This window comes from Mesorhizobium sp. M0618, from assembly GCF_040320765.1.
GTDB lineage: Bacteria > Pseudomonadota > Alphaproteobacteria > Rhizobiales > Rhizobiaceae > Mesorhizobium.
Genome location: NZ_JAMYQH010000004.1, coordinates 1 through 57280, shown reverse-complemented (window position 1 = coordinate 57280; position 57280 = coordinate 1). Strand labels below are relative to the sequence as shown.

Annotated in this window: 51 protein-coding genes and 1 pseudogene (1 of these 52 cut by a window edge); 13 read left to right on the top strand and 39 right to left on the bottom strand. The window is 63.7% G+C overall.

The features are described from left to right. The 3 genes from NKJ04_RS06080 to NKJ04_RS06070 form a co-directional block, all read right to left on the bottom strand. Positions 1–817: the 5' portion of a sugar ABC transporter ATP-binding protein gene (locus NKJ04_RS06080; protein ID WP_352673932.1), read on the bottom strand. It extends 674 nt beyond the left edge of the window; only the first 817 of its 1491 coding nucleotides appear in the window; the start codon lies at positions 815–817; the stop codon falls past the left edge of the window. Between the two features lie 13 nt (positions 818–830). Next, positions 831–1907: an ABC transporter substrate-binding protein gene (locus NKJ04_RS06075; RefSeq protein ID WP_352673931.1), complete on the bottom strand. Its 1077-nt coding sequence runs from the start codon at positions 1905–1907 to the stop codon at positions 831–833. Between the two features lie 62 nt (positions 1908–1969). Then, the gene (locus NKJ04_RS06070) at positions 1970–3217 is read right to left on the bottom strand and encodes an enolase C-terminal domain-like protein (RefSeq protein WP_127296518.1); all 1248 of its coding nucleotides are present in this window, start codon (positions 3215–3217) and stop codon (positions 1970–1972) included. A gap of 148 nt (positions 3218–3365) precedes the next feature. On the opposite strand from NKJ04_RS06070, the gene NKJ04_RS06065 reads away from it, so the two are divergent. Further along, positions 3366–4127: a GntR family transcriptional regulator gene (locus NKJ04_RS06065; RefSeq protein ID WP_128302340.1), complete on the top strand. Its 762-nt coding sequence runs from the start codon at positions 3366–3368 to the stop codon at positions 4125–4127. A gap of 75 nt (positions 4128–4202) precedes the next feature. On the opposite strand, the gene NKJ04_RS06060 is transcribed toward NKJ04_RS06065, so the two are convergent. From NKJ04_RS06060 to NKJ04_RS06030, 7 genes are all read right to left on the bottom strand, one after another. Next, positions 4203–5081: an SMP-30/gluconolactonase/LRE family protein gene (locus NKJ04_RS06060; protein WP_352673930.1), complete on the bottom strand. Its 879-nt coding sequence runs from the start codon at positions 5079–5081 to the stop codon at positions 4203–4205. A gap of 47 nt (positions 5082–5128) precedes the next feature. After that, positions 5129–6091, bottom strand: a complete 963-nt coding sequence (kce, locus tag NKJ04_RS06055) for a 3,5-dioxohexanoate:acetyl-CoA acetone transferase (RefSeq protein ID WP_127296521.1) — start codon at positions 6089–6091, stop codon at positions 5129–5131. Next, a complete protein-coding gene (locus tag NKJ04_RS06050; RefSeq protein ID WP_128302338.1) occupies positions 6088–7035 on the bottom strand; it encodes a 3-hydroxyacyl-CoA dehydrogenase in 948 nt (315 codons plus the stop codon). The genes kce and NKJ04_RS06050 overlap by 4 nt, the downstream gene beginning before the upstream one ends. A gap of 11 nt (positions 7036–7046) precedes the next feature. Then, on the bottom strand, positions 7047–7853 hold the full coding sequence (locus NKJ04_RS06045; RefSeq protein ID WP_023808888.1) for an SDR family oxidoreductase: 807 nt from the start codon (positions 7851–7853) through the stop codon (positions 7047–7049). A gap of 13 nt (positions 7854–7866) precedes the next feature. Continuing rightward, a complete protein-coding gene (locus NKJ04_RS06040; protein WP_352673928.1) occupies positions 7867–9951 on the bottom strand; it encodes an ABC transporter permease subunit in 2085 nt (694 codons plus the stop codon). After that, positions 9948–11480: a sugar ABC transporter ATP-binding protein gene (locus NKJ04_RS06035; protein ID WP_352673927.1), complete on the bottom strand. Its 1533-nt coding sequence runs from the start codon at positions 11478–11480 to the stop codon at positions 9948–9950. Before NKJ04_RS06035 ends, NKJ04_RS06040 begins: the two co-directional genes overlap by 4 nt. 83 nt (positions 11481–11563) lie before the next feature. Further along, positions 11564–12691: a sugar ABC transporter substrate-binding protein gene (locus tag NKJ04_RS06030; protein WP_352673926.1), complete on the bottom strand. Its 1128-nt coding sequence runs from the start codon at positions 12689–12691 to the stop codon at positions 11564–11566. A 217-nt stretch (positions 12692–12908) separates the two neighbouring features. Between NKJ04_RS06030 and NKJ04_RS06025 the strand changes: the two genes are divergently transcribed. The 8 genes from NKJ04_RS06025 to apnL all read left to right on the top strand — a co-directional run bounded on the left by NKJ04_RS06025 (position 12909) and on the right by apnL (position 22242). After that, positions 12909–13589: a GntR family transcriptional regulator gene (locus NKJ04_RS06025; protein WP_352673924.1), complete on the top strand. Its 681-nt coding sequence runs from the start codon at positions 12909–12911 to the stop codon at positions 13587–13589. Positions 13590–13920: 331 nt separating this feature from the next. Next, the gene (locus NKJ04_RS06020) at positions 13921–14748 is read left to right on the top strand and encodes a phosphogluconate dehydrogenase C-terminal domain-containing protein (RefSeq protein WP_128302332.1); all 828 of its coding nucleotides are present in this window, start codon (positions 13921–13923) and stop codon (positions 14746–14748) included. A gap of 330 nt (positions 14749–15078) precedes the next feature. Beyond that, positions 15079–16020 carry a D-ribose ABC transporter substrate-binding protein gene (locus tag NKJ04_RS06015; protein ID WP_023808893.1) on the top strand — a complete coding sequence of 314 codons (942 nt, stop codon included), beginning with the start codon at positions 15079–15081 and terminating at the stop codon, positions 16018–16020. 95 nt (positions 16021–16115) lie between these two features. Further along, the gene (locus NKJ04_RS06010) at positions 16116–16760 is read left to right on the top strand and encodes a DUF2291 family protein (RefSeq protein ID WP_352673921.1); all 645 of its coding nucleotides are present in this window, start codon (positions 16116–16118) and stop codon (positions 16758–16760) included. Continuing rightward, positions 16757–18313 (top strand): sugar ABC transporter ATP-binding protein, encoded by a 1557-nt coding sequence (locus tag NKJ04_RS06005; RefSeq protein ID WP_023808895.1) that lies wholly within the window; start codon positions 16757–16759, stop codon positions 18311–18313. The genes NKJ04_RS06010 and NKJ04_RS06005 overlap by 4 nt, the downstream gene beginning before the upstream one ends. After that, complete coding sequence (locus NKJ04_RS06000; protein ID WP_023808896.1) at positions 18306–19370, top strand: ABC transporter permease; 1065 nt, start codon at positions 18306–18308, stop codon at positions 19368–19370. The genes NKJ04_RS06005 and NKJ04_RS06000 overlap by 8 nt, the downstream gene beginning before the upstream one ends. 2 nt (positions 19371–19372) lie before the next feature. Beyond that, entirely contained in the window at positions 19373–20407 is a 1035-nt protein-coding gene (locus tag NKJ04_RS05995; RefSeq protein ID WP_352609306.1) for a Gfo/Idh/MocA family protein, read from the top strand. Further along, positions 20404–22242: a D-apionate lactonase gene (gene apnL / locus NKJ04_RS05990; RefSeq protein ID WP_352673920.1), complete on the top strand. Its 1839-nt coding sequence runs from the start codon at positions 20404–20406 to the stop codon at positions 22240–22242. Before NKJ04_RS05995 ends, apnL begins: the two co-directional genes overlap by 4 nt. 2 nt (positions 22243–22244) lie before the next feature. Here apnL and NKJ04_RS05985 read toward each other — a convergent pair whose 3' ends face one another. Beyond that, entirely contained in the window at positions 22245–22958 is a 714-nt protein-coding gene (locus NKJ04_RS05985; protein WP_352673918.1) for a transcriptional regulator NanR, read from the bottom strand. Between the two features lie 184 nt (positions 22959–23142). Here NKJ04_RS05985 and oiaX point away from each other — a divergent pair, with 184 nt between their 5' ends. From oiaX to dhaL, 4 genes are all read left to right on the top strand, one after another. Beyond that, positions 23143–24393, top strand: a complete 1251-nt coding sequence (gene oiaX / locus NKJ04_RS05980) for a 3-oxo-isoapionate-4-phosphate decarboxylase OiaX (RefSeq protein ID WP_352673916.1) — start codon at positions 23143–23145, stop codon at positions 24391–24393. A 4-nt stretch (positions 24394–24397) separates the two neighbouring features. After that, positions 24398–25732: a four-carbon acid sugar kinase family protein gene (locus NKJ04_RS05975; RefSeq protein ID WP_023808901.1), complete on the top strand. Its 1335-nt coding sequence runs from the start codon at positions 24398–24400 to the stop codon at positions 25730–25732. A gap of 131 nt (positions 25733–25863) precedes the next feature. Next, the gene (locus NKJ04_RS05970; RefSeq protein WP_023808902.1) at positions 25864–26871 is read left to right on the top strand and encodes a dihydroxyacetone kinase subunit DhaK; all 1008 of its coding nucleotides are present in this window, start codon (positions 25864–25866) and stop codon (positions 26869–26871) included. 27 nt (positions 26872–26898) lie between these two features. Beyond that, the gene (dhaL, locus tag NKJ04_RS05965; RefSeq protein WP_352673915.1) at positions 26899–27540 is read left to right on the top strand and encodes a dihydroxyacetone kinase subunit DhaL; all 642 of its coding nucleotides are present in this window, start codon (positions 26899–26901) and stop codon (positions 27538–27540) included. A gap of 22 nt (positions 27541–27562) precedes the next feature. Here dhaL and derI read toward each other — a convergent pair whose 3' ends face one another. From derI to NKJ04_RS05825, 28 genes and pseudogenes are all read right to left on the bottom strand, one after another. Continuing rightward, a complete protein-coding gene (gene derI, locus NKJ04_RS05960) occupies positions 27563–28000 on the bottom strand; it encodes a D-erythrulose-4-phosphate isomerase (protein ID WP_013533067.1) in 438 nt (145 codons plus the stop codon). A gap of 33 nt (positions 28001–28033) precedes the next feature. Next, a complete protein-coding gene (locus NKJ04_RS05955; protein ID WP_352673914.1) occupies positions 28034–28801 on the bottom strand; it encodes a triose-phosphate isomerase in 768 nt (255 codons plus the stop codon). A 63-nt stretch (positions 28802–28864) separates the two neighbouring features. After that, positions 28865–29803 carry a sugar phosphate isomerase/epimerase family protein gene (locus tag NKJ04_RS05950; protein WP_352673913.1) on the bottom strand — a complete coding sequence of 313 codons (939 nt, stop codon included), beginning with the start codon at positions 29801–29803 and terminating at the stop codon, positions 28865–28867. Continuing rightward, positions 29803–31320 (bottom strand): glycerol-3-phosphate dehydrogenase, encoded by a 1518-nt coding sequence (locus tag NKJ04_RS05945; RefSeq protein ID WP_352673912.1) that lies wholly within the window; start codon positions 31318–31320, stop codon positions 29803–29805. Before NKJ04_RS05945 ends, NKJ04_RS05950 begins: the two co-directional genes overlap by 1 nt. Next, positions 31317–32876 carry an FGGY-family carbohydrate kinase gene (locus NKJ04_RS05940; RefSeq protein ID WP_352673910.1) on the bottom strand — a complete coding sequence of 520 codons (1560 nt, stop codon included), beginning with the start codon at positions 32874–32876 and terminating at the stop codon, positions 31317–31319. The genes NKJ04_RS05945 and NKJ04_RS05940 overlap by 4 nt, the downstream gene beginning before the upstream one ends. 96 nt (positions 32877–32972) lie before the next feature. Next, positions 32973–33914, bottom strand: coding sequence for a D-ribose ABC transporter substrate-binding protein (locus NKJ04_RS05935; RefSeq protein WP_502897888.1), 942 nt, complete (start codon positions 33912–33914; stop codon positions 32973–32975). A gap of 38 nt (positions 33915–33952) precedes the next feature. Beyond that, complete coding sequence (locus NKJ04_RS05930; protein ID WP_352673907.1) at positions 33953–35086, bottom strand: ABC transporter permease; 1134 nt, start codon at positions 35084–35086, stop codon at positions 33953–33955. 26 nt (positions 35087–35112) lie between these two features. After that, on the bottom strand, positions 35113–36654 hold the full coding sequence (locus NKJ04_RS05925) for a sugar ABC transporter ATP-binding protein (protein ID WP_352673905.1): 1542 nt from the start codon (positions 36652–36654) through the stop codon (positions 35113–35115). Then, positions 36651–37307, bottom strand: coding sequence for a DUF2291 family protein (locus NKJ04_RS05920; RefSeq protein ID WP_352673904.1), 657 nt, complete (start codon positions 37305–37307; stop codon positions 36651–36653). The genes NKJ04_RS05925 and NKJ04_RS05920 overlap by 4 nt, the downstream gene beginning before the upstream one ends. A gap of 33 nt (positions 37308–37340) precedes the next feature. Beyond that, a complete protein-coding gene (locus NKJ04_RS05915) occupies positions 37341–38351 on the bottom strand; it encodes a sugar-binding transcriptional regulator (protein ID WP_023808912.1) in 1011 nt (336 codons plus the stop codon). A 423-nt stretch (positions 38352–38774) separates the two neighbouring features. Further along, positions 38775–40487, bottom strand: coding sequence for a glycerol-3-phosphate dehydrogenase/oxidase (locus tag NKJ04_RS05910; protein WP_502897887.1), 1713 nt, complete (start codon positions 40485–40487; stop codon positions 38775–38777). After that, positions 40484–41260: a DeoR/GlpR family DNA-binding transcription regulator gene (locus NKJ04_RS05905; RefSeq protein WP_352673903.1), complete on the bottom strand. Its 777-nt coding sequence runs from the start codon at positions 41258–41260 to the stop codon at positions 40484–40486. The genes NKJ04_RS05910 and NKJ04_RS05905 overlap by 4 nt, the downstream gene beginning before the upstream one ends. Continuing rightward, positions 41257–42792: an FGGY-family carbohydrate kinase gene (locus tag NKJ04_RS05900; protein ID WP_352673902.1), complete on the bottom strand. Its 1536-nt coding sequence runs from the start codon at positions 42790–42792 to the stop codon at positions 41257–41259. Before NKJ04_RS05900 ends, NKJ04_RS05905 begins: the two co-directional genes overlap by 4 nt. Positions 42793–43183: 391 nt before the next feature. Then, positions 43184–43732, bottom strand: a complete 549-nt coding sequence (locus tag NKJ04_RS05895) for a flavin reductase family protein (protein WP_127255083.1) — start codon at positions 43730–43732, stop codon at positions 43184–43186. A 63-nt stretch (positions 43733–43795) separates the two neighbouring features. Next, positions 43796–45016 (bottom strand): acyl-CoA dehydrogenase family protein, encoded by a 1221-nt coding sequence (locus NKJ04_RS05890; protein WP_023808917.1) that lies wholly within the window; start codon positions 45014–45016, stop codon positions 43796–43798. A 26-nt stretch (positions 45017–45042) separates the two neighbouring features. Beyond that, entirely contained in the window at positions 45043–45831 is a 789-nt protein-coding gene (locus NKJ04_RS05885) for an alpha/beta fold hydrolase (RefSeq protein WP_023808918.1), read from the bottom strand. An 11-nt stretch (positions 45832–45842) separates the two neighbouring features. After that, positions 45843–46859: a zinc-dependent alcohol dehydrogenase gene (locus tag NKJ04_RS05880; protein ID WP_128302313.1), complete on the bottom strand. Its 1017-nt coding sequence runs from the start codon at positions 46857–46859 to the stop codon at positions 45843–45845. A gap of 14 nt (positions 46860–46873) precedes the next feature. After that, positions 46874–47899: a branched-chain amino acid ABC transporter permease gene (locus tag NKJ04_RS05875; protein WP_352440104.1), complete on the bottom strand. Its 1026-nt coding sequence runs from the start codon at positions 47897–47899 to the stop codon at positions 46874–46876. Continuing rightward, on the bottom strand, positions 47896–48759 hold the full coding sequence (locus tag NKJ04_RS05870; RefSeq protein ID WP_352440105.1) for a branched-chain amino acid ABC transporter permease: 864 nt from the start codon (positions 48757–48759) through the stop codon (positions 47896–47898). Before NKJ04_RS05870 ends, NKJ04_RS05875 begins: the two co-directional genes overlap by 4 nt. Then, on the bottom strand, positions 48746–49474 hold the full coding sequence (locus NKJ04_RS05865) for an ABC transporter ATP-binding protein (protein WP_352673900.1): 729 nt from the start codon (positions 49472–49474) through the stop codon (positions 48746–48748). The genes NKJ04_RS05870 and NKJ04_RS05865 overlap by 14 nt, the downstream gene beginning before the upstream one ends. Then, positions 49471–50199: an ABC transporter ATP-binding protein gene (locus NKJ04_RS05860; protein ID WP_352673898.1), complete on the bottom strand. Its 729-nt coding sequence runs from the start codon at positions 50197–50199 to the stop codon at positions 49471–49473. The genes NKJ04_RS05865 and NKJ04_RS05860 overlap by 4 nt, the downstream gene beginning before the upstream one ends. A gap of 25 nt (positions 50200–50224) precedes the next feature. Beyond that, on the bottom strand, positions 50225–51532 hold the full coding sequence (locus NKJ04_RS05855) for an ABC transporter substrate-binding protein (protein WP_352673897.1): 1308 nt from the start codon (positions 51530–51532) through the stop codon (positions 50225–50227). 63 nt (positions 51533–51595) lie between these two features. Further along, positions 51596–52414 (bottom strand): SDR family NAD(P)-dependent oxidoreductase, encoded by an 819-nt coding sequence (locus NKJ04_RS05850; RefSeq protein WP_352673895.1) that lies wholly within the window; start codon positions 52412–52414, stop codon positions 51596–51598. Further along, the gene (locus NKJ04_RS05845) at positions 52414–53304 is read right to left on the bottom strand and encodes an intradiol ring-cleavage dioxygenase (protein WP_352673893.1); all 891 of its coding nucleotides are present in this window, start codon (positions 53302–53304) and stop codon (positions 52414–52416) included. The genes NKJ04_RS05850 and NKJ04_RS05845 overlap by 1 nt, the downstream gene beginning before the upstream one ends. A 10-nt stretch (positions 53305–53314) precedes the next feature. Then, a complete protein-coding gene (locus NKJ04_RS05840) occupies positions 53315–55069 on the bottom strand; it encodes an FAD-dependent oxidoreductase (protein WP_352673891.1) in 1755 nt (584 codons plus the stop codon). Beyond that, the gene (locus tag NKJ04_RS05835) at positions 55069–56118 is read right to left on the bottom strand and encodes a branched-chain amino acid ABC transporter permease (RefSeq protein ID WP_352673889.1); all 1050 of its coding nucleotides are present in this window, start codon (positions 56116–56118) and stop codon (positions 55069–55071) included. The genes NKJ04_RS05840 and NKJ04_RS05835 overlap by 1 nt, the downstream gene beginning before the upstream one ends. Before the next feature lie 7 nt (positions 56119–56125). Beyond that, the gene (locus NKJ04_RS05830) at positions 56126–56989 is read right to left on the bottom strand and encodes a branched-chain amino acid ABC transporter permease (RefSeq protein ID WP_128302304.1); all 864 of its coding nucleotides are present in this window, start codon (positions 56987–56989) and stop codon (positions 56126–56128) included. Positions 56990–57056: 67 nt separating this feature from the next. Then, positions 57057–57280, bottom strand: a pseudogene (locus NKJ04_RS05825) (ABC transporter ATP-binding protein); the annotation flags it as partial.

Genomic DNA, 57280 nt, shown 5'->3' with positions numbered 1-57280 from the left:
CCACCTTGCCGGCCGTGCGCTCACGCGGCCGTTCGATGCTTCCCATCAACTCGACCAGCGCGGCGCGTGACAGGCCGGCGGTGGGCCGCTCGGCGACGACCTTGCCGTCGACCATGACGACGGTGCGGTCGCAGACGGCGAGGATCTCGTTGAGGCGATGGGTGATCAGGATGCAGGCGATGCCACGCCCTGCGGCACGACGAATGTGGGCGAGCAGTTGTTCCGTCGCCTCATGGCCGAGCGCCGAGGTCGGCTCATCGAGAATGACGGCGCGCAATTTGATGCTGGTCTGCGTGAAGGCGCGGGCGATCTCGACCATCTGTCGCTCGCCGATCGGCAGGTCGGCGACCTTCCTGTCGAGATCGATGCCGTGGCCAGGGAATATCTCGTCCAGCACCGGACCGATCACCTGGCGCGCGCGCCGCCGCCAGCCCAACCCACGCAAGGACCTGTGCACGATGCGGGTGTTTTCCGCCGACGTCAAATTGGCGCAGAGCGACAGTTCCTGGAAGACACAGCGCAGACCGGCCTGCTGGGCGCTGGCCGCGCTCCAGGCACCGATCTCACGCTCGCCGAGGCGAAAGCTGCCACTGCTGCGCTCGACCGTGCCGGCAAGCACGTTCATCAGCGTCGACTTGCCGGCGCCATTGTGACCGACGAGGCCGACGACCTCGCCGGGTTTGAGATGAAAATCCACGCCGCCCAGGGCATGCACGGCATCATAGTGCTTGCGGACATCGCGCACCTCGATGAGGAGGCCGTCGGCATTGACCGTCTCTGCTGCGTCCCTTTTGGGCGACGTGGGATCGTTCATCATTCGGCCATGCTGCTCATTTCGGCGCGGGAACGCCCGGCAGAGGCTCCTTCTTTACGTTGGCGTCGATGATCTTGGCCACCAGCTCCTGCGGATATTCGGCATTGACCACGCCGCCTGCGGGAACCGTCTTCAGCCAGGCGTCAAGATCAGGCTGATTGATCTGCAAGAGCGGCACCTCGACGAATTTCGGCACCTGCTTGCCGGCCAGGATCTGCTGCGCGACCCAGAACGCGACCTGCGAGACGCTGGGCGTGGCACCCAGCGAGAAGGTTTCGTAGCCGCTGGCGTCATGCTCCTGCTTCCACAGCGCCAATTCGTCCTGGCGGTTGCCCATGATGATGATCGGCAGCGGCCGGCTGGCGGCCTTGAATGCCTGCGCCGCGCCATAGCCGTCGCCGCCCTGCGTCAGCACCGCATCGACCTGAGGCAGCGACGGCAGGATGCCCGACACTTCCTTTTGTGCCACGGTCGCCGTCCACTGGCCATAGACCTCGCCGACGGCCTTGTAGCTGGCGTGCGCCTTCATCGCTTTCTCGACGCCCTCATGCAGGCGCTTGTCGAAACCGTCGCCGGCCATACCGCGGATCTCGAGGATGTTGGCCGGCTTGTCGCCGAGCTTGCTGGAGATGAAATCCAGTTCTGCCTTGGCATAGGAATCAAGGTTGTAGTCGACGACATAGGCGCAAGGCTCGGTGACGCCGCTGGCGAAGGCAACGACCGTGATACCGGCATTGCAAGCATCCTTGATGGCGCCGTTGAGTGCGGTGTCGGAGCCGGCAAGGACGATGATCGCATCGTAGCCCTGCAGGATCAGGTTCTCGATCTGGCTCGCCTGTTCGGTCACCGAATTGTTCGAGCTGACGACGGCTGTTGCGGCGATCTGCTTGTCGGCCACGGCCTTGGCGCCCATTTCCTCGAAGCTCTTGATCATCACCTGGCGGAAGGAATTGCCGGCGTAGGAATTGCTGAAGGCGATCTTCTTGGCCGAAGTGTCGCCCTTGGCGAGGCCTTCATCGGCGCGCGCGTCCAGCGCTGCAAAGCTGGTGCAGCCGAGCATGGCTGCAATGAATAAGGCTGTGGTCCTGCTCATTGTTGTTCTCCTCCGGTTGAAAGTCATAGCGTCCTCCCGACGATCCTTTCGAACGAAAAATGTCAACCCAGCCCGAGATCAGGCACGGCATCGTTCAAATGGTCGGCGAAATTTGTATTGGGCAGCAACGGATACCAGCCCGGACGGCCGGGATCGCGGTCGTAGGCATAGCCGCCCAGCGAGCGGTAGAGTTCGGCATAGGTGGCGAGTTTGTCACGATCGAGCTCGACGCCGAGGCCCGGTGCCTCCGGCACCGCGATCGCACCATTCTCGTAGCGCATCTTGCCGCCCACGATGATGTCGTCGGCAAGGTGGTGATAATGCGCGTCGGCGGTGAAGACGAGGTTGGGCAGCACAGCGCCAAGATGCAGCATGGTGGCCAGCTGGATACCGAGTTCGCCAGAGGAATGCACCGCAATACCGAGACCGAACGTGTCGCAGATCTGCGCCGCGCGCACGCAGGCGCGGATGCCGCCCCAGAAGGTGGTGTCGAGCAGGATCACGTCAACCGCAGGGTCGCGCACATTGGTGGCGAGCTGTTCGAAATCGATGACGATGGTGTTGGTGGCCAGCGGGATGGAGAGCTTCTCGCGCAAGCGGCGCATGCCGGCTAGGCCCCAGGTCGGGTCCTCGAAATAGTCGTTCCTGAGATCGGAGATGGCTTGGCCGAAACGCAGCGCCTCTTCGACCGACAGGGCTGCGTTCGGATCGTAGCGCAGCGTATCGGCAGGAAATTCGGCGGCGAGCGCCCTGAAACATTCCAACTCATAGTCGGGGTGAAACACGCCGGCCTTGAGCTTGTGGGCGTGAAAACCATGTTCGTCCTTGAGCGCGCGGGCATGCTCGAGCAATTGATCGATGGTGCGGACTTCGCCCTTGCCGCTGCGGCGGTCGGCATAACGGAAGAACAGATAGGAGGCGAAGCCGATCCGGTCACGCACGCGCCCGCCAAGCAATTGGTAGACCGGCACGCCGAGCTTCTTGCCGATGATGTCGAGACAGGCGAATTCCAGCGCTGCGTGGAGTTGCGTGCGGTTGTTGTAGAGCGACGCCGTCGGATTGCAGATGGCGTAGCGCATGCGGTTGAGGTCGAAAGGGTCATGGCCGACCAGGTAGGATTTCAGGCCGGCGAAGGCGAGTTCCGCTCCGGCACCACCGCCGCCCATCTCGCCGAGCCCAACAATGCCCTCGTCGGTCTCGACCTCGACCACGGTGCGGACAAAGCGTCCCCAATGCGTACCGTTGCTGTGCCGCAATGCTGCTTCCAGCGGAACGGTGATGGTGGTCGCCTTGATGTCCGTGATCTTCATGCCGGCTCCTCTCCCCTAGCCGCTGGCGTCATACACACTACCATGGTAGTATGTCAATACAGCTTCAATCCTGCTTGGCGCTTGAGTTGCAGCCTGCGCAGTGTCATGACCGGAGCAGTGCAGTGCCATTCACAGCAACGGATTCGTCATGGGGACCAAGCTTTCGGGGGCGACCAGATTTTCAGGCAGTGCTGCCAGGCTGAAAACCGCCGGTCAGCGCGAACCCTCGCGGGTGCTGGAGCCGGTCAACAATCGCATGCCGATCTCACCGCAGATCTACGAGCGCCTGCGCCGCGCCATCACGACGCTGGCGATGTTGCCGTCGGAAGCGCTCAGCGAACAGGACCTAGCCCAGCAGCTCGGTGTCAGCCGGACACCCGTGCGCGAGGCGCTGATCCGGCTTGCCGATGAAGGGCTGATCGACATCCTGCCGCAACGCGGCAGCTTCGTCGCGCCGATCCGGCTAAGTGACGTCGAGGAAGCGCAGTTCATTCGCGAGGCACTCGAGGTCTCCGTCGTGCAGAAGCTGGCCGGACACGGTTCGAGCGCCTTCATCGCGGCAGGCAGGGTGAACCTTGCCCAACAGGCCAAGGCAGTGGCCGAGGGTGACCGCGAGCTGTTTCTTGAGCTTGACGAGGGCTTCCATCGCAGCCTTTGCGAAGAGGCCGGCCTGCCCAAGAGCTGGCGGGTGATCCAAGTGGTCAAGCTGCAGATGGACCGTGTGCGCTATCTGAGCCTGCCCGAACCCGGCCACCTTGAAACGCTGCTCGCTCAGCATGTGGCGATCTTTGAGGCTGTGGAGACCGGCGAGGCAAAGCAGGCAGGCGCGCGTATGGCGGCGCATTTGCGCGAAGTGCTCCGCACGGTTCAACGGCTCAACGTGGCCCGCCCGGACCTCTTTGGCCAATGATCCGTTGACCGCTCATTGGGATGCCTGCGCGAAGGCCTGATCCGCGTATGCTACGGGCGCTTCGCTTGTCTGGCGTCAGCTGCCGAAGCGGGGCTCCGCAACGCCTTTGACGCCAAGGCCCGTGATGGCGAACAGGCTGCCGCGCAAAACGCCGTCGCCGGGAAAACGCGGCAGCGGCGGCTTGGCCATCGAGGTGACGTAGAGGGTGTCGAGCTTCGGTCCGCCGAACATGACGCTGGTGATCTTCTTGACCGGCATGTCGATGACGCGGTCGATGCTGCCATCGGGTGCATAGCGCACCAGTCTTCCGTCATAGACCAGCGCATTCCACAGATAGCCCTCGGCATCCACGGTCGAGCCGTCCGCCGCACCGCCCCGGCTGGTGTCGACGCGCACGAAAGTACGCCTGTTGGTGGCGGCACCGGTGGCGATGTCGTAGTCGTAGGCCCATATCTCGCCGGTCCAGGTGTCGGCGAAATAGAAGGTGCGGTCGTCGGGGCTCCAGCATGGACCGTTGGAACAGATGATGCCGGAATCGATCCGGGCGACGGAGAAGTCCGGATCGAGCCTGTAGAGCCCGCCGGACGGCCCCTCTTCCATCGTATCCATGGAGCCGGCGAAGAAGCGGCCGTACCGGTCGACCTTGCCGTCGTTGAGCCGATTCATCGGCTTGTCCGGCTCGGGATCGTGGATCAGCGTCACATCGCCGGAGGTGAAATCGAGCAGATGGAAACCGCGCTGCAGCGACACCACGGCGCCGCTGCCATCCTTACGCAGCGCCATCGAGCCGATCTTCATCGGCACGTCCCATGACCGGATCTCGCGTCCGTCGGCGGTCGCCCGAAACACGCGCCCGTCGAAGCTGTCGATCCAGTAGAGTCGTTCCTGTTCGACGTCCCACAGCGGCCCCTCGCCCAGTGTGGTCTTCACGTCCACCACGACTTCGACCTTCATGCCGTCCTCCTCCGTTTTTGCGTCTCGCGGCGATTGCTCGGGCCGCCTCAGAAAGCGACCTTGTCGCCGCCTTTCAATGACAGGATTTCGCGTGCCTCGTCGGGCGTCGCGACCTCCATGCCGAGCCCTTCGATGATCTTGCGGGCCAGCAAGACCTGTTCGGCGTTCGATTTGGCAAGCTTGCCTTTGCCCGCCCACAGACTGTCCTCCAGCCCGACGCGGATGTTGCCGCCAAGCGCTGCCGATTGCGCGGCGATGCGGAGCTGGCTGGCGCCAGCGCCGAGAACCGACCAGCGGAACTGGTCGCCGAATAGCCGGTCGGCAGTGCGCTTCATGTGGGCGACGTCTTCGGGATGGGTGCCGATACCGCCGAGCAGTCCGAACACCGACTGCACGAAGAAAGGCGGCTTCACCAACCCGCGGTCGGCGAAGTGCGAGAGATTGTAAAGATGAGCGATGTCGTAGCACTCGAACTCGAAGCGCGTGCCGTTGTCGTAGCAGGTCGCCAGGATGTACTCGATATCCTTGAACGAGTTGCGGAAGACGAGGTCGCGGGTCGCTTCCAGATGCGGCTTTTCCCAGTCGAACTTGAAGGTCTCGTATTTGTCGGCGAGGTGATAGAGCCCGAAATTGATCGAGCCCATGTTGAGCGAGGCGACTTCCGGTTTGAACTGGGCGGCCGGGCGCACGCGCTCCTCGACCTTCATGTAGGGGCTGCCGCCGGTGGTGATGTTGATGGCGGCGTTGGTGCCTTGTTTGACGCGCGGCAGGAAGCGGGCGAAGGCCTCCGGCGTCTGGTCGGGCTTGCCGGTTTCCGGATCGCGGGCATGCAGATGCAGGATCGCGGCACCGGCTTCCGCCGCCGCGATCGCCTCCGAAGCGATCTGGTCAGGCGTGATCGGCAGATAGGGTGACATGGTCGGCGTGTGGATGGCGCCCGTCACCGCGCAGGTGATGATGACCTTGCCCCTGGTCTGTGCAGCACCTGGCTTGCGGCTCGTTTCGATCATTGTCCGTACTCCTGGTCCGATTTTTTCTTGTGTGCCGCCAGCGCCATCAGCCGACGATCACGCCATACCTGCCGTTCGCCGAGGTTTTCGCGTGGCAGGCGTTCGCGGCGGTCGGCTTCGACGGTTTTCATCACCTCGCCCGCCCAGTCGACGCGCCGCAGCATCTGCGGGAAAATGTTCGAATAGATCGACTGATAACGCTCGACATAGTCGCGCACGCCGCCAGGTGCATTGAGATCGATGGTCTCGAAAGGCCCCATGAACGACCAACGCAGCGCCAGCCCGTCGCGGATGCCGATGTCGACATCCTCGACGCTGGCGTAGCCGTCGGCGACAAGCCGGAAAGCCTCCTCAAGCAATGCGCCTTGCAGGCGGTTCATGATGAAGCCGTCGAGTTCGCGCTTCATCACCAGGGGCGCATGACCGGCGTCGATGAGGAAGGCGCGGGTTCTCTCGACCGTCTCGGCGGACGTCCATGGCGCCGGCACGATTTCGGCCGCCGGAATGAGATAGGGCGGATTGATCGGATGCACGACCAGACAGCGATGCCGTCCTTGCAGATGGTCGGTGAATTTCGACGGCAACAGCGCCGAGGTGGAACTGGCGATGACTGTCCGCGGATCGGCAAGCGTGTCGATCAGCGAGAATACCTCCCGCTTCACCTCGAGGTTTTCAGGCGTGTTCTCCTGGATATGGACGGCACCCGCCAGCGCCTTTGCCAGCTCCGCGACAATGGTGATCCGGCCAAGCACAGTGTCGACGGACTGACCGCGCAGCAGGTCGTTTGCGGCAAGGTCACCGAGCACGCCGGCAATGTAGTCGCGGGCGCCGCCGGTCGCAGCGGGCGACTGATCCCACATCCGCACGTCATGGCCGGCACGGGCAAAGCTGATTGCCCAGGCCCGCCCGATGAACCCGCTTCCGACAATTGCGACATTGGCCATGGATCGGCTCCTCAAAGTGTTTCGACATTGCCGTCGACGCCGAGCGACTGGCCGGAAATGTTGATCCCCGCATCGGAGAGCAGGAAGGCGACCATCGATGCGACATCATAGGGGCTGGTCATGCGGCGCAGCGAGATATTCTGCAGATAGCGTCCGGTCATTTCCTCGTGGCTGATACCGACCTGCTTGGCGCGCGCCGAGATAACACCTTCGATGCGCGGCCCTTCGATGATGCCGGGCAGGATGGCGTTGACCCTGATAGCGTGCGGCCCGAGCTCCTTGGCGAGACTCTGCGTGAAACCGATGACACCGAACTTGGCCGCCGAATAGGGTGTGCGGAAGGCGTAGCCATGGCGGCCGGCGGCCGACGACATCGAGACGATCGAGCCGCCGCCCGCCGCCTTGATCAGCGGCACGGCGCGCCGGGCGCACAGGAACTGGCCAGTCAGGCAGATGTCGATGCAGCGCCGCCAGTCGGCCGGGTCGATTTCGTCGACACCGCCGGTCGGCCCGGCAATGCCGGCATTGTTGATCAGCGCGTCGAGCCCGCCGAGTTCTTTCTCGACCGCCTCGAACAGCCGGTCGACGTCATCGTCGCGCGAAACATCCGCCTTCACAGCGGCGACCAGATCGATCTTGCCGGGAGCAGCGGCCAGCGCCTCGTCGGAAACGTCGCAGACGACGATGCGGGCACCGAGGCGTGACAGCGTGTCGGCTATGGCAAAACCGATGCCGCCGGCGCCTGCCGTCACCAGCACGCGCTGGCCTTTCAGCCCAGTCAGAAATTCGTCCGCAGATGCCGGGGCTCTTGTGCTCATCGTCCTGTCCTTCTCATTGCAGCCGCCGTTCGCGCAGCGCCATGACGGCGCCCAGAACGACCAGTCCGTAAAGAATTGCCCTCGTGGCATAGGGAAGCGTGGTGCCGGCGAGCAGCATCTGCAGCGCGGTCAGCAACAACACGCCGCCGAGCATGCCGAGATAGTGGCCGCGCCCACCGGTGATCAGCGCGCCGCCGACCACCACCACGGCGATCGACGGCAACAGATAGTCGTCGCCCATGCCGAGGCTTGCCTGACCCGAAAAGCCGGTCAGCATGACGCCGACAACAGCCGCGCAGACGGCCGAAAGCATATAGACCAGGATCAGCGTGCGCTCGACGCCGATGCCCGACAAGCGCGCCGCGCGCAGCCCATTGCCGATGCCGTAGACGCGTCGTCCGAACGGGGTGCGGCCAAGCAGCAGTACCGCCGCGACGACAAAGACGACCATCAGCAGCACGATTGGGGTCAGCAGGCCGGCAAGCTTGGCCGTCATGACCCAGCGCAGCATCGGCGAGGAAAACCCGGCCGGCGTTCCCTGCGAATAGAGCAGCGCACAGCCTTGCAGAATGCCGTTGGTGGCGAGCGTCATGACGATCGGCGAGATGCCGAGATAGACGATGCCGAAACCATTGGCGAAGCCGATGGCGCAGGCCATCACCAGGACGACCGGCAAGGCGTAGACAAGGGCGGCGTCGGAGCCGTTGACCATGCCGGCCAGGATGATGCCGGAGATGCCGATCGTCCACGGCACGGAGAGATCGAGGCCGCCGGTCAGGATGACGGTTCCCTGCCCGAGCGCTAGGACGGCGAGGAAGGACGACAGCACCAGCAGCGAATTCCAGTAACCCGGATTGAGGATGGCGCGGCCGAGCCAGACCTGCGTGACGACCACGATGAGCAACAGGCAGACATAGGCGGGCAGCGCATAGCGCAACGTTTCCGCGTTGCGTAGATGGAAGGCAGGGCGCGGCGATGCCGGATTGCGCTGGGCATGGGCTGGCTCGGCGATCTTGAGACGCCGGTCCACGCGCTCGAGTTGCGAGGGCAATATGCCGGCGCGCCAAGCGGCAAGCCGGGCGCGCGCGGCGCGCAATTGCACGGCAAGCACCGATGCATGGGAGATCGAGCCGGCAAGTGCTGCCAGCACCAGAATGGTGCCTTCGGCGATGGTCGCATAATAGGCCGATACGTTGAGCACCAGCAGGATGTTCACCACGATCATCAGGATAAAGGCGCCAAAGACAGAGCCCACCGGGCCGCCCTGCCCGCCGCCGAGGCGCGTGCCGCCGACGACGACCGCCGCGAACATCGACAACAGCAGCGGATTGCCGACCAGCGGATCACCGCTGCCGGTCTGGGCGCTGATGAAGACGCCGGCAAGGCCATAGCAGCCGCCGGCGATGACATAGACGGCAAAGCGCACCAGCACGACATTGATGCCGACGGAAGCAGCCGACTCCGGATCGCTGCCGACCGCGTAGAGTGCTGTGCCGAAGCGGGTTCCCTTCAGCCAGAACCAGGCGAGCAGGACGACGCCGATCACCACCAGCGGCATCGGCAGCCAGCCGGCGATCGCGTCACCCAAATAGAAGGTCCCGAGATCGGGCGACACGAAGCCGCCGGGCTTGTCCATCACCAGCAGCGTCACGCCTTGCAGGATGAACATGGTCGACAGCGTCACCACGATGGGCTGCATGCGCAGCACGGCGATGAAGAAGCCGTTGAAGGCGCCCACCGCCATGCCGACGCCGATCCCGACGGCGGTCCACAGGATGATGCTGGCGCCTGGCGCCATCGGGTCCATGCTCGATGCCAGCACGGCATTGACCAGCGATATCACCGCGCCGGCGGACAGGTCGAAGCCGCCCGACAGGATGACGATGGTCTGGCCGATCGCGGCGAGCGCCGAGGTGGAGCCGCCGCTCGACAGGAACGACACATCGAAATAGGTCAGCGGCCCGGCGCTGATCCAGTCGACAACGAAGAGCAGGATCGCCAGGACGGCCGCGGCGATCAGCGCGCCGCGATTGCGCATCAGCGCACGGCGCAGTCCGAAGCCGCCGGTAGCGGGGGATGAGGCTGCTGCGCTGCTCATGCGGCGGCTTCCCCGGCATGCCCGAGCGCCGGGCGCATGATGGCCGGTTCGGTGATGGCGTCGCCTTCGAGTTCGGCGGCGATGCGCCCGTCGTAGAGAACCAGGACCCGGTCGCATTGGTGGACGAGTTCGGGAATCTCGGTCGAGTGCAGCAGGATCGAACCGCCCGAAGCCACGTAGTTTCGCATCATCACATAAAGCTCGTGCTTGGTGCCGACGTCGATGCCTCGGGTGGGATCGAACAACAGCAGGATGCGGCTCTGCGCCACCAGCCATTTGGCGATGGCGATCTTCTGCTGGTTGCCGCCGGAAAACGCACCGGCCCGCGTCCACAGCGCCCGACGGTCGACCTCGACAGTGGCGAATGCCGCCTCGACGGAGCGGGTCTCAGCCTGCGCGTCGACAAGGCCTAGCCGTGTGAAGCGCGATATCACCGGCAGGGTGGCGTTCTGGCTGCCCGACAGCTTCAGGAACAGGCCTTCGGATTTGCGGTCTTCCGGCACCAGGCCGATGGCCATGTTGGGGCGCAAGGCATCGGCCGGCGAACCGAGCCAGACCTTGCGGCCGTCGACGAGGATGTGGCCGCGCTCGATCTCGGCCATGCCAAAGCAGGCGAGGAACAGGTCCTGCTGGCCCATGCCCTGCAATCCGGCGACGCCGAGGATTTCGCCCTTGCGCAGGTCGAAGCCGGCGCCGTCGAGCTTGCGTCCGACCTTGAGGTCGCGCACGCCCAGAACCGGCGGCCCGAAAGCCTGGGCGCTGTCCGGCTTGGGCGGGAAGGTCTGTTCGATGCTGCGGCCGATGATCTTTTCGATGACGTCGCCATCCGAGACATCGGCAACCGGCGCGGTGACGATGTGGCGGCCGTTTCTCAGGATCGTCAGCGTGTCGCAAAAGGCGCGGACCTCGCGCATGCGGTGGGTGATGAAGACGATGGTGGTGCCTGCCGCCTTCAGCCTGGCGATGATGTCGCCCAGCCAGTCGACGTCGCGGCCGGCGAGCGTCGAGGTCGGTTCGTCGAGCAAAAGGATGCGCGGCTTGCGGTAGACGGCACGCGCGATCTCGATCTTCTGGCGCACCGAAAGCTCGAGCTCACTCACCTCGGCATCGAGATCGACGGAAAAACCGAGATCTTCGATATGGCGGCGGACGGCCTTGCGGGCGGCACCGCGGCGGATCAGGCCGGAGATGCCGACGGGGGCGTAAGGCAGCATCATGTTGTCGAGGACGGAGAGGTCGCGCACCAGGGTCATCTCCTGGAATGCTGTCTGCATACCGAGCGCATGTGCTGCGCGCGGTGCGCCGCAAGCGATCTCCTTGCCGAAGACACGGACATGGCCTTGGCTCGGCCGGACCAGTCCGGACAGCAGCTTCACCAGTGTCGACTTGCCCGCTCCGTTTTCACCGAGCAGGGCATGGACGCTGCCGGGCGCGATCGCAAACGACACGCCGTCCAGCGCGACGGTCGGTCCGAACGCCTTGCTGATGCCGTCGATCTCGATGGCGGGATGCTCGGAATGTTCTGTCATTGTCCTCGATCGCCGGGCTTGGCATGGACCGACGATGCACGGACAGAAAATGTCCGCGCATCGTCAAGATCGCCTTGGGAGGCTTATTCTTCCGGTTGTCCGACGAGGGCAGCCGCGAGGCCGACCTCGGGTGTCTGGTCCGAGAAGATCGAGGCAAACCAGCCCGGATTGGAGACCAGCGACGGCTTGAAGGCGTTGCAGCCGGCCTTCATCTCCGCCCATGTGCCTTCGTCGCACAGCTTGATCGTCTCATTGGTGACGACCGGCAGCGGCAGGATGGTGGTCTTCGGCACGTCCTTGCCTTCGATCGACTCGACGGCAAGCTTCAGCGCCAGCGCACCCGAATAAGGCGGCGAGGCGTAGGAAATGCGTTGTGCGCCGGCCGGCGCGTAAGGGGCGGCCGCACCTTCGACTTCGGTGCCCTCCGGCAGCATCTGGATGCGGCCGCCATTGGAACCTTCGCCGGCGCAAGGCAGGAGTCCGCTTGTCTTCTTGCCGGCCTCGAGCTGCATCGAGTTGGCGGTGAAGCAGCCGACCTGCATCCACAGCCCGTTGATGTCGTCCCAATTGCGGGTGGCCAGGATTTTCGAAAGTTCGGTGCGGGCGACCGCCTGGCTCCACATGCCGACAGCCTCGCCGACGATCTTGATATCAGGATATTTGGCGAAGACTTCCTTGGCGGCTTTTGTCCGCTGATCGTCGACGGATGTTCCCGGGACACCCGTGATGGCGATGATGTTGCCCTTGCCGTTGAGCTTCTTGACCAGCCATTCGGCGGTCACCCTGCCGGCTTCCAGCTGGTCGATGTGGACGTTGTAGGCACAAGGCTCGGTGATCTCGGCGTCGTAGGCAAAGACCTTCACGCCCTTGTCGCAGGCATTCTTGACGACCTGGTTGAGCGCGGTCGGCGAGATCGGATATACGACGATGGCCTCGGCGCCGCTTTGCACCATTGCGTTGATCTGCTGAATCTGGCGTTGCGCGTTGGGGCCAGCGACCTGGACCTGCAGGTCGACCTTGTCGGCCAGGCTCTTGTGAGCGGCCATGGCCTTGACCATGTTGGCCGCCTCCGCCTGCCAATCATTGCCGATGTAGCTCATGCTGAGAAAGATCTTGTGCTTCTCGGCGGCCTGCGCGGCGGACAGGCCGAAGGCGCATGCAGCCATGCCGGCCAGCAGCGCGAGCCGCCGGACTTTCGATCCGATACCCATGTGAACTCCTCCCAAACAGAACGATCGAATGCCTCCCAAGGGCACAAAACGTAACCCTTGCCATTCGATGCCGACGACCGTAACATGATTTGATCAAAGATCAATGATGAAATCGCTTAATATCAAAACGGGCGCCCGTGGGCGCTTGACGCGGCACCTTGAACCTTGCATTCCGGATGCAGGTAGCGTCGCCCTTGGGCGGGAAGGTTGACGGGAGATGGCTGGATCGGCGTTCAGAAAGCCGGGGGTCGAGATCGCACCCCTGTCCAGGGAAACCCTGCAGGACAGGGTCTATCGCCATGTCACCGAACTGATCCTCGACGGTAGCATCGTGCCGGGCGAGATGGTCACGGTTCAGAGCCTTGCCGATGCTTTTGGCGTCAGCCCGATGCCGGTCAGGGAAGCGTTGCGGCGCCTGACGGCCGCCAACGCGCTGATGGTGGTTTCAGGTCGGTCGATCGGCATTCCGGCATTAAGCCGCGCACGCCTCGTCGACCTCAGGAATGTCCGGTTCGAGATCGAGGCGATCGCGGCCGCATGGGCTGCGGAGCGTATGGGCGACCAGGCCGTGGCGCAGTTGCGCCAGCATCTGGATGCGCTCGAACAGGCCAATGCCGCCGGCGACGTCAAATCCTACCTGCGCGCCAACTACGCCTTTCATTTCTCGATCTATCGGGCAGCCGGTTCCGAGAACATGCTCAACATCATCGAGAACCTGTGGCTGCAGATCAGCCCCTACTTCAACATGCTGCACGATTCAGGAAACTACTCGACCGCCAACGAACACCATCAGGCGATGTTCGCGGCATTGAGAAACCGGGACGCGGAAGCCGTCAGCGCCGCGGTCCGCGCCGACATCGACGCCGCTTTCGACGTGCTGGTCGATCTTTTGAAGTAGCGCCCGACCCAGTCTCCGACCGCCTATCACATGCCGGCTCATCCCTGGTGATGGCAGAGCGCCAATGCGCATTTAACGGCCAGTGCGGGCTTCTTCGGGCTGATCGTATCCCCTGAGCGCGCCATCCAAGGTTCTGTTCACGGAGCAGTTCGTGGGCGAAACATCATTGTCATCTTCGTGCTGGAGCTTGCTGGGCGGCAGGCGATTACGCCGCAAACGCATGACCCTGCGCGCACGGTCATTATCGATTGCCAAAATCTGGTAGCGTGATTATACCAGTTGATAAGTAGACGACGGGCGATACCGTCGGCTGAGATGGAGTAGTGACCAGATGACAACGATTGCGCTGTTCGGGGCTGGCGGAAAAATGGGCTACCGCCTGTCGACCAATTTTCGCGGGTCGCCCTACACGATACGCCATGTCGAAGTCAGCGATGCCGGCCGCGAACGGCTGAAGACCGGACTGGGTTTCGATACGGTCAGTGCCGACGAGGCGCTCAAGGACGCCGATGTGGTGATCCTGGCCGTCCCAGACACGCATATCGGCAAGGTAGCGGCCAGCATCGAGAGCAAGCTGGTATCAGGCACGATGGTGGTGGTGCTCGACGCGGCAGCACCCTTTGCCGGCCATCTGCCGAAGCGGCCGGACCTCACCTATTTCGTCACCCACCCCTGCCATCCGCCGATCTTCAATGACGAGACGGACATGGCCGCGAAGAAGGATTATTTCGGCGGCGTGAAGGCCAAGCAGCATATGGTCAGCGCCCTGATGCAGGGGCCGGAAGAGGACTACGCCAAGGGCGAGGCGATCGCGAAGATCATATGGGCGCCGGTGATGCGTTCGCACCGCGTCAGCGTCGAACAGATGGCGCTGCTCGAGCCTGGCCTTTCGGAGACGGTGTGCGCCTCGTTGCTGGTGGTCATGAAAGAAGCCGTCGACGAGGTCGTGGCGCGCGGCGTCGACCAGCAGGCGGCACTCGACTTCCTGCTCGGCCATATGAACGTGCTCGGCGCCGTCATTTTCGGCGAGACCAAGGGTGTTTTCTCGGACGCCTGCAACAAGGCGATCGAGTTCGGCAAGCCGGTGCTGATGCGTGACGACTGGAAGCGGGTGTTCGAACCGGAAGAGATCGCCGCCAGCATTCAGCGGATCACCTGAGAGAAGACAGGTGCTTGACGCAGCACCTCGAGGGCCCGGCATGTCATTGCCGACCCTCGGTTTTGGTAGCTCATCAGGTACATGTCACCTGAACTTGTGGTTGACTCATCATACCAGTTGGCTTAGCTGTTCATGGCTCGGATCGACAAGGTTTCGCAGGGAGCAGGATGCCTGGGCGAGTGGAGGAGGGCTGGGGAGCAACGATCCGTCTTGGGTAAGCCGGCAACGGTTTTTTGACCCAAGCGATCCGCGGCCCGCGCTGCCTGACGAATTCGGATGCAGACAAAGCCATTGGCCGATCAAGGCAATTTTTTCAAACGGGAGGACTTCATGAAACTCACACGCAGAATGACGCTTGCGGCTTTCGCCGGCATGCTGGCGCTTGGCACGGCAGTGCCCGCCTACGCGGCGGATCTCATCGCCATTATCACGCCCTCGCACGACAATCCGTTCTTCAAGGCGGAAGCCGTCGGCGCCGAAGCCAAAGCCAAGGAACTCGGCTACGAAGCGCTGGTGCTGGTCCATGACGACGACGCCAACAAGCAGTCCGAGCTGATCGACACCGCGATCGGCCGTGGCGCCAAGGCGATCATCCTCGACAATGCAGGCGCCGACGCCACCGTCGCCGCCGTGCAGAAGGCCAAGGACGCAGGCATTCCGTCCTTCCTGATCGACCGCGAGATCAACGCCACCGGCGTCGCCGTGGCGCAGATCGTGTCCAACAACTACCAGGGTGCCCAGCTCGGCGCGCAGGAGTTCGTCAAGCTGATGGGCGAGAAGGGCAATTTCGTCGAACTGGTCGGCAAGGAATCCGACACCAATGCAGGCATTCGCTCCAAGGGTTATCACGACGTAATCGACGACTATCCGGACCTGAAGATGGTCGCCCAGCAGTCGGCCAACTGGAGCCAGACGGAAGCCTATTCCAAGATGGAATCGATCCTTCAGGCCAACCCCGACATCAAGGGTGTGATCTCCGGCAACGACACGATGGCGATGGGCGCCTATGCGGCACTTGCCGCGGCGAACCGCAAGGACGTCATCGTCGTCGGCTTCGACGGATCGAACGACGTACGGGACTCCATCACGTCGGGCGGTATCAAGGCAACCGTGCTGCAGCCGGCCTTCGCGCAGGCGCAGATGGCGGTCGAGCAGGCCAACGACTTCATCAAGAACAAGAAGTCGCCGGCCAAGGAAAAGCAGTTGATGGACTGCGTTCTGATCAATGGCGACAATGCCGCCAAGCTGGAGACCTTCGCGCTGACGAACTGAGCCAGCGTGATTTCAATAGCGAGGGGCGAAAATCGGTTTTCGCCCCTCGCCGCCATTTTCCGTGGGTCGCCCACGATGCTGAACGACAGGCCGCCATGCTGAACACCAAGCCGAACTGGCCGATCCTTACCGTGATGGTCAGCATCAGCCTGACCGCCTGCAAGATCCTGCCTACGAAATCGGAAGCCGGAGACAACGCTCCCGCCTTCAATCCAGACAAGATGGTCGAAGAGACATGGGCGGCAAAGGTCGTGCCCTATCTCCAGCAGAAAGCCGGACCGTTTGCGCAGGTTCACACCCTGGCGACAACCGATCCATCGGCTGCCGGCGCCAAATACGGCAATCCGAACAAGCAGGCGAATTCGCCTTGGACTTTCGCGGTTCGCCTGGAAGGCAAGATCGTCGCGGCCAACACGCAGTCGCGGGCGGCAACCGTCGACGTCGATGTCGACGGCGACGGCAAGGCCGATGCACGGGTGCAGATCGGACCGGCGGTGCGCGGCACCGCGCTGCGCGACAGCCTGGACTTCATCCAGTTCAACGACTTCACCAACCAGATCGACTTCGCCCAGTTCGGCAAGGCGTTCAACAGCTACACCGACAAGACGGTGCTGTCCAAGCTGCCGCGCGAGGCGCTGGAAGGCCGCAGCGCCAAAGTGCTGGGCGCCTATACGCTGGGGAGCGGCCAAGACCTGCCGCTGGTGACGCCGGCGGAGGCAGAGATCGGGCCGAAGCCATGAGCGCGACAGCAGAGCGCGAAATCATCCTGAAGCTGGAGGACGTCTCCAAGGTCTATTCTGGCACCGTTGCGGTCAAGCGCGCCAATTTCGAGGTGCGCAAGGGCGCGGTCAACGTGCTGGTCGGTGAAAACGGCGCCGGCAAGTCGACGCTGATGAAGATCATCGCCGGTGTGGAACGGCCGACCGCCGGCCGCATCCTGCTGGAAGGCGAAGAGGTTTCCTTCTCGTCATCCGGTGATGCGGTGAACCGTGGCATCGGCATGGTGTTCCAGGAGTTGAACCTGTTCGGCAACATGAGCGTCGCCGAGAATATTTTCGCCACGCGGGAGATCACCAACCGCTTCGGCAAGATCGACCGCAAGGAACAGGAGCGCCGTGCGGCTGAATTTCTGGAACGCCTGCAAGCCGGCATACGGCCCGACATGCTGGTCGAGGATTTGCGCATCGGCCAGCAGCAGTTGGTCGAGATCGCCAAGGCGGTTTCGCTCGATGCGCGAATCCTGATCATGGACGAGCCGACCTCGGCGCTGAGCGCTGCGGAGGTCGAGATCCTGTTCAAGGTGATCGCCGACCTCAAGGCGCGCGGCGTGGCCATCGTCTACATCTCGCACCGGCTGGAAGAGCTGATCCGCATCGGCGACTACATCACCGTGCTGCGCGACGGCCGCATCACCGGCCAGGAGGAGATGAAGAACGTCGACACGCAATGGATCGTTCGCCAGATGATCGGTTCCGACGCCAAGGATTTCGCCAAGGCTGACGGCCATCTTCCGGGCGAGGAGATCTTTCGAGCCGAGGACATCTGCCTGCCGCGCGCTATCGGCGGGCTTGCCGTCGACCATGTCTCGCTGTCGCTGCGCGCCGGCGAGATCCTCGGCATCTACGGCCTGATGGGCGCCGGTCGCAGCGAATTGTTCGACTGCATCATGGGCCGCCACGGCCATTCGACAGGCGCGATCTTCATTGGCGGTAAAAAGGTCAAGGAGCGCGACACGACGCGGCGCATCCGGCGTGGCCTGGCATTGATCCCCGAGGATCGCCAGCGCGAAGGGCTGGTGTCGATCCTCTCGGTCGCCAGCAATCTGACGCTAGCCAGCCTGTCGCGATTTGCCCGCCTATTCCATATCCGTGGCGCCGACGAAAGGCAGGCGGTGACGCAGATGGTGCGGGAACTGGCGATCAAGGTCGCCGACCCGGCGCAGGAAGTGTCTTCGCTGTCGGGCGGCAACCAGCAGAAGGTGGTGATCGGCAAGGCGCTGCTCACCGAACCCAAGGTGCTGCTAATGGACGAACCCAGCCGAGGCATCGATGTCGGCGCCAAGGCAGACGTCTTCCGCACCATGCGCAAACTGTCCCGCGACGGATTGGGGATTTTGTTCGCCACCTCCGACCTCGATGAGGTGATGGCGCTGTCCGACCGCATCGCGGTGATGAGCAACGGAAAACTGACCGGCATGTTCGACCGTGCCGAGGCGACGGAGGCGGCACTCGTCGCTGCTTCGGCGCTTGGCCACGGACCGGTCCCACACACGGAGAGCACCGCCCATGACTGACATCCCAGCCAAGGCGGCCGCTCATTCCGCTTCCAGCGGCTCCGTGCTGTTGACGCTGATGAAGCTCAGGACCTTCATCGCGCTTATCGCCGTGCTGATCTTCTTCTCGATCGCGGCGCCGAATTTCCTGTCGACCGCCAATCTGATCCTGATGTCGAAGCACGTGGCGCTGAACGCGTTCCTGGCGATGGGCATGACCTTCGTCATCATCACCGGCGGCATCGACCTTTCGGTCGGCTCGATCGTCGGCCTGTGCGGCATGGTGGCCGGCTATCTCGTGCTCAATGGCATCGACCTGCAGATCGGCTACACCATCTATTTCAACGTCTTCGAGATCGCGCTGATCACGCTTGCCGTCGGCATATTGATCGGCGCCGTCAACGGCTTGCTGATCACCCGGCTGAACGTCGCGCCGTTCATCGCCACGCTTGGCGTGCTCTATGTCGCGCGCGGCCTGGCGCTGCTGTCGTCGGATGGCCGCACCTTTCCCAACCTCGTCGGCAAGCCGGAGCTTGGCACCACCGGTTTCGGTTTCCTCGGTGCAGGCCGGCTGCTTGGCCTGCCGGTGGCGATCTGGATCCTGATCGTCGTTGCACTGGGAGCCGCCTATCTCGCCAAATACACACCGCTCGGCCGCCATATCTTCGCCGTCGGCGGCAATGAACGGGCGTCGCGGATTTCGGGCGTCCGTGTCAACATGGTGAAGATGTTCGTCTATATGTTCTCCGGTTTCTGCGCGGCGATCGTCGGCCTGATCATCTCGTCCGAGCTGATGGCCTCGCATCCGGCAACAGGCGAAAGTTTCGAGCTCAACGCCATTGCGGCGGCGGTGCTCGGCGGTACCTCGATGTCGGGCGGGCGCGGCACGATCGGCGGCACCATCGTCGGCGCCTTCGTCATCGGCATTCTTTCGGACGGGTTGGTGATGATGGGTGTGAGTTCGTTCTGGCAAATGGTGATCAAGGGTCTCGTCATCATCGTCGCCGTTGTCGTCGACCAGGCACAACGCCGGCTTCAACAGCGCGTCACCTTGATGCAGATGGCGAAGGCGGGTTGAGCATGGCGGAGTTGCGTGGAGCGCTGATCGGCTGCGGCTTCTTTGCCGTCAACCAGATGCACGCCTGGCGCGGCATTGCGGGCGCTTCGATCGTTGCTATCTGCGACCGTGACCCGGAACGGCTCAAGATCGTCGGCGACCAGTTCGGCATAGCGAAGCGCTATACCGATGCGGCGGAACTTTTTGCCGGCGAAAGCCTGGACTTCGTCGACATCGCCACCACCGCGCCCAGCCATCGTCCGCTTGTCGAAATGGCGGCCGCTCATCGCGTTCCGGTGATCTGCCAAAAGCCGTTCGCGCCGACGCTCGCCGACGCCAAGGCAATGGTCGGGGCATGCGCGGAAGCCGGCGTGCCGCTGATGGTGCATGAGAATTTTCGCTGGCAGTCGCCGATCCAGGCGGTGCGCGCCGTGCTCGACAGCGGCGAGATCGGCACGTCTTTCTTCGGGCGCATCTCCTTCCGCTCCGGCTATGACGTGTTTTCCGGCCAGCCCTATCTAGCGACGGGAAAGCGCTTCATCATCGAGGACCTCGGCATCCATATCCTCGATATCGCCCGCTTCCTGCTCGGCGACGTCTCGACCATCACGTCGCGAACCGCCCGCGTCAATCCTAGTATCGCGGGCGAGGATGTGGCGACGATGCTTCTGGACCACAAGAGCGGCGCGACCTCCGTGGTCGACTGCAGCTATGCGACGAAGCTTGCCACCGAGCCGTTTCCCGAGACGCTGATCGAGATCGACGGCAGCGACGGAACGATCCGGCTGGCGCAGGGATACCGGCTCACCGTCACCGGCAAGAACGGCACGGTCGTCACCGACGTCTCGCCGCCGCTGCTGCCATGGGCGTCGCGGCCCTGGCATAACATTCAGGAAAGCGTCGTCGCCATCCAGCAGCATTGGGTAGACTGCCTGGCGAAGGGAATCGAACCGGCGACCTCGGGCGCCGACAATCTCAAGACGTTCGCACTGGTCGAGGCGGCTTACACCGGTGCCGCGAGCCGGCAACCGGTGCAGCTCGACGCCTTGCTTAAATGACCGCCGACGCATTCCTGCTCTACGGAACGCATGCCGTCGAGGCCGAACCAATCAGGCTACGCGCAGGCGCGCTCAGCGCCGACTTCGTCAACGGCAATCTGCGCACCATCCGGCATGGCGGCACCGAGGTGCTGCGCGCCATTGCCTATATCGTGCGCGACCGCGACTGGGGCACTTATGAGCCGGTGCTGACGGGCCTCGTCATCGATCAGGACGCGGAGAGCTTCGCGATCAGCTATTCGGCAAGCTGCATCGGACCCGATGGAAGCCGGCTCGGCTTCCACGCAACCATCAAAGGCTTCGCCGATGGCCGTCTGGTCTTCGACGTCGGCGCCCTCCCCGAAAGCGATTTCGAGACCAACCGCTGCGGCTTCTGCATCCTGCATCCGATCGCAGGGCTGGCCGGCAGTCCAGTCACTGTCGAGCATACGGACGGCATCGTGGTGGCGACGAAACTGCCCGAACTGATCGACCCGTGGCAGCCTTTCAAGGATATCCGCGCCATCACCCATCAGGTTCGGCCTGGTGTCACCGCCGAATGCCTAATGGAAGGCGATACATTCGAGATGGAAGACCAGCGCAACTGGTCAGACGCCTCCTACAAGACCTATGTGCGGCCGCTCGCGTTGCCATGGCCCTATGTGCTGCCTGCCGGCCAGCCCTTGCGCCAAACGATCAGCCTGCGCATCACAGGGAAAGGCAACGCGCCGGCTGCCGCCATGGTCAGCGAACCGGTCCGCGTCGAACTCGGCGAAGCCGGGCCAAGGCTGCCCGATATCGGCGTGGTCATCTATCCCGAGGATGTCGAGAGCGCACTTGCGAAGCTCTCGATGCTGTCGGCGCTCGGCCCGCAACAGCTGATCTTCCACTACGACCCGACGCGCGGCCACGGGCTCGACGCATTGCAGTCCTTTGCAAAACTTGCCGCCGCCTATCCGGTGCAGACGACCCTCGAATGCGTTGTTGCCTGCGCTGGCGATCTTGACGCCGAGCTGTCAGGCGTCGCCGACCTGGTGCGCCGGGCCGGACTGAAACTCTCGGTCATTGCCGTGTCGCCTTCGGTCGACCGGCAGTCGACGCCTCCGGGCAGCGCGTGGCCGGACTGCCCGACGCTCGAAGACGTCTTTGCGGCTGCGCGGCGCGCCTTTCCCGATATCCGCCTCGGTGGCGGTATGTTCAGCTATTTCACGGAACTCAACCGCAAGCGCGTGCCAGCGGCCCAGCTCGATTTCGTCACCCATTGCACCTGTCCGATCGTGCACGCCGCCGACGACCTGAGCATCATGCAATCGCTGGAGGCGCTGCCTTTCATCACCCAATCGGCACGGGCGATCTTCGGGGCAAAATCCTACCGGATCGGTCCGTCGACGATTGCCATGCGGCAAAACCCCTATGGCGGCGCGACCAAGCCCAATCCCGGGGGACAGCGCATCGCCATGGCCGACCGAGACCCGCGCCATGCCGGCCTGTTCGCAGCAGCATGGACGATCGGCTATGCAGCACGCGTCGCGCCCGCCGGACTGGAACAGCTCACGCTCTCCAGCTTCACCGGACCGTTCGGCGTGTTGGCGTCATCCGGAGAACCCATTGCGGCAGGATCGCCCCGGCCACTCTTCGGGGCTATCAAGGGGCTTTGCGAACTGGCCGGCCTTACGCAGGTGGCGGCAAGGACGAGCGATGAAACCAAGGTGCTGGCGTTGGCCGGACGCTCGGCCTCGGACGAGACGGTCGTGTGGCTGGCAAACCTGACGGCGGACGACGTGCCGGTCGACATTTCAGCTTTTGGCCGCGGCCATCTCGTGATGACGCCTTACGCGATCACCCGGCTCGGCTGAAGCTACTTTTCGGAGTTCATCACATAGAGCGCGCGCGAGCGTTCGAGATGCTTGATCATCGCCTTCTCGGCGCCATCCGCATCCTTTTTCTCGATGCGGCCGATGATCTCTTCGTGCTCGGTTAGCGTGAACTTTTCCTTGCCGGTCCAGATCAGCATTTCGGTGTGGTATTCCTTCAGCCAGCCGAGCATCGCCTCACTAACGGCGACATAGATCGGATTGCCTGAGATCGCGGCGATCTGGGTATGGAATTTCATGTCGGCGGAGATGAAGGCTTCGGAATCGCCACGGAAGCCGCGCTGTTCGGCAACGGTGGCCCTGAGGCGCTGCACATCCTCGGCGGTGGCCTTTTCGGCGGCTTCCCTGACCATGCCGCGCTCGAAGAAGATGCGCGCGGTCTTCAGGTGCTCAAGCGTGTCCTTCGATGACGACAGGATGATCTTGGCGGCGCCATCGACCTGCTTGATGATCGACTTTGCCGTGAGCTGCAGCACCTTGGCGCGCTCGCCATGCGAGATCGCGACCAGGCCCATATTGCTCAGCGCCTGCATCGCCTCGCGAATCGCCGGCCTGCCGACCTCGAAACGCTCCATCAGTTCGCGTTCCGACGGCATGTCGTCGCCCGGCATCAATTCGCCGCTGGTAATGAGGCGTTTCAGCCGCAAGAAGACCTCATCGGAAAGCTTGCGCCGGACAATCGGTTCCGAACGGTGCATCGTCGCGAATCACTCCCTTGACCCGGCCCTATCTAACACTGCCGCCACAATTCCCGGAATTGCCGTCTGTCGATCTGCCTAAAACTTCTAGCCGGATATGCCTTGCAATACTTATGTACTCATTATACCAGATTTAGAACACCGGTGAACCTTTTTCGAACGCCTCGGCTTAAGACAGCAGACCATGATCACCCTCACCTATCGCATCGAAACGCCTGGAAGCATCGAAGCGCTGGCGGCCAAGATCGCCAGCGACCAGTCGACCGGCACCTTCGTCGCGCTGCCCGGCGAGACCGAGGAACTGAAAGCCCGGGTGGCGGCGCGCGTGCTGGCGATACGGCCTCTGGCCGATGCCGAGCGGCCGTCGCTTCCCGACAGCGGCAACGGGCCGTTCAGGCGCGCCGATGTCGATATCGCCTTTCCATTCGATGCCATCGGCACCGACCTTTCGGCACTGATGACCATTGCCATCGGCGGCACCTATTCGATCAAGGGCCTCACCGGGATCCGCGTCGTCGACATGAAGCTGCCGGAGGATTTTCGCGGCGCGCATCCCGGCCCACAGTTTGGTGTCGCCGGCAGCAGCCGATTGACCGGGGTGACGGACCGCCCGATCATCGGCACCATCGTCAAGCCGGCGCTGGGCTTGAGGCCGCGCGAGACGGCGGCAATGGTGGCGGAACTGATCGCCGCCGGCGTCGATTTCATCAAGGACGACGAGAAGCTCATGAGCCCAGGCTACTCGCCGCTGGCCGAGCGGGTGAATGCGATCATGCCGCTGATCCTCGACCATGAGCAGAAGACCGGCAAGAAGGTGATGTATGCCTTCGGCATCTCGCACGCCGATCCGGACGAGATGATGCGCAACCACGATCTGGTGGCGAAGGCCGGCGGCAATTGCGCTGTTGTCAACATCAATTCGATCGGCTTTGGTGGCATGGCGTTCCTGAGGAAGCGCTCCAGTCTGGTGCTGCATGCTCACCGCAACGGCTGGGACATCCTCACCCGGCACCCCGGGCTAGGCATGGGCTTCAAGGTCTGGCAGCAATTCTGGCGACTGCTCGGCGTCGACCAATTCCAGATCAACGGCATCGCCTCGAAATATTGGGAGCCGGATGACTCCTTCGTCGAGTCGTTCAAGGCGGTGACGACGCCGATCTTCTCACCTGAGGACTGCGCCTTGCCGGTCGCCGGCTCCGGCCAGTGGGGCGGGCAGGCGCCCGAGACATATGCGCGGACCGGCCGGACCGTCGATCTTCTCTATCTCTGCGGCGGTGGCATCGTCAGCCATCCGGACGGGCCGGGCGCCGGCGTGCGTGCCGTGCAGCAAGCCTGGCAGGCGGCGGTCGACGGCATTCCGCTTGCCGACTTCGCCCTGAACCACCCTGAACTGGCGCGGTCGATCGAAAAATTCGGCGACGGCAAGGCAGCCTGAAGCCATGCAGAACCTGCTTCTCAGCTATTATGGCGACGACCTGACCGGCTCGACCGATGTCATGGAGGCGCTTGAGCTCGGCGGCGTGCCGACCGTGCTGTTCATGCGCCAGCCGGACGATGCCTTGCTTTCGCGGTTTGCCCATTGCCGGGCGATCGGCCTCGCCGGCACCAGCCGCAGCGAGACGCCGCAGTGGATGGACATGCATCTGCGCGATGCCTTTGCCTGGCTGAAGACACTCAACGCCGCGATCTGCCACTACAAGGTTTGCTCGACCTTCGATTCCAGCCCAACGGTCGGCAGCATCGGCCGGGCCATCGAGGTCGGCCGCTCGGTGTTCGCGCAGGATAGTGTGCCGCTGCTGGTCGGCGCGCCGCAGCTCAAGCGCTACACCGCCTTCGGCCATCTATTCGCCGCCTATCGCGACCAATATTTCCGCATCGATCGCCACCCTGTGATGAGCCGCCATCCGACGACGCCGATGGATGAGGCCGATCTCCTGATCCATCTGTCGCGGCAGACGGCGCTGAGCTCCGGGCTGATCGACCTTGCAACGCTGCAGTCCGCGTCGCGATCGGCCGCGTTCGATCGCCTGACCGGAAACGGCACCCCCATCGTGCTTCTCGATGTCGACAATCTGGAAACGCAGGCTCTGGCCGGCAAGGAGATCTGGCGCGTTCGCAAGCCAGGCGGTTCTTTTGTCGTCGGCTCGTCCGGGGTCGAGTATGCATTGCTGGCCGAATGGGCGTCGAATGACATTGTCGGCGCTGGACAAGGTTTTACGCCGCCGGGCGCAGCCGAGCGGATAGCCGTCGTGTCGGGCAGTTGTTCGCCGACCACCGAGCGGCAGATCCGGCATGCCCTGACCGACGGTTTCGACGGCATCGAGGTCGATCCCGTCGAGCTGGTTTCGGAGTCTTCGCAGCAGGCGATCGCGCGCGCAACGGCAAGCGGCCGTGCCAGTCTGCAAGCCGGGCGCAGCGTCATCCTCTACACCGCGCTTGGCCCCGATGCCGACAGGGGCGCCGAAATCGACCGGCAGGAAGGCGCCCGCCACAGGCTTGGCCGCGGCCTTGGAGAAATCCTTCGCAGCCTGACGATCGAACAGAATTTGCGGCGCGTGGTCATTGCCGGCGGCGACACGTCGAGCCACGCACTCGGCGAGATGGGTGTCGATGCCCTGACAATTCGCATGCCGCTGCCCGCTTCGCCTGGCTCGCCGCTCTGCGTTGCCCACTCGCGCGTCAAGGCGATCGACGGCTTGGAGGTCGCGCTCAAGGGCGGCCAGGTCGGAACCGATCGCTATTTCTCAGCCATCCGCGACGGCCTCGGCACTTGAACCAGCCGACACCTGGATTTCAGGAGCCGCTGTGCGAGAGCACTTCAACACGCGAAATGCGCCTTGCCGGGTGGAAATCCCGGTAACACCCGGTACTATCTGCGAAAATGCCGAAATCGGGAGGACGTCGGGTGCAGACCAAGAAGATCATCAACGATGGCAACCGCGCCGTTGACGAGATGCTGGAAGGCATCCTGGCAGCGCATCCCCGCCATCTCAAAAGCGTGGACGGCAGTCCACGCTCCATCATCGCCCGCGACGGACCGCGCCAGGGCAAGGTGGGCCTCGTGATTGGCGGCGGTTCGGGCCACGAGCCGAGCTTTCTCGGCTTTGTCGGCAAGGGATTGGCTGACGCTGCGGCCATCGGCAATGTCTTTGCCTCGCCGCCGCCGGACCCGATCCTCGAATGCGCCAAGGCAGTCAGCGGCGGCGCCGGCGTGCTCTTCATGTACGGCAATTATGCCGGCGACGTGATGAATTTCGACATGGCGGCCGAGATGGCCGCCATGGACGACATCGAGGTGCGCACGGTGCTGAGCACCGACGACGTCGCCTCGGCACCGCGCGACCAGCGGCACAAGAGGCGCGGCGTCGCCGGCAATTTCTTCATCTTCAAGGCGGCCGGCGCCGCCTGCGACCGGATGTTGTCCTTCGACGAATGCGAGCGCGTCGCCGGCAAGGCCAACGACCATACCTTCACCATGGGCGTGGCGCTGTCGCCCTGTTCGCTGCCGCAGACCCGCCGGCCGAATTTCGAGATCGGCCCGGACGAGATGGAGATCGGCATGGGCATCCACGGCGAGCCCGGCATCGCGCGCGAAAAGTTGAAAACAGCCGACGAGATCACCGACGAGATGCTGGACAGGATTCTCGACGAGATGGCGCCGGCGCGCGGCGACAAGGTCGCGGTGCTCGTCAATTCGCTGGGCTCGACGCCGCTGATGGAACTCTACATCATGAACCGGCGCGTGAAGCAGAGGCTCGATGAGATCGGTGTGTCCATACACGCAAGCTGGGTCGGCAATTACTGCACCTCGCTCGAAATGGCCGGGGCCTCGATCACTCTGCATCGGCTGGACGGCGAGTTGCAGACGATGCTGGACCACCCCTGCGACTGCGCCATGTTTCGCGCCGGCTAAACCCACTTCTGTGGCAAGGACTAAGACATGACGACAATCGACACCGCCCGCCTTGTCGCGATGTTCGCGGCGATCGCAACCGCCATGTCGGCCGACAGGGACCGACTATGCGCGCTTGACGGAGTTATCGGCGACGCCGACCACGGCATCGCGATGGAGCTTGGATTTTCCGCGGCACGCGATGCAGTCGCCGCACTGGACACCGAGGCCACTGATCCGACCACCTTGCTGAACACGGCGGCAAAGTCGTTCCTGAATGCGGTTGGCGCCTCCTCCGGTCCGCTCTATGCGACCGCGTTCATGCGCGCCGCGGCAGCCGTCAAGGGCAAGACGACGCTCGACGACGCGGACGTGGTCACTCTGTTCCAGGCGATGGCCAAAGGCATTCAGGATCGCGGCAAGGCCGAGCCAGGCGAAAAGACGATGATCGATGCATGGGCGCCGGCTGCGCAGGCGGCGGGCGAAGCGCTGACCTCCGGCAAGGATCTGGCGGGCAGTCTCGAAGCTGCTGCACAAGCGGCAAACGCCGGCGCGGAGGCGACCAAGTCGATGGTCGCCACCAAGGGCCGGGCATCGCGCCTCGGCGAACGCTCGCTTGGCCACATGGACCCGGGCGCCGCCTCCGCCGTGACCGTGATCGAGGCGATGCGGGTCGCCTTGACCATCTGATCAGTAACGGGCCTTCCGCGCCTCAGCGCTTGGCGTCGAGCTTGTCGATGGCCTGCACGTTTGTGGCGGAGGGGCCATTCGGATCGAACTCCGAGGCCAACCATGCGTCGGCGATCGATTTCGCCAGTTCGGGACCGATGACGCGGGCGCCCATGGTGATGATCTGGGCGTTATTGGACTTGGCGGCGCGCTCAGCGGAATAGGTGTCGTGGGTCAATGCGGCGCGAATGCCCGGGACCTTGTTGGCGGAGATGCTGACGCCGATGCCGGTGCCGCAAAACAGGATGGCCCGGTCGTAATTGCCGTCGAGAATTTCGTGGCCGACCGAGGCGGCGATATCGGCGTAGAATCCGGCCTGGCTGAGGTCGACGACCTGCAGTTCGGGTTTGGTGGCGAGATGCTTGGCGATGACGTCGAGCAGCGGCTTGCCGGCACTGTCGGCTCCGAGTGCGATCTTCATGATGATGAACTCCTTTGCTTGGTCTTTCAGCGGTCAGCGCGCGATGGCGGCCGACGCCTTTTTCAGAATGTCGATATAGCCTTCCGCTTGCCACGCCGAGCGGCCGATGAACAGGCCATCGATATGCGGCTGGCCGATGAGGTCGGCCGCGTTGCCTGGATTGACGCTGCCACCGTAAAGCACAGGTGGAGCAATCGGCAGCCGGTCGGCGGCAACCTTCTTGATCAGCTGTTGCTGTTTGTCGGCATAGTCGGCGCTTGCGGGAATGCCCTTCTCGCCGATTGCCCAGACGGGCTCGTAGGCAAAGAGGATTTCCGCCTTCACCTGATCGCCGCTCAGCTCTTGCAGCGCGCCGAGAACCTGTGCCGTCAACACCGCCTCGGCGCGGCCTGCTTCGCGCTCAGCCAGCGTCTCGCCGACGCAGATCAGCGGCACGAAACCGTGCCTGACAGCGGCCGCCGTCTTCAGTCCCACAGTCGCATCGGTCTCGCCGAAATGCTCGCGGCGCTCGCTATGGCCGAGTTCGATTACGTCCAGCCCGCAATCTTTCAACATCACCGGCGAGATCTCCCCCGTCCAGGCGCCGGCATCGGCCCAATGCATGTTCTGGGCACCGATCTTGACGCGGGTGTTGGCCAGCGCCGCCTTGACCTGGCGCGCTGCGGTGAACGGCGGAATGACGAAGGGCTGTATTGCCGGATCGAAATCGGGCACAAAGGCCGCCAGCGCATCGGCGAACTGCAACGCCTCCGACAGCGTCTTGTTCATCTTCCAGCTCGTGCCGACCCAATATGGGGCCATTCTTTTTCTCCTTCGGTACTTTCGCGGCCGACATCGTAGCCGGCTTTCGGGCGACGTGTTCGCTCAACCTTGAGGCTTGAGATCGTCGCGGCCACTGTCGATATAAGGCGCCCAGAAATCCACCGACTCGCGGATCATCTCGATAACCTGATGGTCGACTGGTTCTCTCTCCCTGAAGGAAAGTTCAAGGCAAATTTCATTGTCGGTTCCGCCACCCTGCCTAACCGCGTCCAGCAGCTTTTGCGGAAGTATGCGGCCATCCTTGTTGTAGGCGGCCGTGAACGGCCAGTGCCCGCCCTTATTCATCGACGACTGCTTGATGTGGATGATCGGCGATTGCAAGGGAAACGCTTTCGCCCAGGCGTAGGGATCGGTGTCGGCAGGGTTGGGCGAAGTGACGTCGCCATGGTCGATGTCGACCATCATCTTCATCGGTATGGGCAGCTTCGCCGCATCGATGGCGCCTTGCAGCGTGGCGCAGCTTTCGATCGTGTGGCCGAACTCGCGGCCGACCGACATCGGCTCCCAGAACAGGTATGTCAGACCCGCCGCCTTGGCGTGTTCGGCCACCTCGCGCCAGCATTCGAGGGCGATATCGAGAAGCACTGCCCGCCGTTGCGGATCGTCAAAGTCCTTGTGGGTGAAGATGGCGAACTGCGTGCCCATGCCCGACGCACCGAGTTCCGCGGAAATATCGGCGAAGGTCTTGAACCAGTCGACATAGTAGCGCCGGACATCCGCGTCCGGATGGCCGAAGTGATTGAGCCGGCCATAAGGTCCGGTCATGCCGGAGGTGATCCGCACGCCGGTCCGCGAAAGCGCCCTGTCGAACAGGCGCAGGAATTTGGCAATCGTTGCCGCCGGCCAGCCCGGATTGACGAATTCATGCGTCAGCTGCACGTCGCGGATACCGATGCCATAGGCAATCGCGTCGATCAAATCGTCCGGATCGGCGAAACGGTTGACCAGCGGATTGGTGTTGAGGGAAAGCGTGAAGGCCATCAGTCTGCCGTCGCCATGATGTTATCGAACCAGTCTTCGAATGCTTTCCGCTCGGCCGCATTGAGATGCAGGCCATGTTTGGTGCGGCGTTCCAGAATATCGGCTGATGTGCCGGCCCATTCGGTCTCGGCCAGGAACCTTGCCTCCCGCTCATACAGGTCGGGACCGAAGCGGCGGCCGAGATCCGCCTCGCGCTGTGCGCCGGCGAGCAATTGCCTGGCACGGGTGCCGTAGCTTCGAGCGTAGTGCTTCACCAGCGACGGGCTGAGCCATGAAAACTCGGAATGCAGATCGCTCAGGAACTGCTCGAAGTCCGCATTGGGCAGGTCGCCTCCCGGCAAGGGAATTTTGGCCGTCCAGGCTTTCTTCATCGTCGGAAAAAACGGCTGGATCTTTTCCAGCGCGTGTTCCGACAGCTTGCGGAATGTGGTGATCTTGCCGCCGAATACCGAAAGCAGCGGCGCGTTGCCGTTGGAGGCGTCGAGTTCGAAAATATAGTCGCGCGTCACCGCGCTTGGATTGTCGGCATTGTCGTCATAGAGCGGACGCACGCCCGAGAAACTGTAGACCACGTCTTGCGCCGTCAGCTGCTGCTTGAAATAGCGATTGACGACCTTGATCAGATAATCGACTTCGCTGGCCTCGGCGGCCACTTCCTCGGGCCTGCCTTCGTAGGGAATGTCGGTCGTGCCGATCAGCGCCAGATCGTTCTCATACGGATTGACGAAGATCACCCGCTTGTCGTTGTTCTGAATGAGATAGGCTTGCCGCCCCTCCCAGAATTTGGGCACGACGATATGGCTGCCTTTCACCAGACGAACATTGCGGGTGGAATTCTGGCCGGCGACGCGGCTGATAATGTCGTTGACCCAGGGGCCTGCCGCGTTGATCAGCGCCCGCGCGCGGACCTTCGTCACCGCACCCGTGCGACCATCCTGCATGTCGATCGACCACAGTCCGTTTTCGTGGCGGGCCGCGACACAGGCGGTGCGCGTGAGCACTCTGGCACCGCGCTGCCTGGCATCCAGGGCGTTGAGCAGCACCAGGCGCGCATCGTCGACCCAGCAGTCGGAATATTCGAAACCGCGCTTGAATTCGTCCTTGATTGGCGCGCCTTCCGGCGCGGTCTTGAGGTTCAGTGTTCTTGTCCCCGGCAGGCGTTTACGGCCGCCAAGGTGGTCGTAGAGAAACAGCCCGAGCCGGACCAGCCATGCCGGCCTGTCTTGCGGGCTGTGCGGAAGAACGAAGCGCATCGGCCAGATGATGTGCGGCGCTGCCTCGAGCAGCACCTCGCGTTCGATCAGTGCTTCGCGAACCAGCCGGAATTCATAATATTCGAGGTAGCGCAGGCCGCCATGCACCAGCTTGCCGGAGCGCGAGCTCGTGCCTTGCGCGAGATCGTCCTTTTCGCACAGGATGACGGACAGCCCGCGACCTGCCGCATCACGCGCTATGCCGGCTCCATTGACGCCGCCGCCGATCACGAAGAGATCGACGACATCTGTTGTATTGCTCAAGATCTTGCTCCTGTGCGGTGCGCCATGCCCTTCCACACCGGCCGAAGCGCCTGACGCGCTGCAACGAAGGAAGGGAAGAGGGCATCGTAGGTATGCGAAAGCGCCTCGTCATAGGCATCGCAGTCGCCGAGAAGCGGCGTCACCCATTCGGCGGCGCAGTCTTCCATCGAGCCATAGACGCCGAGGCCGACGGCCGCCATCATCGCGGCGCCTGCCGCGCCGGCTTCCTGGCGACTGCTGGTGCGCACCTGCGCCCGGGTCGCCGCCGCGATGATGCGGCGTAGGGAGGGGCTGCGCGCGGCGCCGCCCGACAGGCGGATCTCGCTCGGCACGGCGCCCATCGCCTGGTAGCAATCGCGTGCGGCGAAGGCCAGTCCCTCGAGGACGCCGCGTGCCAGATCGCCAAAGCCGTGCTTGACCGAAAGGCCGATGAAGCCAGCGCGTGCGTCAGGGTCGACGAACGGCCCTCTTTCACCGGCCAGTGATATGTAGGGCTGGTAGATCAGCGATCCCGGCTCCGATGCTTCCACCCAAGTGTCGAGGGCCTTCAGCAACTCGTCATGAGAAGACTTGCCGCCAGCCGTCGCGAGCACGTCGCGCGCAAGGCCAAGCACCCAGTCTATGTTGAGCGTCGCCGCCATGTTGGATTGCAATTGTGCAAAGGCGCCTGGAATAGGCATGGCGATCGTGTAGCCGGAGCCATCGTCGTTCAGCACGACATCGTCGGGAGTGGCGGCAAAGCGTGTGTGTATGCCGGTCGAGCCGATGACCGTGCAGCCGACATTGCCCGAGGGATCATAGAGGCCGGCTCCGAGCGCCGTCATGACCATATCGACGTAACCCAGCACCACCGGCGTGCCTTCGAGCAGGCCAGTCTCTGCCGCCGCCGATCGCGACAGCGGATGATGGTCGGTGGTGCCTTCGAGCATGGGAGGCAACAGGCGGCGATGCGTCGTCAGATCCAGGATGTCGAGGGCTTCGTCGGAATAGCTGCGCGACCGAAAATCGCCGAAGGTGAAGGTTCCCTCGGAGGGATCCGTGGCGCGTTCGCCCGTCATCTTGAAGTAGAGCCAATCCTTGCAATGCAGTGCGGTCGCCGCCCGCTCCAGCATGTCGGGATGGTTCTTTTTCATGAAGGCAAGCTGGGCGCCTTGCTGGCAGGAATTCAGCCCCGTGCCGGTCAGCTCGAACCGCCTGCGATCCCGGGGATCGGCGCGCATCTCGTCCACCAGATGTCCAGCTCGGGCATCAAGCCACAGCCAGGCGCGCGAGACAGGCAAGCCGTCGCCATCGATCAGCCAGGTTCCGTCGCCCTGCCCGGTGATGGCCACCGCCGCGGTTCGTTGCGCGAGGTCGGGAACCCTGGCCGCGAGATCGCGAACGGTCCGCGCCATGTCGCGCCAGGTCTGGTCGAGGTCCTGCTCGGCGCCGCCGCCTTCCAGCGTGACGAAGCTATTGGGCACCGACGTCATGGCGAGCTGCCGCCCGGACAGGTCGAAAGCGATCGATTTGATCACCGACGTTCCCGCGTCGATGCCGATCAGCAGGTCTTTCATGCCGCAAATTCCGGTTGGTTGCGAAGGCGGTTCACGAGGGCAGTCATTTCGTAGAAGAGGCAGGGAGTGTCCGCAAGGACACCCCCTGTACAGGTATTACTCAGACAACACGAAGGGTGCGGTGTACTTGTCGACATTGTCCTTGGTGATGAGAAGGCAATCGAACAGCTGCTTCTCGGTCGCCGCACCGGTGGCACCCGTCTTGATAAACGAATCCGCCTGCTGCACGGCCTTGGCCGAGAAGATGGCGACCGGCTGAAGCACGGTGTACTGCAGTTCGCCGGACTTGATCGCCGCAACCGCATCCGGGGAGCCGTCGAAGCCACCGACCTTGATGCCGGCGAGCTTGCCGGCTTCCTTCAGCGCCGCAACCGCGCCAAGCGCCATCTCGTCATTGCCGCTGATCACGGCGATGATGTCGGGATTGGCCTGCAGCATGCTCTGCATCTTGTCGTGGCCCTGGGTACGATCCCAGTTGGCGACCTGCGAAGCAGCCTTTTCGAGATCCGGGTACTGGCTCAGCACAGTCGCGTACCCGTTCGAGCGCGTGGCGGCGTTGTTGTCAGACGGGGCGCCGAGCAGTTCGACATATTTGCCCTTTTCGCCGACGGCCTGCACCCACTGCTGGGCACCGAGAGCAGCACCCTGCGCGTTATTGGAAACGAGCTGACCCTTGGCGAGGCCTTCCTGATTGATCTCGGCATTGACGAGGAACACCGGGATGTTGGCTGCCATCGCCTTCTTCACCGCACCGACAGAGCCGTCGGCGTTGGCCGGATCGAGGATGATCGCCACCGACTTGTTGGTGATGGCGGTGTCGATCAAATTGCTTTCGGTATTGGTATCGCCCTTGTGGGCACCGACATTGGCCGTATAGCCAAGCTTTTCAGCCTCGGCCTTGGCGACGTTGCCCTCGGTCAGCCAGTAGGGGTTGGCCGGATCGTTGACGATGATCGAGATCAGGCCCGCGGCTGACGCGGCGGCCGTGAACCCGACGACCATCGCGGCGGCGAGCAGACTTTTCAGCATGGTTTTCATGTACATTCCTCCAATGATTACGCGGTGTTGCTGCCAGTTCAGCTGGCAGTCTTCCCTTGGGCAGGATTGGCCGGTTCGGCCTTCCCCCGTTTCTGAGAAGTCGGTTGGCCACCTGTCGAAGCTGGGAGCTTGCTGCGGCGGCGATACTGAACGGCATTGAGCAGCACGGCGAGCACGATGACGGCGCCCGTGAACACTGTCTGCCAGTAGGATGAGATGCCGATGATCACCAGACCGTCGGACAGAAAGCCGATGACGAAGGCCCCGAGCAGGGTTCCGCGGATGTTGCCGCGGCCGCCGGTCAGTGCCGCGCCGCCGATGACGACGGCCGCGATGGCCGTCAGTTCGTAGGTGGTGCCGGCGGTCGGTCCAGCCGACGTCAACTGCGAGGACAGGATCAGGCCGGCAATAGCGGCACAGATACCCGACAGCACATAGACGGAAATCTGCACGGTCTTGACCGGAACGCCGGAGAGTTCGGCCGCGCGCTCGTTGCCGCCCGAGGCGTAGAGCCAGCGCCCGAAAGCGGTGCGGTTCAAGACGATGCTGCCGATGAGCGTGATGACCACGAGAACCACGACGCCCGTCGGCACGCCGAACAAGCGGTTGAAGCCAAGCGCATCGAAGCCGGTGTTGCCGAGCTCCGGCTTGCCGCCGAGATTGTTGTAGGTCAGGCCGCTGGTCATCAGCAGCGCCAGGCCGCGCGCCATGTACATGACGCCGAGCGTCGCGACGAAGGCCGGAACCTTGAAGCGAGCGATCAGCACGCCATTGATCAGCCCGACGACGGCGCCGAGCATGCAGGCCAGCACCGCGACCACCCAGACCGGCGGATAGAGAACGACACCAAGCCAGGTCAGCGTCACCCCTTGCATCAGGAAACCGGCAACGACGCCGGCCAAACCCAGCGTCGACCCAACAGACAGATCGATGCCGCCATTGAGGATGACGAGCAGCATGCCGATCGCGAGGATTCCGAAGATGGCGACATGCGAAGCCATGGTCAGGAAGTTCGCCACCGAGAGGTAGTAGGGCGACAGGATCGAGAAGACGACGATGATGACGATCAGGGCAAAGAAGGCGCGGCCCTCGAGCAGCAACTTGGCGAGATCGAAGCCTTCGCCGCCCGCGCTTGGACTGGACTGTTTTCTGGCCTGGCTGACGTCGGTCATGGGTCTGGGCTCCGAAATTCTGGTGATCAGGCGACCACGGCTTCGCCGGAGGCGGCCATGATCTGCTCTTTGGTGGCGTTGGCGCCGAATTCAGCTGAAATCCTGCCACGCCGCATGACGACGATGCGGTGGGCAATGCTGAGGCATTCGTTGACCTCAGAGGTCGAGAAGACGACGGCAAGCCCTTGAGCGGCGCGTTCGCTCAACAAGCGGAAGACCTCGGCCTTGGCGCCGACATCGATGCCGCGGCTCGGCTCGTCGAGGAGGATGACCTTGGGGTTGGTCGTCAGCATCTTGCCGATGACGACCTTCTGCTGATTACCGCCAGACAGCGATCCGATCATGGCGTTGCCACCAGCGGTCTTGACGGTCACCTTGCGGATCGAGTCTTCGACCAGCTCTCGCTCTCTGGAACGGGACAGAAACAGCCCCTTGGCGAACGCTTCGATGCTGGCGAGCGAGAGATTGCGGCCGACGGTCATCGTTTGCACCAGCCCGTCGCGCTGGCGGTCCTCGGGGACCAGCACAAGCCCTCTGGAGATGCGCTGGGCAATGCTCAACCCCGACACATCCTCGCCTTCCAGCAGCGCGCGGCCGCCCGCCATCGGCACCCGTCCGGCGACGGCTTCCAGCAATTCCGTGCGCCCGGCGCCCATCAGCCCGTAGATGCAGACGATCTCGCCGGCCCTGACATCCAGCGACAAGTGGTCGACGACGGAATAGCCTGAGCCCGAAGTGTCGACGACGCTGACATCCTCGATCGAAAGGGCGACCTCGCCGAACGCATGGCCGGTCGGCGGCGAGCCGAGATCGAAATTCTCGCCGACCATGTTGCGCACGATCCACTCGAGATCGATATCCCTGGCTTCGGCCGTTGCCGTTATCGCGCCGTCGCGCAAGACAACGGCGTAGTCGGTGATCTGCAGCGCCTCTTCGAGGTGATGCGATATGTAGACGATGGAGACGCCGCGGCTGGTCAGGTCGCGGATCACCTTGAACAGCACCTCCACCTCTGTTGCGCTGAGCGCCGAGGTCGGTTCGTCCATGATGAGGATGCGGGAGTCGACCGACAGTGCCCGTGCGATCTCGACGATCTGCTGCTGGCCCAGGCGCAGATCCTCGACCAGCGTCATCGGGTCAATATCCTCTTCGAGGTCGGCCATCAGGGCGCGCGCCTGGCGCGACTCCTCGGCGAAGTCGAGACCGGTCCTGGTGCGCAGTTCGCGCCCCATGAAGATGTTGTCGCGAACGCTGAGGTTCGGCGCCAGGCTGAGTTCCTGGTGGATGATCGAGATGCCGCGATCGCGTGCGTCGGAGGACGAGGAAAAGCTGACGAGGTTGCCGTCGAGCACGATGTCGCCGGATGTCGGCGTGACCACACCGGACAGGATCTTCATCAGCGTCGACTTGCCGGCGCCGTTCTCGCCGAACAGCGTGGTGACCTTGCCGCGATGGATGTCGAAATTGACGCCCTTGAGTGCATGGACGCCGCCATACGACATGACGATGTTGCGCGCCGAAAGCACGGCGTCACCAGTCGCGGGTCCGGTGTCGGCAGTCAGATTCATTTGACGTCCAGCCTCACGGGAGTGACGAGCCAGCTCTTCGGATTGACCAGCTTGAACGCGCCGACCACCGATATCGTCTTGCCGGTCAAGGCGCTCGTATCGAGCTTTGCCAAGACTTCCTTCTTCATCTCGTTGTTCAGCGCCGAGCCGGCGTCCTGATACTCGATCTGGTTGGTGAACTGGCCGAATGTGATCTTGCCGGTGGCGTCGCGCAGCTCCGTTCCGTTGATCGCCGGCCCGGTCTGCACGCGGATCATCAGCGTATCCGGGACGCCCTCGACGGCGACCTTGTAGATGCCCGATTTTCCTTCGCCGACGACGCCGCTGAACTTGACGGAAATGACAGGCCCGACACCCGCAGGCACGCCGTATTCCTTCTCTGCCGTCGCCCTGTCCTTGGCGATCGCCGTCGCCACCGTCACCGCGTCTGCGGCACGCGCTTCGACATCGGCCTGCACCTTGGGAAACTCCGACTTGCCGTAGTCGGTCGCGGAAAAGACGGCGCTGCGAACGTCGCCGGCGGATCCGATCCTGACCACCTTGGTGTCGAGCGCCATCGCGCCGAGCAGGATGACAACCGCGGCGCCGGCAATTGCCCGGCGCAAGCCGGGCGAAGCCGGCCTGGTCGGTGCGGTGGCAGCCTTCGCGCTCATGACGCAACCGCCGGCAAAGCTGATCTGCGCTTGTCACGCATTTGACGATCCTCCGTTCACATGGCGCTTGGCACCATTGGGTTTGTTCTGTTCGACAAGGGCACGGGCGGTGGACTCGTCAGTGATCAGGCCGCTCAGATAGCGGCTTTCGAGCACCGCCTTGATGGCGCGTATTTTCACCTTGCCGCCGGCGACTGCGACGATCCGACGGCCCTTCAACTGGTCCCGCGGAAGCGCCAGGATTCTGTCCGACAGCGCCGTTTCCACCGGGCGTCCCTTGTCGTCGAAGAAGTGGGCGAGCAGCTCGCCGACGCCGCCATCGCGTTTGACCTCATCGATTTCGGAATGTTCGATCATGCCGGTAGCGACTAGCGAAGCTTCCCGCTCGGCAGTCCCTATGCCGACGAACATCAGGTCGGACCGGCTTGCGAGGTCGAAAACATCGCTGATGCCGCGCTGGCCAAGCAGCACTTCACGGTCCTCGGCGGTGTTGGCGACGAAAGGCACCGGCATCACATAGGCCTGCGCGCCGGTCCGCTCGGCCAGCCGATGCATGACATCGTGCGGGTTGGCCGCGAATTTGCGCGTCACGCCGCCAAGCAGCGAGACGAAACGGATATGGGCAGCGGCGGTGCGCGTCAGATACTCGACGCTTGCGGCAAGGGTACGGCCATGGCCGACGCCGATCAGCATGTCCTCGCCGCGATCGATCTCCCGCTTCAGAAACTGAGCGCCGGCGATGCCAAGGGCCTTCAGCGGCAGCTCGTCCTGATCGAGATCAGGAACGACCTCGCAGTAATCCAGCCCGTAAGCATCGATCAGCTGCTGCTCGAGGTCGATGCATTCGCCGACATCGCCGTCGATGATTACCCTGACAAGGCCATCCTGGGTGGCCCGGGTGATGAGCCGATGCGCCTTGAGGCTGGTCAGGCCGAGCCGCTTGGCCACCTGGGCCTGCGTCAGACCCCCGGCATAGTGAAGCCAGGCCGCGCGGGTGGCGAGGCTGGACTCATGATCGCGGTTAGCGGCTCCGCCGGATTTCAAGACATCTCCTCCCTGAGATGATATTATTATCTTTGTGTGCAAAAATTTTCACATCCCTGCTTCGCTGTCAATCCCTCGCCGGATTTTGCGCATGCACATACGGGGAATTCACAGGTCTCGCCCTTCCCGAAACGCCGGTCTGCCGACATTTCGGCGGGCAACATCGATCTATTAGGAGGTGAGCATGTTACTTGATCATACGGCTATGTTAATTTAACGTCAATCTGTGTTATTTCGTGCCTGCGCCAGTAGAATTGCACAGCCATCGGCTATCCAATTTTTTTCTAACTAACTGTTTCTCGGGAATAATATCTAATATCTGCAAAATCCCAATCCGCCTGTGAGTTGAGCGATTGGGGATGCGGCGCATCCTTAGGCAAACCGACCGGATTGCCTTGGGAAAGAGCATCGGCGACGGAATGATCAGCCCAGCCGCATCAGGTTCCGGTTCTCGAGTTCCAGGGCGGCGGCCTCGACTTCCTCTGCGAGGCGCCCGGCGCTCCAGCCCAGCGCCCGTCCGGCAATCGTCGCAATCTCCTGCAGATCCCGGCCCGTCAGTGACCCTGATATCGCCAGGGTGCTGCGGCGCATGACGATATCGGCCAGATGTTCGACGAACTCGGTGCGGACGATGTAGTCGATTTCCGATTTGCTGTAGCTTTCTGAATCCGGCAGCCGACCCTCATCACCCGACCCATGCGTGGCGATCTGCGTGGCTCTGGTGCCATATCGCGACAGCAGCTCATCGAGACGCCGTTCTCCAGCGCCCGTTTCCGAGTGAGCCAGAGCCAGCCAACTTGCTCGCGCTGCGGCATCGGCCGGGAAATCCCTGCCGCCGCCGATCGGCATGGCCTGCGTCGTCACCTTGCGGCTGCGCTGCAGGCGGCCGAGCACGGTGTCGGCGACTTCCTCGGCGAAGCCGCGAAAGGTCGTCCACTTGCCGCCGATCAGCGAGATGACTGCGAAAGGTCTGTTCCCATCCGGCTCGGCGACTGGCGCCGAGTGGTCACGGCTGATCAAGCCGGGCACCGATGCATCCGAGGCCGGCAGCGGCCGGATGCCGCTATAGGCATAGACGATCTGGTCGCGCTCGAACGCCATCCCCGGCAGCAGCGTGCGTACGCTGTCGAGCAGGTACTCCACTTCGTCAGGCTCGCAGCGTACCGCGTCGGGATTGTCGGCCTTGATGTCGGTAGAGCCGACCAGCGCCAGGCCGAGATAGTCGTAGACAAGGCAGATGCGGCCGTCATCGGCCTCGAAATAGAGCATGCGCCCGGCAAGGCTTCTGACCAGTTCGTCATGCTTCAACAGGATGTGCGAGCCCTTGGTGCCGCCGATCATCTTCGACGGCGCGCCAAGCAAACTGTTGACGTCATCGATCCACGGACCGGCGGCATTGACCACCAGCTTCGGCCGCACCGAAAAAGCTCCGCTATTCTCCGGCTGGAAGGTCAGCACGTCATTGGCGGACTTCACCAGCGCCGTGTAGTTCGCGCTGGCCGAGGCCGGGTTTGCCTGCAGCCCATCGAGGATCAGCTCGAGCACCAGCCTTTCGGGATGACTTATCTTGGCGTCGTAATAGGTGCCGGTGGCGACGATCGAGGGGTTGAGCGCCGGCATCTTGCTGAGCGCCTGGCGCCGCCCGACCATGCGGTGACGCGGCATGACCTGGTTTCGCGAGCCGTAGAAATCATAGATCATCAGGCCGATCTTGATCAGGATGGCGCCGCGGCTGCGCGGCGCGCTGGTCGAGCCGAACAGCGTTCGCAGCGCCGCCAGCATGCCCTTGCTCCAGGAAAAGATCGGGATGACGGTCGGCAGCGGGCTGACATAGTGCGGCGCGTTTTTCAAAAGCAAATTGCGCTCGAGCGTCGATTGCGCCACCAGCCCGAATTCGCCAGTTTCTAGATATTTCAGGCCACCGTGAATGAGCCGCGATGGCGCGGCACTGGTGCCGGAGCCGAAATCCGCCTTGTCGACGATCAGGCAGTTGACGCCCTGCGCGCACAGATCGCGAAACAGTCCCGCCCCGTTGATGCCGGCGCCGAGAATGACGACGTCGACCTCGCCGGTCCTGGCCATGGCGGCCAACCGCCCGGCGGGATTTTCCGTAAATGTTGCTTCGCTTGAGCTCATGGCGCTTTCGTCTTGACGATGCGCAGCTTCACGCCGGCCCGTTCGAGGACTCGCGCCCGCGCATCGCCCAGGCCTTCGGTCGCCAGGACGACGTCGAAGCTGGTCAGATCGTCGAACACATGCAGTGCGATCCTGTCGAACTTGGCATGGTCGATCAGAAGGATGCGCTTCACCGATGCGGCCATCATCGCCTGCTTGACCCGCACGACATTGGGATCCTGGATGAAGGCCGTGGTTCCGGTGATGGCCGAAGCCGAACAGATCAGCACATTGGCGCGCAACTGCGCCACGGCGTTCTCGCAGACGATGCCGATATAGGCGTTGTAGATGTTGTGGTACTGGCCGCCGAGACAGATGAAGTCGAGTTCGTCGACATTGGTCAGCAGTGATGCCGTCGCCACGGAGTTGGTGATGACGGTCAACGGCTTGATGTCGAGCAACAGCGTCGCGACGGCGTTTGCCGTCGAGGAATCGTCCAGCATCACCACTTGGCCGGCCTCGACATAATCGAGCGCTGCCCGCGCCAAGGCATCCTTCTCGGCCCGGTTGACCGTCACCCGGTAGCGGAAAGCGCTTTCGTAGAGGCCGGACGGCTGAACCGTCACCGCACCGTGCAGCTTGCGCAGCACACCCTGCTGCGCCAGCCGGTCGATGTGCCGGTGGATGGTCATGCGCGATACGCCGAAATGCTCGACCAGATTGTCGATGCGCACCTGGCCGAGCTTGATCACATAGTCGGCGATCTCTTCGCGTCGTTCGTCGGCCTTGATCATGCGGTTCCCCCAGTGTCTTGCCGCGCCAGCTTCTCGATCTCCGGCCAATGCGGTTCGAGCGCACCGGCTATGCGGCCATAGAGGGAAAAGCGCTCGTTGAACACAGCACTTGAGGCCGCCTTCGGCTCGTATTGGCGTGCCGTCATGCCGGCCTGCCTGGCGCCTTGTTGCGGCGTCGCGAAGATGCCCACCGCGGCACCCGCGCAAAGGGCAGCGCCAAAGGCAGCGGCCTCATCGGTCGAGGTGACGGTGACCGGGGCATTCAGCACATCGGCAAACATCTGGACGAAGGCCGGATTGCGTGAACCGCCGCCGGTCAGGCGGATTTCGCTGATGGCAAAGCCGTCGCGCAAGGCTTCGACATGGGTACGATGATTGAAAGCAATGCCCTCCAGAACCGCCTTGAGCATATCGCCGCGATTGTGCCAGCCATGAAGGCCGACAAAGCTGCCGCTGGCGACATCGCCAAAGGGGGAACCGAACAGATAGGGATGAAACAGGATGGTCGACCGCTTTTTAAGCGCCTCGTCGATCTCTGCTGCCAAAACCTCGTGGATCGAGCCACCACCGACCGATGCCCTCTCCTGTTCCGAGCGGCAGAACGTGTCGAGAAACCAATCGTAGTTCGCGGTCGAGGCCGGCGAGATCGCCATGTTGTTCCAGCGGCCGGCGTCGATGGCGTTGCGACAGAGCCAACGCGGATCGACGCGCGGTTGCGAAGAGACCACTTCGTTGATGGAATAGGTCCCGGCGACAATGGCGAGCACGCCCTCCTCATGGCCGCCCATGCCAAGTGCGGAGGCAGTTACGTCATGCAGGCCGCTCGCGACCGGTGTCCCCTTGGCAAGGCCGGTCATGTCGGCGGCCTCGGCGGTAACGTGGCCGGCGATCTCGGCCGAATGCGCCATCGGCGGCAGCGCGTCGAAAAGATCGTCCAGTTCGAAGATGCGCATCGCTTCCAGCGCGTAATCCTGCGTGCGGAAATCCGTGAATGAGGTGCTGGCCTCGGTACGGTCGGTGCCGATCGTGCCGGTCAGGCAAAAGCGCAGCCAGTCCTTGCAGGCCAGTATATGCCCGATGCGGCCATAGCGGTCGGGTTGGTTCTTCCTGATCCAGGCCAGCAGCGCCGACGGAGCCGAAACGTGCGGCGCCTGTCCGGTGCGCGCCAACGCATTTTGGAAGACCCCGTCCGCCGACCATTGTTCGACAATCTCGCCGGCGCGGCTGTCGAGCGACAGGATTCCAGGCCCCAGCGGCCGACGATCCTTGTCGAGCAAATAGAGACCGTCGCCATGCGCGGTTGCCGCCACCGCCCTGATGTCGTCCGCCGGGCGGCCACACAGCGCGATCGCCTCCTTGATTGCGTCGGCGGTGGCTTGCCAGAGGCCGGCCATGTCGCGCTCCACCCATCGCGCATGGGGCATCAATTGCGGAACCCGCCGACGCGCCACCGACAACTGCGTGCCATCGGCATCAAAGATCACCGCCTTGGTGACCGTGAGACCGTTATCGATTCCGAGCAAACTGGGCATGGGCGCCGCCGCTTTCAGCAACTGGTGAAGGGCGCTGCAAGGCAATCCTGCAGGGTGGGATAGAGATGACAGACATGACGACAATCAACGAGCAACGGTGATACAAAAGCGACGCATCCGACGCGGCAAACAGACCATAATAGCATGTTAAGTTAACGTCAACATGTGAGATATTTTTGCGGAAAAGTCTGACGTCATCTGCGACAAAAATTGCCATCCACTCGTACCGCATCCGATGCGGGACGAAGTTCCGGCCAATGCCCAACTGGCCGGATGACCCTCAACCCTGCGCGGCGAGCCAGGGAGCGCGGTACGACTGACGCCGAACGCGCTTCGACTGGCTTTGCAAGTTCCGTGCGCAACGACCGGACAACCCGCGCTTCGGCGCCGTTCAAAGAAAACGCGACGACTCAAGAAGCTCAGCCACCCCGTCCAGTTCCTTGTGCAGGCGATGCCAGCGACGGTCGAGATAAACAAGCGAATGCGCCTCCGGGGGGACCTCGTCCGGCTGCACCTCGCCGTCAAGGAGTTCGGCCGCGACCAGCGTCGCGCCCTCGATCGGCAGGATGCCGAGCCGACGGGCGCGGAACCAGGTCGAAACGCCGGTATAGCGGGGTTCGCCCGTAGGCAGCCGCGCCCAGGCGCCTCCCGGCGGGAAACGTTCCGCGCCGCTCGACGCGCAGAGCTGCGCCAGGTCGATATCAGTGAAGCGCAGCAGGTGGATCACCATGGTCTCGGCCCGTAGCAAGGGCTCGGACGAAGTCGATTTCATGGAGAGCGAGAAAGCGACGACCGGCGGCGCGGCACTTACCGAGATCAGCGAGGATACGGTCATCGCCACCGGCCTGTCGCCGGGGTCGGCCGTGATCACGGCAACACCGGCCGGATGGTGGCGAAAGGCTTCGCGGAAGGCGTTGGTCATCGGATGCGGGAAGCTCATCGACGTCTCTCTTCTGCAGCGTGAATAAGGGCCGGACGGCGTCCGCCGTCCGGCCCTTGCGGACTACTTCTTCTCGATCAGGTCGTAGAACTGCCAGGTGCGATCGCTCCACAGACCGCCGATGTCGCGGCCGGCCGAGGTGACTATCGACGGCGCGATCGTGAAGTGGTTGGCCGCCACCATCATCTCGCGGAAGGTCCGCTGGATCACACCGGCGCGCAGCGACGCGCCGCCGCCCGCGCGGTAGGCGAAGTTGCAGATATCGACGCCAACCTCGTGAATCTCGGATTTGGCCAGATGGACAAGGCTGATCTGCCGCGTCGATACGCTGTTGCCGGCTTCGACCGTCGCCTCGATGTCGCGCCAGACTTCGAAGACGAAGGCGCGGGCAGCGCGATAGCGGGCTTCGGCGCGGCCATAGTCGTGCCAGAACTTCTCGCTCTCGCCGATCAGTCCGGCGCGGCCTGACTTGCTGCGGGCGAACTTGGCAATCTCGTCCAGCATCCGCCGCCCGGTGCCGAGCGCCCAGCCGGTATGACCGATGGCGGCGAGGCCCACGACACCGAGACTGAAGAACTCCTTCTGGCGCAGCGGCGGTGCGGTCAGGATCGGGAAGACGAGATCGTCGGCGATGAAGACATCCTCGGCCGCATAGTCGATGCTGCCGGTGCCGCCGAGGCCCAGAACGTCCCAATTGCCGAGCTGCTTGTGCTGGGAGATCGGGGCATGGGCGCACATGATAATCAAATTGCCCTTGTCGTCCTTGGCGGGCTTGCCGGTGCCGTCGTCGACGAAGGCGGCACTGTGGCTATAGGTGGCGTGGCTGAAGCCGCTGCCATAGCTCCACTTGCCGTTCAGCCGGTAACCACCGTCGACCTTCTTCAGCATGCCGAGCGGCGCGCCCTGCCCCGAGAAACGGTTGTCGGTGCCCGGTGCGAACAGCCGCTCGACCGCGCTATCCGGCAGAAAGGCCGCCGACATCGCACCGATGCAGCAATGCACCATTGAAACCCAGCCGGCCGCCCCGGAGTGCCAGGTGATCGCCGCCAGCAGTTCGAGACCCTGGGTGGGTCGCAGCTGCGCACCGCCGAGGCTCTCCGCGGCGAAGATATGCGACATGCGCAGCGGCTTCAGCAGCTCGAACGTGGCCGCAGTCAGTTCGCCATTCTCCTCATCGGTGGTGGCGTTGGCTTCCAGGGCCGGCCCGATCTCCGCGATCTTGCTGAGCAAGTCGCGATAGTCGGTGGTCGTCCCCCACGAGCCGTGCTTGATGGGTTTGTTCATTGTCTTCTCCTCCTTTTCAAATGCGGTCAGCCGGCGAGGAAATCGCCGATCTTCCTGAGTGTTTCGGGTTTCTCCTGCATGACGAAATGGCCGGCATCCTCGACCAGGATCAGGCGTGCGTCGGGCAGGGCTTCGACGAAGAGCGGCGCCTGGCCAGCTGGCAGCAGACGGTCCCTGGTGCCCCAGACGACCAGCGTCGGATTGGCGATGCGCGCCAGGAAGCGCCGCAGGTTCGGATGGCCCATGCCGAACGGCGCCAGCAACCGGCCGAGCGTCTCTCCTTCGCGGGCGCGATCGGCGCCGAAGGCCTCCGCAAAGGCGGGATCCGAGCCGTCGGGGAAATAGCGCAGCGCCACCGAGACGTCATGCGCCAGATAGGCCGGCAGCTCCTGCGGCGCGACCGCGCCCAGATCGGTGGCCGGATGCGCGGGGTCGTTGAGCCCTGCCGGCGCGATCAGCACCACCTTGTCGAAACGCTCGCGCGCAAGGCCGGCGAGCTCCGTCGCCATCCAGCCGCCCATGGAAAAGCCGATGAGATGAGGCTTCTCCGGCAGGTTCAGAACATCGAGCAGGTTCAGGTAGTGCAGAACCATGTCGGACATCCCGGTCACATGCGGCGCAGCGCCCGAAAAGCCGAAGCCCGGATGGCTCGCGCAAAGCACGCGGAAACGGTCGGCGAGGCCTTCGGCGAAGTCGAAACCTTCAAGCGTCGAGGCGCCGTGCAGGAACAGCACGGGCTTTCCCTCACCAATGGCCTTCACCACCGTTTTGGTGCCAGCGACATCGTATTTGAGCGTTTCGAATTGAACGGCCATTTTATTCCTCCTCAAACAAGGTCCGGCTGGATCAGCACTTTGCATTGCGTTGTGCGGCGGCGAAGGCTCTCGAATATCTGCGGAACCGGCGAGAGGTCGATCCGATCGGTGATCAGCGCCTGCGGTGCGAAAGGTCCGCCGCGCAGCGCATCGAGGGCGACGCCGAATTCGTTGCGCTGATGGAAGAAGACCGAGAAGAGCAGGTTCACTTCCTTGGTCAGCGCGACGAACGGATCCCATTCGTCGCCGCCGATACACAGGCCGACGCCGACCACCGTGCCCTGCAACCGGACCGCCTTGACCGCTGCGTCGATGAGGCCGCGCTTGCCGACGCATTCGAAGACGATATCGGTTGCACCGCCGCAGAGATCGGCAAGGTTCTCCGCCAGCCTGTTGCCCGATAGCGCGAAACCGGTCGCGCCAAGCGCAAGCGCACGGTCACGCTGATGGCTGTGGATATCGGCCACGACCACACACGACGCTCCCAGCCGCCGCGCCCAGAAGGCGACGAGCAGGCCGATCGGCCCGGCGCCCAGGATGGCGACCCGGTCTCCCGGTTTCATACCCGAGCGGATGATGCAATGCAGCGCGACCGAGAGCGGTTCGGCCAGCGCGCCATCCTCCAGCGCAACGTCGTCGGGCAAGACATGGCACTGGCGCGCGGCGACGGCCGCGTATTGCGCATAGCCGCCACCAATCAGCACCATGTCGGGACAGCGGCCTGGATCGCCGCGCCTGCAGGCCTGGCAGTGCCCGCAGCCGTGCATCGGCACGACGGCCACACGCTCACCGATCCGAAGGCTCGCCACCCGTGATCCCAGCGCGATGATGTCGCCGGCGAATTCATGGCCAAGAACGAAACCTCCACCGATGCCGAAAGGCACCGGATCCTCGGTGATATGCAGGTCGCTGCCGCAGATGCCGCAGGCTGCGATGCGCAAGACGACCTCATCCGGCGCCGGCGTCGGATCCGGCACCGTGCCGATCCGCAGCGGACTGCCGACCGTATCGAAGATGGCTGCTTTCATAAAAACCCTCCCTCTCAGCGGTTCGGATCGACGAGCCTGCGTCGGATCGGGAACCATGGCGCATCCCACCGTTTCGAGATCAGGCCCCAGATGCCGGTGCGGGCGTAGAGCGCCACCAGCAGCGTCATCAGGCCGAGGACGACGAAATAGCTCGCGCCGTATTCACCGAACCAGCGGTCCGCGATGAAGAAAATCAGGGATCCGATCAGAACGCCCTCGATGGACCCTATCCCGCCGACCATGACGATGAAGATCGCGACGTTCGCCCACATCGGATCAAAGGCCGAACCCGGGGTGATGCGCAGTTGCGCCATGAAATAGATGGCGCCCGCAAGGCCGCAGCCGACCGCCGACGCGACGTAGATCAGGAAGCGCAGCTTGACGACATTCACGCCCTGGCTCGCGGCCGCGACCGGATTGTCGCGCATGGCGATCAGCGCAAGGCCGAAGCGCGAGCGAAGCAGCCAATAGCTGCCGCCCAGCGTGACGAGCAGCATCCCCGCGCAGAGCAGCGACATGGCGACATTCCGCTCGAAGGCCGAATAGTCCTTCATCACGCGAAGCGACATCCCCGCGCCGGAATTGACGAGCGGGAGATTCGAGGCGGCCAGCCGGAATACCTCGGCCACCACCCATGTGCCGATCGAAAAATAGGGGCCATCCAGGCGATGCAGCAGCAGGTAGATCGGCACGGCCAGCGCGGCCGGCGCCAGCAGCGAAAGGAAGACCGCCACAAACGGATTGATGCCGTAAGTCTGCGCCAGCACGAAAAGCGCATAGCCGGCAGCACCCATGAAGGCGTGCTGGCCCACCGAGACGAGGCCGGCATAGCCGGCTAGCAGGTTCCACATCTGCGCGACGGCGATGTAGCAGCACAGCACCAGAATCGACCGGATCGTGCCGGTCGAGGCCCACCACGGCATGGCGGCGACACCGATCAGCGCCAGCACAGCCAGCGTCATCGCGATGCGACCGGACCGGGTCTGGCGCTGGACCAGGACCTCAGGCACCTCGGTTGCCACATAGGGGATCGCACTCATGACAATGCCTTTCCAAACAGGCCCTGCGGGCGGGTCGCCAGCACGATCAGGAAGACGATGTGTCCGGCGAGCACGCCGAAGCCCGGATCGATGCGGAAGCCGACGGCCTGCGAGATGCCGAGGACCATCGAGCCGGCGAAGGCGCCCCATACCGTCCCCATGCCGCCGATGATCACCGCTTCGAAGGCGTAGATCAGTTGGGCAGGTCCGTCGGCCGGCGCGACGGTCGACCGCAACGCCTGGAAGACGGCTGCAAAACCGAGGATGCCGACCGCTGCCGCTGTCGCCATCGCATAGACAGCGCGCGGATTGATGCCGGTCATTGCCGCTGCCTCGACATCCGCCGACGCGGCGCGGAGCGCCCGGCCGAAGCGCGTGCGCTTCAGCGTCAGGTCGAGGCCTCCTGTCAACCCCGTGGCGACGGCCAGCACGATCAGCGGCAGGAGGCCGACATAGATACCGCCGATCTCGATGGATTGACTCTCGATTCCATGGCCGGGCAACGATCGGCTGTTCGCGGACCATATCTGCAGCATCAGGTTCTGCAGCGCGATCGACAGTCCGAAGGTCGCGATCAGCGAGGGCAGCGGATCGCTCCCTACCACCCGGTTCAGCACGGCCTTCTGCAGCACCCAGCCCATCAGCACCGCGAGCGGCACCAGTACGATCAGCACAGGCAGCGGCCCCAGACCCCAGGCCGTGGCGATCGAGATGCCGATCAGCGACAAAAGGATCACAAGATCGCCATGGCTGATGTTGACGATCCGCATGACGCCGAACATGAGCGCCATGCCGAGCGCATACTGGGCATACATGCCGCCCAGCAGGACCCCCTGCACCAAGGCGTCAAACCACTCCATGGCCTGCTCCAAAATAGGCTTTGCCGATCTGCTCGCGCGTGATCTCGGCGGACCTGCCGGTCAGGGTCACGCGCCCCTCCAGCATGCAGTAGAGGCGGTCCGTGGCGGTTCGGGCGAGGCCGACATCCTGTTCGACCACAATCATCGCCGTTCCGGTGGCGCGGATTTCGGGCAAGGCGGCATAGATCTCGCGGATCACCTTCGGCGCAAGACCAAGGCTGATCTCGTCGCAGAGCAGCACGCGCGGCTGGCAGAGCAGCGCGCGGCCGATCGCCACCATCTGTTGCTGCCCGCCCGAGAGGCTCTGGACCTGCGTGCGGGCCTTCTCCTTGAGGATCGGGAACAGCTGATGCAACCGCGGCAGCGTCCATCCGCCCTTGGCGCCTATGCGCGCGGCCTGGTCGATGGCGACGCGCAGATTGTCCTCGACCGACATGCCGGTGAAGAGCCGGCGGCCCTCCGGCACGATGGCGACACCCTTCTGCACCATGCGGTCGGTGGTGGTGCCGCCAACGGCCTCCCCTTGCAGCAGCACCATCTCGCGCCGGACCGGGAGCAGGCCCATGATCGAACGCAGGAGTGTAGATTTTCCTGCCCCGTTGGCGCCGATCAAGGCCACGGCCTCACCCTGGTGCAGCTCGATGTCGACGCCGTAGAGCGCCTGGAAATCGCCATAGCGGGCCAACAGCCCGTGGGTGGAAAGAACGGCCGTCATGCCTCGATCCCCATGTAGACGCGTTGGACCTCGGGCAGCGCAATCACTTCGGCGGGCACGCCTTCAGCGATCTTCTCGCCGAAGTTCAGCACCAACAACCGGTCGGCCACCGCCAGCAGCGCGTGCAACACATGCTCGATCCACACGATGGTGATGCCACGGTCGCGGATGCGGCGCACCAGCGCTACCAGCGCCTTCGATTCATCGTCGGTCAGCCCACCCGCGATCTCGTCCAGCAGCAGCAGCTTCGGATCCGACGCCAGCGCGCGCGCCAACTCCAGCCGCTTGCGATCGAGCAGAGTGAGAGCGCCGGCCGAGACATTGGCCTTGTCGGAGAGCTCGCAATCGCGCAGGACCTGGGCGCAGAAAGCATAGCTCTGCTTCTCGGACCGGCGGCCGCCTAAAGGGGGGGCGACCAGCAGGTTTTCGAAGGTGGTCATGCCGGAATAGGGACGCGGGATCTGATAGGTCCGCCCGATCCCCATCTGGCAACGCCGGAAGGGCGGCTCGCCGCGAAGCGCGGTGTCGCCGAGCTGGATCTCGCCGCCGGACGTCTTCAAATCGCCGCTGATCATGTTGAACAGCGTCGTTTTGCCCGCCCCATTCGGGCCTAGGATGCCCAGGACCTCGCCCCTATGCACGTCGAAACTCACGTCATGCAGGACGCGGACAGCGCCGAAGGACTTCGACACGCCGTGCGCTTTCAGCAGGATTTCCCTACCCATAACTCTGCCCGCGTTCCCGCTCATGTCACCAGGCGATCGGCTGGATAGCCTGCTGCGGCGCGAAGAGCTGATTGACCGTGTTGTCGACGATCTTCAGGTCATAAGGCCATTTCTCACCCTTCACCCACTGGCCGCCGAAGATCGGCGTCTTGCAGATGTTCTTGTGGGGCGAGCCGTCGAACTTGATATGACCGACCAGCGTCTGCAGATCGGTAGCGACCAGAGCGTCACGATTGGCCGCACGGTCGAGCGGATTGGAAGAGCGCTTCAGGATGTCGAGCGCGACCTCCAGCAGCGCGTGCGAATAGCCAAGCGGCTGCGTCCACTGGCGCTTCGTATCGGCTTCCCATTGGCTGGCGATGTCGCTGCTGATCTGCCCGGTCAGCGACGACTTGAACGGGAAGGCCGGGGTCCACCAGACCTCCGAGGACATGCCGTTGCCAAGCGGCCCCATCGCCTCGACACCGCCCGGGAACAGGAGCGCCGCCGCCACCGTGACCGCCTTCGGCTTGAAGCCCTGCTGGTTGCACTGGGTGACGAAGGTCTTCAGATCGTCGGGATAGGTGATGCCGCCGATGATCTCGCAGCCCTGCTTCTTGAACTCGGCGATCTGTGCGGAAAAATCATTGGTGCGGGGCTGGAAATAGCCGGGCACCACGACCTCGTAGCCGGCCTTGCGGGTCGGCGCTGGCAAGCCATATTCGTCGTTGCCCCAGGTCTCGCCGTCGATGTTCTGCGGGAACAGCATCCCGACCTTCTTGTTGGTCTCCAAATGGTTCCAGAGCCCGACGAAGGTGTTCAACGCCTCGTCGAGGCCCCAGAAGAAATGATAGGTCCAGTCGAAGGTCTGCTTGCCGCCGCCGCGCGGCATGATCACCGCTTGCCAGGGAGCGCCCGAGGAAATGCAGGGCGTTTCATAAAGCTCGGCCTGCTCGGCCGCGGGCAGGATCGTGTCGGTGGTCGAGGCCGGCACGAGCAGATGAACCTCGTCGTTCAGGATCAGATTGCCGGCGATTTCCGATGCCTTGTTCGGATTGGACTGGCTGTCGCGATCGAGGATCTCGATCTCGTAAGTATTGCCGTCGGCGCATTGCAGCTGGCCGCCGAGCAGGGCGCGGATCTTCTGCAATGTGTAGCCATCCGTTTCACCAAAAAGGGCGAGCGGTCCGGTCGTCGGGCTGAGGTAGCCCAGCTTGATCTTCCCCGCCGTCGCGGCGCGCACATAGGCCGGCATGCCCAGCGTGCTGGCGGCAACGCCGGCTCCAATCCCCTTCAGCACGCTTCGACGGCTGGGCCGCAAGCCCGATTTCACCAGTCTGTTGTAGTAGCTCATCGTCGGTTCCTCCCTGGGTTAAGTTTCTCCGGCCCACGGGACCGGTCTCAGTTCAAAGCGTGTTCAGGTCATCCGCAGCAGCGAGCCGCCATCGATGACGATCAGCGAGCCCGTCACGTAGGAAGCGGCAGGCGACGCCAGATAAAGCGCCAGGCCCTTGATCTCTTCCGGGTCGCCGATCCGACCGAGCAGCGACTGGGCCTCGAAGGCCTCGCGGTCCGCCGGATTGCGCAGCCGACCGCCGGCGATGTTGGTGATGAACGGTCCGGGCAGGATGGCATTGATGCGGATGTTGTAGGCGCCAAGCTCCATCGCCATGTGGCGAACGAGATGGTTCACCGCGGCCTTGGCGGGCATGTAGGGCGTGCCCACGATGCTCTCGTTGATCAGCGATGCAATGGACGACGTGACGATGATCTGGCCGCCGCCATTCGGCTTCATGTGCCGGACGGCATGTTTGATCGTGGTGTAGACCGAGGTCAGGTTGATCTCGATCACCTTGTCCCAGTGCTCGTCGGGCAGGTTCTCGATGGCGCCCTCGGGGTTCCTTTCGCCCGTCGGGGTGTTGAAGCCCGGTCCGGCATCAATCCCGGCATTGGCGAACACCACTTCGATCGAGCCCGCTTTCCCGGCCACCTTGTCGAAGGCTGCGGCCATGGCCGCACGGTCGCCGACGTCGACGGCCTCGCCCCAGACATCGCCACCCGCCGCCTTGATCGCCGTCACGGTCTTCTCCAGCCCCGTTGGGTTCAGGTCGAAGATGCAGACTTTTGCCCCATGCTCGGCCATGATCTCGGCATAGGCCTGTCCGATGCCGCTGGCGCCGCCGGTGACGATCACCGACTTGCCCCTGACATCGAACATCTTCTCAAGTGCAGCCATCAGTTTCCTCCCTTGCGCGACAGCACGAAATCGAACTCCACGTCGTAGAACGGGGACGCAATCTCGACCCTGGCGGCAGCTTCGGCGTCCTCGACCTTGCGGAATTCGGCGAGCAGGCTCTTCTTCACGCCGAAGACGGCATCTGAATCGATGTACGGGTCGTCCGGGTCGAAGATGTGCGTGGTCAGCGCTTCGAAGCCCTCGGCCTCGACGATGTAGTGGAGATGCGCCGGACGATTGGGGTGACGCCCCAGCGCGCCCAGCAGCTTGCCGACTGGGCCATCATCCGGGATCGGGTAGTATTTGGGCTTCACGCCGCGAAACCAGTAGCGCCCGTCCGTGCCGGTGCGAAAGACGCCGCGCAAGTTGAAGTCGGGCTGGATGCCCTTCTGCTGCACGTCGTAGAAGCCCTCGTCATTGGCCTGCCAGACGTCGATCTTGGCGCCTGCGATCGGGTTGCCCTCGGTATCGAGGATGCGGCCATGCACGAACATGGGCTCGCCCTTCTGGTCGAGGCAGATGTTGGAGCCCATCGGCAGCTCGGGGGCGTCGGCGACGTGGAAGGGTCCCAGCACCGTCGATTCCGAGGCGCCCGACGGCTTGCGGTTGTTGATCGCATCGACCAGCATCGAGATACCGAGAACATCCGACAACAGGATGTATTCCTGCCGCCACTCGTTGCAGATCTGGCCTGTCCGCGTCAGGAACATGATCGCGCCGAACCATTCCTCCTGTGTCGGCTCGATCTCTTTCACCGCCTCGTGCAGCTTGCGGGTGATGACCTCCATCACCTCTTTGAGCCGCTCGTCCTTGGCGTTCCTGTTCCGCGCCACCACGACCTCGGCCGAGTTCGCTTCGGTGAAATAGCCGGATTCGTGTTCGTCGATCATGCGATCCTCCTCAGCGCGCCAGAACGGATTTGAAGATCCGGCGCAGTTCGGCCGCCGGCTCGGCCGCCAGCGTTTCGGAGCGCCAGGCGACGTGGTGGTCGGGACGGACGATCAGGCAGCCGGTGTCGCGGATCTCCCGTGCGCCGGCCCAGTCGCCGGTATGATCCTCGATCGCGCGGCGCGGGCCGATCACATGGCTGCGGATCGGCAGACCGAGCTCCGCGCCCACCGTCTCCGCCGCGGCGACCCACGCCTCTCCGCCAATGCCGGTCAACAGCGTGAACTCGCCATGCCCGCAAAGATCGAGCGTCGAGACCTTCCTGCCCGAGCGCTCGAAGACCCAGACATGCGGCAAGCGCGCGCCCGGCCAGGTTGTCGGCGCATAGTGCAGCTCGAGATCCTTCTCGAAGGCCGGCTCGCGCTGGCCGTCGGTCACCACCGCGCCCGAGGCATAGCGCTGGTTCATCTCGACGCCATGGGCGTCGAACTCGTACTTCTTGAAGGCGATGGCCTTGCGGAGCGCCTCGCGCTGCGCTTCGGCGACGGGCGTCGCATCGGCGCGAGCCTCCATGTTCCTCTGGATCTTGTCGTGATCCACGCCGCCGTCCATGCCGAGCGCCTCGAAGATCGGTCCGAATTCGGCGATGGACTGGTTCGCCCGTGTCACGATCTGGCGCGCGATCGGTGCGCGCTCGGCCGAGAAGCTGTCCAGAAGCCCGACCCCCGCCTGCCCCTTGATGACCTTGGCAAGCTTCCAGGCGAGGTTGAACCCGTCCTGGATCGATGTGTTCGAGCCGAGCCCGTTCGAGGGCGGATGCCGGTGCGCGGCATCGCCCATGATAAACACCCGCCCCTTCTGCATGTGCGTGGCGAAGCAGTTGTTCACGGTCCAGGTGTTCGCGCCCAGGAGCTCGATCTCGAGCGCGGGATCTCCGACCAGTTGACGCGCGACGCTGGTGGCCAGTTCCGGCGTCACGTCCGGCGGCGGCTGGTTGATGTCGTAGCCCCAGACGATCAGCCACTCGGTCCAGGGCCGCACCATGCGAACGAGGCCCATGCCGATGCCGCCGACGTCGGCGCCGGGCTGCATGACCCAGTAGAGGACGCTTGGCCGGTGGGCGACATACTTCGAGAGATCGGCCCTGAACAGGATGTTCATCGAGCCGCCGACGCCCATCTTGCCTTCGAGCGGCAGGCCCAGATGCTCGGCCACCAGCGAGTTGCCGCCGTCGGCACCGACGAGGAACTTCGACCGCACGGTGAAATCCTTGCCCGACAGCCGATCGTGGCAGGTCGTCGTCACGCCGTCCGCATCCTGGACATGGCTGACATATTCCGTGCTCATGCGTGCCTGCGTCCCGCGGGCGCAGGCCGACTTGAACAGGATCGGCTCCATGAAGGTCTGCGGCAGATCGTTCATGAAGCAGGGAGACGACAGGAGATGTTCGGCCTTCGAGAGCGGGTGGATGCCCCAGCTCTTCATGCGGCCGATCTCCTCGCCGGCCAGGCTTTCGCAGAACACGTTCTCGCCCATCAGCTCCTGCGGCGAGGCGTGCATCATGGCCTCCGCCTCGACATCCGGACCGAGGTCGCGCAGCACTTCCATGGTGCGCTGGTTGGTGATGTGGGCACGCGGCGTGTTCGACAACCAGCGGTAGCGATTGACGATCATGTTGGCCACGCCGTAGCTGGACAGAAGTGCCGCCGTGGCCGAGCCGGCTGGGCCCGTGCCGATGATCAGCACGTCGGTTTCGATATCCGCCATCAAATTCCTCCCTCGATCTTCGGACCGGTCAGCCTGCGGCGAACCGGAAACAGGTGCAGGCCATTGCGGGACGCGATCAGGCCCCACAGCCCCTTTGGTGCAAAAAGCATCACGACGACGGCGATGAGGCCGAGCGTCATCAAGTACCAGCTGCCGTAGTCGGCCAGCGCCGAACGCAGCGCAAAGAAGACCAGCACGCCGAGGATCGGCCCCTCGATGGTGCCGATGCCGCCGATGACGACAATGAAGATGACGTTGGCGGTCCAGTCGGTGACGGCAAAGGCCGCACTGGGCGAAATACGGGCCGTCTGCAGGAAAATCAGCGCGCCGGTCAGCCCGGTAGCGGCCGCGGCGATCAGAAAGACCGCCCATCTGAGCCGGCCGGTATCGACGCCCACCGATTGCGCCGCGTCGACATTGTCGCGCACGGCCGCCAGCGCCAGCCCGAGGCGACTGCGCAGCAGCCAATAGATGCCGCCCGTCACAGCCACGACCAACGCCAAAGCCAGCCAGTAGGCCAGGATGTCGCGTGCCGCGGCCTCGCGGACGCCGAACAGCGTCCGGATCGCATCGGTGCCCAGGATACTGCTCGTCGCCTCGCGCGGCAGCGAGGTGCCGGTGCCGCCACCGAGCGCCTTCCACTGCGCGACCAGCAGTCGCGTCACTTCGGCGATCACCCAGGTGCCGATGGCGAAATAGGCGCCCTGCAAACGGAACGCGAAGAAGGCCGTCGGAACCGCCAGCACCAGAGCGGCAAGGCCGCCCAGCGGGATCGCCAGGACCGGATTCCAGCCGAGCAGGATCACGCCGGCGAACATCGCATAGGCGCCGATGCCAACGAAAGCCTGCTGGCCCACCGACACCAGGCCGCCATAGCCCGCCAGCAGGTTCCATATCTGCGCCAGCGTCAGCATGGTGAGGATGAAGAAGAGATCCTGTATGACGCCACGCGAGGCCACGGCAGGCAGCGCGAGCGCGGCGACGATGAAGATCGGCACGATGATCGCGGTCACGGTTCCGGCGCGGGTGCGGGTTGTCAGTCGATACATGCCGCCCTCAATCCACTGCGCGCGGAAAAAGCCCGCGCGGCTTGAGCAGCATCACGGCCAGGAAGGCGATGTGGCCGGCCAGGATCTGCCATTCCGGACTGAGCGCGGCGCCAAACGTCTGCGCCACGCCGATGATGATCCCGCCCGCGAGCGTCCCCCACAGGCTGCCGAGGCCGCCGATGATCACCGCCTCGAAGGCATAGATCAGCCGCGCCGGTCCGATCGAAGGATCGAAGTTCGCCCGCATGCCGAGATAGAGTGCCGCCAGCGTCACGACGACCATGGCGATCCCGGTGGCGATCGCGAAGATCCGCTTCGGCTCTATCCCCATCAGCCCCGCCGTCACGACGTCGTCCGAGGTGGCGCGGAAGGCACGGCCGAGGGCGGTGTGGTAGAAGAGCGCGTTGAGCGCAATGATCATCACGATCGCCGAGGCAAAGGTCATCAGCGGCATGATCCCCACCGTGACCAGCCCGAGATCGAGCGATGCCCCTTCCAACGCGCCCACCGGGATGCGGCGGCTGTCGGCGGAGAAGGCCTCGAGCAGGCCGTTCTGCAGGGCGACCGACAGGCCGAAGGTGACCAAAAGCGGCGGCAGGATGTCCTTGCCCAGCACGCGGTTCAGAACGGCGGTCTGCAGCAGCCAGCCGAGCGCGAACATCACCGGCATGGCGACCAGAGCGGCAATCCAGGGCGACAGGCCGAGCAGCGTGACGCCCATCAAAACCAGATAGGCGGCAAGAATGATGAGGTCGCCATGGGCGAGGTTCACCAGCCGCATGATACCGAAGACGAGGCTCAATCCCGCTGCGAACAAGGCATAGAGCCCGCCCAGCAGAATCCCTTGCACGAGGGTGTCCAGCCAGATCATCGCCGCGCCACCTCGATCAGGCCATAAGAGCGCTGCGCGAGCAGATGACAGAGCCTCGGTTGCCGCGTCATGCCGCCACTCCGAAATAGGCGGAATGGATGTCTTCGCGCGTGACCTCAGCCGCCCTGGCGGCCAGCGTGACGCGACCCTCCATCATGCAGTAGACGCGATCGGCGACCGCCAGCGCCTTGCCGATATCCTGCTCCACCAGCACGATCGCGGCGCCGCCTTCGCGGATCCTGGGAAGGGCTGCGTAGATATCGCGGATGACGACCGGCACGAGTCCGAGGC

Excerpts from the sequence above, each read along its gene's own strand:
- NKJ04_RS06075 (WP_352673931.1), bottom strand. The coding sequence starts at position 1,907 with ATGAGCAGGACCACAGCCTTATTCATTGCAGCCATGCTCGGCTGCACC.
- NKJ04_RS06070 (WP_127296518.1), bottom strand. The coding sequence starts at position 3,217 with ATGAAGATCACGGACATCAAGGCGACCACCATCACCGTTCCGCTGGAA.
- NKJ04_RS06065 (WP_128302340.1), top strand. The coding sequence starts at position 3,366 with ATGGGGACCAAGCTTTCGGGGGCGACCAGATTTTCAGGCAGTGCTGCC.
- NKJ04_RS06060 (WP_352673930.1), bottom strand. The coding sequence starts at position 5,081 with ATGAAGGTCGAAGTCGTGGTGGACGTGAAGACCACACTGGGCGAGGGG.
- kce (WP_127296521.1), bottom strand. The coding sequence starts at position 6,091 with ATGATCGAAACGAGCCGCAAGCCAGGTGCTGCACAGACCAGGGGCAAG.
- NKJ04_RS06050 (WP_128302338.1), bottom strand. The coding sequence starts at position 7,035 with ATGGCCAATGTCGCAATTGTCGGAAGCGGGTTCATCGGGCGGGCCTGG.
- NKJ04_RS06045 (WP_023808888.1), bottom strand. The coding sequence starts at position 7,853 with ATGAGCACAAGAGCCCCGGCATCTGCGGACGAATTTCTGACTGGGCTG.
- NKJ04_RS06040 (WP_352673928.1), bottom strand. The coding sequence starts at position 9,951 with ATGAGCAGCGCAGCAGCCTCATCCCCCGCTACCGGCGGCTTCGGACTG.
- NKJ04_RS06035 (WP_352673927.1), bottom strand. The coding sequence starts at position 11,480 with ATGACAGAACATTCCGAGCATCCCGCCATCGAGATCGACGGCATCAGC.
- NKJ04_RS06030 (WP_352673926.1), bottom strand. The coding sequence starts at position 12,691 with ATGGGTATCGGATCGAAAGTCCGGCGGCTCGCGCTGCTGGCCGGCATG.
- NKJ04_RS06025 (WP_352673924.1), top strand. The coding sequence starts at position 12,909 with ATGGCTGGATCGGCGTTCAGAAAGCCGGGGGTCGAGATCGCACCCCTG.
- NKJ04_RS06020 (WP_128302332.1), top strand. The coding sequence starts at position 13,921 with ATGACAACGATTGCGCTGTTCGGGGCTGGCGGAAAAATGGGCTACCGC.
- NKJ04_RS06015 (WP_023808893.1), top strand. The coding sequence starts at position 15,079 with ATGAAACTCACACGCAGAATGACGCTTGCGGCTTTCGCCGGCATGCTG.
- NKJ04_RS06010 (WP_352673921.1), top strand. The coding sequence starts at position 16,116 with ATGCTGAACACCAAGCCGAACTGGCCGATCCTTACCGTGATGGTCAGC.
- NKJ04_RS06005 (WP_023808895.1), top strand. The coding sequence starts at position 16,757 with ATGAGCGCGACAGCAGAGCGCGAAATCATCCTGAAGCTGGAGGACGTC.
- NKJ04_RS06000 (WP_023808896.1), top strand. The coding sequence starts at position 18,306 with ATGACTGACATCCCAGCCAAGGCGGCCGCTCATTCCGCTTCCAGCGGC.
- NKJ04_RS05995 (WP_352609306.1), top strand. The coding sequence starts at position 19,373 with ATGGCGGAGTTGCGTGGAGCGCTGATCGGCTGCGGCTTCTTTGCCGTC.
- apnL (WP_352673920.1), top strand. The coding sequence starts at position 20,404 with ATGACCGCCGACGCATTCCTGCTCTACGGAACGCATGCCGTCGAGGCC.
- NKJ04_RS05985 (WP_352673918.1), bottom strand. The coding sequence starts at position 22,958 with ATGCACCGTTCGGAACCGATTGTCCGGCGCAAGCTTTCCGATGAGGTC.
- oiaX (WP_352673916.1), top strand. The coding sequence starts at position 23,143 with ATGATCACCCTCACCTATCGCATCGAAACGCCTGGAAGCATCGAAGCG.
- NKJ04_RS05975 (WP_023808901.1), top strand. The coding sequence starts at position 24,398 with ATGCAGAACCTGCTTCTCAGCTATTATGGCGACGACCTGACCGGCTCG.
- dhaL (WP_352673915.1), top strand. The coding sequence starts at position 26,899 with ATGACGACAATCGACACCGCCCGCCTTGTCGCGATGTTCGCGGCGATC.
- derI (WP_013533067.1), bottom strand. The coding sequence starts at position 28,000 with ATGAAGATCGCACTCGGAGCCGACAGTGCCGGCAAGCCGCTGCTCGAC.
- NKJ04_RS05955 (WP_352673914.1), bottom strand. The coding sequence starts at position 28,801 with ATGGCCCCATATTGGGTCGGCACGAGCTGGAAGATGAACAAGACGCTG.
- NKJ04_RS05950 (WP_352673913.1), bottom strand. The coding sequence starts at position 29,803 with ATGGCCTTCACGCTTTCCCTCAACACCAATCCGCTGGTCAACCGTTTC.
- NKJ04_RS05940 (WP_352673910.1), bottom strand. The coding sequence starts at position 32,876 with ATGAAAGACCTGCTGATCGGCATCGACGCGGGAACGTCGGTGATCAAA.
- NKJ04_RS05935 (WP_502897888.1), bottom strand. The coding sequence starts at position 33,914 with ATGAAAACCATGCTGAAAAGTCTGCTCGCCGCCGCGATGGTCGTCGGG.
- NKJ04_RS05930 (WP_352673907.1), bottom strand. The coding sequence starts at position 35,086 with ATGACCGACGTCAGCCAGGCCAGAAAACAGTCCAGTCCAAGCGCGGGC.
- NKJ04_RS05925 (WP_352673905.1), bottom strand. The coding sequence starts at position 36,654 with ATGAATCTGACTGCCGACACCGGACCCGCGACTGGTGACGCCGTGCTT.
- NKJ04_RS05920 (WP_352673904.1), bottom strand. The coding sequence starts at position 37,307 with ATGAGCGCGAAGGCTGCCACCGCACCGACCAGGCCGGCTTCGCCCGGC.
- NKJ04_RS05910 (WP_502897887.1), bottom strand. The coding sequence starts at position 40,487 with ATGAGCTCAAGCGAAGCAACATTTACGGAAAATCCCGCCGGGCGGTTG.
- NKJ04_RS05905 (WP_352673903.1), bottom strand. The coding sequence starts at position 41,260 with ATGATCAAGGCCGACGAACGACGCGAAGAGATCGCCGACTATGTGATC.
- NKJ04_RS05900 (WP_352673902.1), bottom strand. The coding sequence starts at position 42,792 with ATGCCCAGTTTGCTCGGAATCGATAACGGTCTCACGGTCACCAAGGCG.
- NKJ04_RS05895 (WP_127255083.1), bottom strand. The coding sequence starts at position 43,732 with ATGAGCTTCCCGCATCCGATGACCAACGCCTTCCGCGAAGCCTTTCGC.
- NKJ04_RS05890 (WP_023808917.1), bottom strand. The coding sequence starts at position 45,016 with ATGAACAAACCCATCAAGCACGGCTCGTGGGGGACGACCACCGACTAT.
- NKJ04_RS05885 (WP_023808918.1), bottom strand. The coding sequence starts at position 45,831 with ATGGCCGTTCAATTCGAAACGCTCAAATACGATGTCGCTGGCACCAAA.
- NKJ04_RS05880 (WP_128302313.1), bottom strand. The coding sequence starts at position 46,859 with ATGAAAGCAGCCATCTTCGATACGGTCGGCAGTCCGCTGCGGATCGGC.
- NKJ04_RS05875 (WP_352440104.1), bottom strand. The coding sequence starts at position 47,899 with ATGAGTGCGATCCCCTATGTGGCAACCGAGGTGCCTGAGGTCCTGGTC.
- NKJ04_RS05870 (WP_352440105.1), bottom strand. The coding sequence starts at position 48,759 with ATGGAGTGGTTTGACGCCTTGGTGCAGGGGGTCCTGCTGGGCGGCATG.
- NKJ04_RS05865 (WP_352673900.1), bottom strand. The coding sequence starts at position 49,474 with ATGACGGCCGTTCTTTCCACCCACGGGCTGTTGGCCCGCTATGGCGAT.
- NKJ04_RS05860 (WP_352673898.1), bottom strand. The coding sequence starts at position 50,199 with ATGGGTAGGGAAATCCTGCTGAAAGCGCACGGCGTGTCGAAGTCCTTC.
- NKJ04_RS05855 (WP_352673897.1), bottom strand. The coding sequence starts at position 51,532 with ATGAGCTACTACAACAGACTGGTGAAATCGGGCTTGCGGCCCAGCCGT.
- NKJ04_RS05850 (WP_352673895.1), bottom strand. The coding sequence starts at position 52,414 with ATGGCTGCACTTGAGAAGATGTTCGATGTCAGGGGCAAGTCGGTGATC.
- NKJ04_RS05845 (WP_352673893.1), bottom strand. The coding sequence starts at position 53,304 with ATGATCGACGAACACGAATCCGGCTATTTCACCGAAGCGAACTCGGCC.
- NKJ04_RS05840 (WP_352673891.1), bottom strand. The coding sequence starts at position 55,069 with ATGGCGGATATCGAAACCGACGTGCTGATCATCGGCACGGGCCCAGCC.
- NKJ04_RS05835 (WP_352673889.1), bottom strand. The coding sequence starts at position 56,118 with ATGTATCGACTGACAACCCGCACCCGCGCCGGAACCGTGACCGCGATC.
- NKJ04_RS05830 (WP_128302304.1), bottom strand. The coding sequence starts at position 56,989 with ATGATCTGGCTGGACACCCTCGTGCAAGGGATTCTGCTGGGCGGGCTC.